General features: G+C 67.9%; 49 protein-coding genes, 1 tRNA gene and 1 other RNA gene (2 of these 51 only partly in view). 23 read left to right on the top strand and 28 right to left on the bottom strand.

Annotated features, from left to right (window positions below):
- Positions 1-1011, top strand: partial view of a transcriptional regulator gene (locus tag LTH93_RS11860; protein ID WP_241464788.1) — the 3' portion only. 180 nt of this gene lie to the left of the window's left edge; the window shows 1011 of its 1191 coding nt (coding positions 181-1191); its start codon lies beyond the left edge, outside the window; the stop codon is at positions 1009-1011.
- A 51-nt stretch (positions 1012-1062) separates the two neighbouring features.
- On the top strand, positions 1063-1800 hold the full coding sequence (locus LTH93_RS11855; RefSeq protein WP_241464789.1) for an IMPACT family protein: 738 nt from the start codon (positions 1063-1065) through the stop codon (positions 1798-1800).
- A 71-nt stretch (positions 1801-1871) separates the two neighbouring features.
- Here the strand turns inward: LTH93_RS11855 and LTH93_RS11850 are convergent, their stop codons facing one another.
- Positions 1872-2675: a GAF and ANTAR domain-containing protein gene (locus LTH93_RS11850; RefSeq protein ID WP_241464790.1), complete on the bottom strand. Its 804-nt coding sequence runs from the start codon at positions 2673-2675 to the stop codon at positions 1872-1874.
- Between the two features lie 299 nt (positions 2676-2974).
- On the opposite strand from LTH93_RS11850, the gene LTH93_RS11845 reads away from it, so the two are divergent.
- Complete coding sequence (locus LTH93_RS11845; RefSeq protein WP_241464791.1) at positions 2975-3394, top strand: hypothetical protein; 420 nt, start codon at positions 2975-2977, stop codon at positions 3392-3394.
- On the opposite strand, the gene LTH93_RS11840 is transcribed toward LTH93_RS11845, so the two are convergent.
- On the bottom strand, positions 3369-4352 hold the full coding sequence (locus LTH93_RS11840) for a heme o synthase (protein WP_241464792.1): 984 nt from the start codon (positions 4350-4352) through the stop codon (positions 3369-3371). The genes LTH93_RS11845 and LTH93_RS11840 overlap by 26 nt on opposite strands.
- Positions 4353-4525: 173 nt before the next feature.
- On the bottom strand, positions 4526-6607 hold the full coding sequence (locus tag LTH93_RS11835; protein WP_241471057.1) for a DNA gyrase/topoisomerase IV subunit B: 2082 nt from the start codon (positions 6605-6607) through the stop codon (positions 4526-4528).
- A 230-nt stretch (positions 6608-6837) separates the two neighbouring features.
- Here LTH93_RS11835 and LTH93_RS11830 point away from each other — a divergent pair, with 230 nt between their 5' ends.
- Complete coding sequence (locus LTH93_RS11830) at positions 6838-7053, top strand: DUF7455 domain-containing protein (RefSeq protein WP_241464794.1); 216 nt, start codon at positions 6838-6840, stop codon at positions 7051-7053.
- 75 nt (positions 7054-7128) lie between these two features.
- Here LTH93_RS11830 and LTH93_RS11825 read toward each other — a convergent pair whose 3' ends face one another.
- The 3 genes from LTH93_RS11825 to LTH93_RS11815 all read right to left on the bottom strand — a co-directional run bounded on the left by LTH93_RS11825 (position 7129) and on the right by LTH93_RS11815 (position 11436).
- Positions 7129-8610: an RNA polymerase sigma factor gene (locus tag LTH93_RS11825; protein WP_441338250.1), complete on the bottom strand. Its 1482-nt coding sequence runs from the start codon at positions 8608-8610 to the stop codon at positions 7129-7131.
- Positions 8611-8790: 180 nt separating this feature from the next.
- Entirely contained in the window at positions 8791-10089 is a 1299-nt protein-coding gene (locus LTH93_RS11820) for a DUF4192 family protein (RefSeq protein WP_241471055.1), read from the bottom strand.
- A 135-nt stretch (positions 10090-10224) separates the two neighbouring features.
- Complete coding sequence (locus tag LTH93_RS11815) at positions 10225-11436, bottom strand: PAC2 family protein (protein ID WP_241471054.1); 1212 nt, start codon at positions 11434-11436, stop codon at positions 10225-10227.
- Between the two features lie 199 nt (positions 11437-11635).
- Here LTH93_RS11815 and LTH93_RS11810 point away from each other — a divergent pair, with 199 nt between their 5' ends.
- The 3 genes from LTH93_RS11810 to sucB all read left to right on the top strand — a co-directional run bounded on the left by LTH93_RS11810 (position 11636) and on the right by sucB (position 16747).
- Positions 11636-13225, top strand: a complete 1590-nt coding sequence (locus tag LTH93_RS11810) for a leucyl aminopeptidase (protein WP_241464798.1) — start codon at positions 11636-11638, stop codon at positions 13223-13225.
- A gap of 149 nt (positions 13226-13374) precedes the next feature.
- On the top strand, positions 13375-14748 hold the full coding sequence (gene lpdA, locus LTH93_RS11805) for a dihydrolipoyl dehydrogenase (RefSeq protein ID WP_241464799.1): 1374 nt from the start codon (positions 13375-13377) through the stop codon (positions 14746-14748).
- A gap of 103 nt (positions 14749-14851) precedes the next feature.
- Positions 14852-16747 carry a 2-oxoglutarate dehydrogenase, E2 component, dihydrolipoamide succinyltransferase gene (gene sucB, locus LTH93_RS11800; RefSeq protein ID WP_241471053.1) on the top strand — a complete coding sequence of 632 codons (1896 nt, stop codon included), beginning with the start codon at positions 14852-14854 and terminating at the stop codon, positions 16745-16747.
- A 161-nt stretch (positions 16748-16908) separates the two neighbouring features.
- On the opposite strand, the gene LTH93_RS11795 is transcribed toward sucB, so the two are convergent.
- Positions 16909-18552 (bottom strand): protein kinase domain-containing protein, encoded by a 1644-nt coding sequence (locus tag LTH93_RS11795; RefSeq protein ID WP_241471052.1) that lies wholly within the window; start codon positions 18550-18552, stop codon positions 16909-16911.
- 102 nt (positions 18553-18654) lie between these two features.
- Between LTH93_RS11795 and lipB the strand changes: the two genes are divergently transcribed.
- The 7 genes from lipB (at position 18655) to LTH93_RS11760 (ending at position 26415) form a co-directional block, all read left to right on the top strand.
- Positions 18655-19398 carry a lipoyl(octanoyl) transferase LipB gene (lipB, locus tag LTH93_RS11790; protein ID WP_241471051.1) on the top strand — a complete coding sequence of 248 codons (744 nt, stop codon included), beginning with the start codon at positions 18655-18657 and terminating at the stop codon, positions 19396-19398.
- Complete coding sequence (lipA, locus tag LTH93_RS11785; RefSeq protein ID WP_241471050.1) at positions 19395-20402, top strand: lipoyl synthase; 1008 nt, start codon at positions 19395-19397, stop codon at positions 20400-20402. The genes lipB and lipA overlap by 4 nt, the downstream gene beginning before the upstream one ends.
- Before the next feature lie 23 nt (positions 20403-20425).
- Complete coding sequence (locus LTH93_RS11780; RefSeq protein ID WP_241464804.1) at positions 20426-21226, top strand: DUF4191 domain-containing protein; 801 nt, start codon at positions 20426-20428, stop codon at positions 21224-21226.
- 302 nt (positions 21227-21528) lie between these two features.
- Positions 21529-22161 carry a 30S ribosomal protein S4 gene (rpsD, locus tag LTH93_RS11775; protein ID WP_133726351.1) on the top strand — a complete coding sequence of 211 codons (633 nt, stop codon included), beginning with the start codon at positions 21529-21531 and terminating at the stop codon, positions 22159-22161.
- A 185-nt stretch (positions 22162-22346) separates the two neighbouring features.
- On the top strand, positions 22347-25046 hold the full coding sequence (gene alaS / locus LTH93_RS11770) for an alanine--tRNA ligase (RefSeq protein WP_241471049.1): 2700 nt from the start codon (positions 22347-22349) through the stop codon (positions 25044-25046).
- The gene (gene ruvX / locus LTH93_RS11765; RefSeq protein ID WP_241464806.1) at positions 25039-25566 is read left to right on the top strand and encodes a Holliday junction resolvase RuvX; all 528 of its coding nucleotides are present in this window, start codon (positions 25039-25041) and stop codon (positions 25564-25566) included. The genes alaS and ruvX overlap by 8 nt, the downstream gene beginning before the upstream one ends.
- Before the next feature lie 123 nt (positions 25567-25689).
- Positions 25690-26415 (top strand): hypothetical protein, encoded by a 726-nt coding sequence (locus LTH93_RS11760; RefSeq protein WP_241471048.1) that lies wholly within the window; start codon positions 25690-25692, stop codon positions 26413-26415.
- Positions 26416-26448: 33 nt separating this feature from the next.
- On the opposite strand, the gene LTH93_RS11755 is transcribed toward LTH93_RS11760, so the two are convergent.
- From LTH93_RS11755 to LTH93_RS11720, 8 genes are all read right to left on the bottom strand, one after another.
- Positions 26449-28740, bottom strand: coding sequence for a RelA/SpoT family protein (locus LTH93_RS11755; protein WP_241471086.1), 2292 nt, complete (start codon positions 28738-28740; stop codon positions 26449-26451).
- Positions 28741-28898: 158 nt separating this feature from the next.
- Positions 28899-30026, bottom strand: a complete 1128-nt coding sequence (gene secF / locus LTH93_RS11750) for a protein translocase subunit SecF (protein ID WP_241471047.1) — start codon at positions 30024-30026, stop codon at positions 28899-28901.
- Positions 30026-32020 carry a protein translocase subunit SecD gene (secD, locus tag LTH93_RS11745; RefSeq protein WP_241471046.1) on the bottom strand — a complete coding sequence of 665 codons (1995 nt, stop codon included), beginning with the start codon at positions 32018-32020 and terminating at the stop codon, positions 30026-30028. The genes secF and secD overlap by 1 nt, the downstream gene beginning before the upstream one ends.
- 10 nt (positions 32021-32030) lie before the next feature.
- Entirely contained in the window at positions 32031-32372 is a 342-nt protein-coding gene (yajC, locus tag LTH93_RS11740) for a preprotein translocase subunit YajC (protein ID WP_241464827.1), read from the bottom strand.
- 77 nt (positions 32373-32449) lie between these two features.
- Positions 32450-33442 (bottom strand): Holliday junction branch migration DNA helicase RuvB, encoded by a 993-nt coding sequence (ruvB, locus tag LTH93_RS11735; RefSeq protein ID WP_241471085.1) that lies wholly within the window; start codon positions 33440-33442, stop codon positions 32450-32452.
- A 38-nt stretch (positions 33443-33480) separates the two neighbouring features.
- Complete coding sequence (ruvA, locus tag LTH93_RS11730; protein ID WP_241471045.1) at positions 33481-34089, bottom strand: Holliday junction branch migration protein RuvA; 609 nt, start codon at positions 34087-34089, stop codon at positions 33481-33483.
- Positions 34090-34170: 81 nt separating this feature from the next.
- Positions 34171-34890 (bottom strand): crossover junction endodeoxyribonuclease RuvC, encoded by a 720-nt coding sequence (ruvC, locus tag LTH93_RS11725; protein WP_241471044.1) that lies wholly within the window; start codon positions 34888-34890, stop codon positions 34171-34173.
- A gap of 48 nt (positions 34891-34938) precedes the next feature.
- Positions 34939-35697, bottom strand: a complete 759-nt coding sequence (locus tag LTH93_RS11720) for a YebC/PmpR family DNA-binding transcriptional regulator (RefSeq protein ID WP_241464830.1) — start codon at positions 35695-35697, stop codon at positions 34939-34941.
- A gap of 103 nt (positions 35698-35800) precedes the next feature.
- Here LTH93_RS11720 and LTH93_RS11715 point away from each other — a divergent pair, with 103 nt between their 5' ends.
- Together LTH93_RS11715 and LTH93_RS11710 are read left to right on the top strand one after the other, a co-directional pair.
- A complete protein-coding gene (locus LTH93_RS11715) occupies positions 35801-37984 on the top strand; it encodes a M3 family metallopeptidase (RefSeq protein WP_241471043.1) in 2184 nt (727 codons plus the stop codon).
- A 308-nt stretch (positions 37985-38292) separates the two neighbouring features.
- Complete coding sequence (locus tag LTH93_RS11710) at positions 38293-38703, top strand: four-helix bundle copper-binding protein (protein ID WP_241464832.1); 411 nt, start codon at positions 38293-38295, stop codon at positions 38701-38703.
- Positions 38704-38845: 142 nt separating this feature from the next.
- On the opposite strand, the gene LTH93_RS11705 is transcribed toward LTH93_RS11710, so the two are convergent.
- From LTH93_RS11705 to LTH93_RS11680, 6 genes are read right to left on the bottom strand one after another with little or no spacing between them, the layout of a single operon-like run.
- Entirely contained in the window at positions 38846-39643 is a 798-nt protein-coding gene (locus LTH93_RS11705; protein WP_241471042.1) for a DUF429 domain-containing protein, read from the bottom strand.
- Positions 39644-39678: 35 nt separating this feature from the next.
- Positions 39679-40293, bottom strand: a complete 615-nt coding sequence (gene pgsA, locus LTH93_RS11700) for a phosphatidylinositol phosphate synthase (protein WP_241471041.1) — start codon at positions 40291-40293, stop codon at positions 39679-39681.
- Positions 40294-40836 carry an HIT family protein gene (locus LTH93_RS11695; RefSeq protein WP_241464835.1) on the bottom strand — a complete coding sequence of 181 codons (543 nt, stop codon included), beginning with the start codon at positions 40834-40836 and terminating at the stop codon, positions 40294-40296.
- 6 nt (positions 40837-40842) lie between these two features.
- A complete protein-coding gene (thrS, locus tag LTH93_RS11690; protein WP_370642756.1) occupies positions 40843-42930 on the bottom strand; it encodes a threonine--tRNA ligase in 2088 nt (695 codons plus the stop codon).
- Positions 42931-42986: 56 nt separating this feature from the next.
- Complete coding sequence (locus LTH93_RS11685) at positions 42987-43910, bottom strand: Fpg/Nei family DNA glycosylase (RefSeq protein WP_241464837.1); 924 nt, start codon at positions 43908-43910, stop codon at positions 42987-42989.
- Positions 43911-43913: 3 nt separating this feature from the next.
- On the bottom strand, positions 43914-44387 hold the full coding sequence (locus tag LTH93_RS11680; protein ID WP_241465096.1) for a ribose-5-phosphate isomerase: 474 nt from the start codon (positions 44385-44387) through the stop codon (positions 43914-43916).
- A gap of 282 nt (positions 44388-44669) precedes the next feature.
- Here LTH93_RS11680 and LTH93_RS13310 point away from each other — a divergent pair, with 282 nt between their 5' ends.
- The gene (locus LTH93_RS13310) at positions 44670-45131 is read left to right on the top strand and encodes a globin (protein WP_370642757.1); all 462 of its coding nucleotides are present in this window, start codon (positions 44670-44672) and stop codon (positions 45129-45131) included.
- 19 nt (positions 45132-45150) lie between these two features.
- Here the strand turns inward: LTH93_RS13310 and LTH93_RS11670 are convergent, their stop codons facing one another.
- On the bottom strand, positions 45151-45858 hold the full coding sequence (locus LTH93_RS11670) for a hypothetical protein (RefSeq protein WP_241464838.1): 708 nt from the start codon (positions 45856-45858) through the stop codon (positions 45151-45153).
- Between the two features lie 5 nt (positions 45859-45863).
- Positions 45864-46562, bottom strand: coding sequence for a FadR/GntR family transcriptional regulator (locus LTH93_RS11665; protein WP_241464839.1), 699 nt, complete (start codon positions 46560-46562; stop codon positions 45864-45866).
- Between the two features lie 124 nt (positions 46563-46686).
- Here LTH93_RS11665 and LTH93_RS11660 point away from each other — a divergent pair, with 124 nt between their 5' ends.
- The 3 genes from LTH93_RS11660 to LTH93_RS11650 all read left to right on the top strand — a co-directional run bounded on the left by LTH93_RS11660 (position 46687) and on the right by LTH93_RS11650 (position 49778).
- Complete coding sequence (locus LTH93_RS11660) at positions 46687-47265, top strand: gluconokinase (RefSeq protein ID WP_241464840.1); 579 nt, start codon at positions 46687-46689, stop codon at positions 47263-47265.
- Positions 47262-48662 carry a GntP family permease gene (locus LTH93_RS11655; RefSeq protein WP_241464841.1) on the top strand — a complete coding sequence of 467 codons (1401 nt, stop codon included), beginning with the start codon at positions 47262-47264 and terminating at the stop codon, positions 48660-48662. The genes LTH93_RS11660 and LTH93_RS11655 overlap by 4 nt, the downstream gene beginning before the upstream one ends.
- Before the next feature lie 78 nt (positions 48663-48740).
- Positions 48741-49778 (top strand): acyl-CoA thioesterase, encoded by a 1038-nt coding sequence (locus LTH93_RS11650; RefSeq protein WP_241464842.1) that lies wholly within the window; start codon positions 48741-48743, stop codon positions 49776-49778.
- Positions 49779-49798: 20 nt separating this feature from the next.
- Here LTH93_RS11650 and LTH93_RS11645 read toward each other — a convergent pair whose 3' ends face one another.
- From LTH93_RS11645 to LTH93_RS11635, 3 genes are all read right to left on the bottom strand, one after another.
- Positions 49799-51085, bottom strand: coding sequence for a glycosyltransferase (locus LTH93_RS11645; RefSeq protein WP_241464843.1), 1287 nt, complete (start codon positions 51083-51085; stop codon positions 49799-49801).
- A gap of 77 nt (positions 51086-51162) precedes the next feature.
- Complete coding sequence (locus LTH93_RS11640; RefSeq protein WP_241464844.1) at positions 51163-52584, bottom strand: DUF2079 domain-containing protein; 1422 nt, start codon at positions 52582-52584, stop codon at positions 51163-51165.
- A 37-nt stretch (positions 52585-52621) separates the two neighbouring features.
- Positions 52622-52694, bottom strand: a tRNA-Arg gene (locus tag LTH93_RS11635).
- Between the two features lie 252 nt (positions 52695-52946).
- Here LTH93_RS11635 and ssb point away from each other — a divergent pair.
- Positions 52947-53492 (top strand): single-stranded DNA-binding protein, encoded by a 546-nt coding sequence (ssb, locus tag LTH93_RS11630; RefSeq protein ID WP_241464845.1) that lies wholly within the window; start codon positions 52947-52949, stop codon positions 53490-53492.
- A 146-nt stretch (positions 53493-53638) separates the two neighbouring features.
- On the opposite strand, the gene ettA is transcribed toward ssb, so the two are convergent.
- The gene (gene ettA / locus LTH93_RS11625; RefSeq protein WP_241471040.1) at positions 53639-55321 is read right to left on the bottom strand and encodes an energy-dependent translational throttle protein EttA; all 1683 of its coding nucleotides are present in this window, start codon (positions 55319-55321) and stop codon (positions 53639-53641) included.
- A gap of 90 nt (positions 55322-55411) precedes the next feature.
- Complete coding sequence (locus tag LTH93_RS11620) at positions 55412-56221, bottom strand: YaaA family protein (RefSeq protein ID WP_241471039.1); 810 nt, start codon at positions 56219-56221, stop codon at positions 55412-55414.
- A gap of 103 nt (positions 56222-56324) precedes the next feature.
- Between LTH93_RS11620 and rnpB the strand changes: the two genes are divergently transcribed.
- Both rnpB and LTH93_RS11610 read left to right on the top strand, forming a co-directional pair.
- Positions 56325-56731: RNase P RNA component class A (gene rnpB / locus LTH93_RS11615), an RNA gene on the top strand.
- Between the two features lie 148 nt (positions 56732-56879).
- A protein-coding gene (locus tag LTH93_RS11610) for a glyceraldehyde-3-phosphate dehydrogenase (protein WP_241471038.1) crosses the window boundary here: on the top strand, positions 56880-57671 show its 5' portion. It continues 738 nt past the right edge of the window; the window shows 792 of its 1530 coding nt (coding positions 1-792); it begins with the start codon at positions 56880-56882; the stop codon falls past the right edge of the window.

Raw genomic sequence — 57671 nt, 5'->3', positions numbered from 1 at the left:
GTGCTGAAGCGCCTGCTGATCGAACCCGCGACCGAGGCCGGGCTCATCGTGGCGATCGGAGACGCGGCAGGACGACTCCTCTGGGTGGAAGGGGCACGCGAGACGCTGCGCCAGGCGGAGCGCTCCGCCTTCCAGCCAGGTGCGAACTGGTCCGAGACGGCCATCGGCACCTCGGCTCCGGGCCTCGCACTGGCCACCGGCCGCGGCGCCCAGGTGCATCGGGAGCAGCATTTCTCCTACACCGCACACCGGTTCTCCTGTTCAGCGGTGCCGGTGCGCGACCCGGCCACCGGACTAATGCTGGGCGTGGTGGACCTGACCGGGGACGCGCAGGCCGTCGCGGTACATTCGCTGCCGCTGCTGCTCGCCGCGGTCTCCGCGGCTGAGGCGGAGCTGAAGCTTCGACCAGCCGCCACCACCCAGGCCACACTGACCACACTCGGAGCAGGCCCGGCCGTGTTGGGCACCTCCGATGCGCAGCAGCAGCTGGGTCTGCGTCACGCGGAGATCCTCTTCCTGCTGGGATGGCAGGCGGATCGCGGTGCCGAGCGCGGACTCACCGCTGAGGAGCTCGCCGAGCTGCTCTACGGTGAGGCCCACCACGAGGTCGCGGTCCGCGCCGAACTGGTCCGACTTCGCCGGCTTCTCGCTCAGCACCGCTCCCCCAGCATCGACCTGCTCTCCCGCCCCTACCGGCTCAGCGCCCCCGTGCAGCTGGACGCCCGCGACGCCTGCGCGGCCCTGACCGCCGGTGACCGACAGAGGGCTCTGGACCTCTACCGGGGCGAGCTGCTGCCGGGAAGCGAAGCTCCGGGAGTCCTGCGGATCCGCCGGGAGCTCTCGGCGCTGCTGCGTGAGGCGGTGCTCTCCGACGGCTCCGCTGAGGATCTGTGGCGTTATCTGCAGCTCCCCGAGGCGGCCGAGGACTCGGACGCGATCCGGACCGCACTGCGCATGATGCCTCCAGAGTCCCCTCGCCGCGCCGCCCTGGTGGCACGGAGCACACTCTAGAAGCACGCCCTTGCCGCGGGCGTCGCACCCGGCGTCGTAGACTCCTCAGACATGTCCGCATTCGCCGTGGGTCCCGCCGGAGCAGACCTCCCCCAGCATCTCCGGCCCTATACCGTGCTGCGCCCGACCGCAGAGATCACTCATGAGATCGAGCGTCGACGCTCACTGTTCCGCACACACCTGCGCCGAGCCGACAGTGCAGAGGCGGCACAGTCCTGGGTCGAGCAGCTGCGCAAGGCCCACCCCGGCGCACGGCACCACTGCAGCGCCTGGGTCATCGGCGCCGACCGGCTGATTCAGCGCGCACTCGACGACGGCGAGCCCTCCGGCACCGCAGGGGCCCCGATCCTGGCGGCGCTGCTGAAGTCTGAGATGCCCGGTGGAGACGCCGACCTCAGTGATGTCGTGGCCGTGGTGCTGCGCTGGTTCGGCGGAACCCTGCTCGGACCCGGCGGACTGGTCAGCGCCTACTCCGACTCGGTGACCGGCGCCCTGACCAGCGCTCGCGAGCAGGGTCAGCTCCGGCGCAGGGAACACATGCGCCTCTTCGACGTGCAGGCGCCCATCACAGAGGCGGGCCGCTGGGAGAATGAGCTGCGCGCCGCCGGCACGCTGGTGACGGCGACTGACTACAGCGCAGACGGCGCCCAGGCACGGATCAGGCTCTCGGTGCCCGACACCGACGCGCAGATCGCCGATCTGCACCGGAGGGTCGCCTCGCTCAGTGCCGGAGCGGCGACCCCGGAGGCGGCCGGTCAGCGGTGGGTCGACCAGGCGGGTCCGCGCTGAGGTCCACGTCCGCGCAGGGATCCAACCGCGCGCGGCCTGTCACGTGGGAGCTGAGCATGCAGCCCAGCGGCTCAGGTGTCGAAGACCGTGGAGGCTGACTGGCGTCCGACCGTGGCCACCAGCTCCTCAGCGAGAACTCGGAGCTTCATATTGCGGTGGCTCGAGGCCTTGCGAAGGATCTCGAAGGCCTGATCCTGGTTGCAGCGGTTCTGCGCCATGACCACACCGATGGCGATGTCGATCGCGGTGCGCGACTCCATGGCGGCCTGGAGATGCTCGACGTTCTCCGAGTACGCCGCGAGGCGCAGAGCGATCACGCCGACCTTGGAGGCGAGCCCGGCGTAGCGCCGGGCGGCCTCGATCTCGGCCGGACCGAATGCCTCGGGCGTGCTGGTGTAGAGGTTCATCGCTGCGGCGGACTCTGACTGCAGGGTCAGCGGCAGGGCGAGCACGCTGCGCATGCCGAACTCCCGCACAGCTGCCATGTAGCCGGGCCAGCGTCGCTCGGAGTGCACATCGGCGACACTGATCACGGTATCGGTCCGTTGGGCCTCCAGGCAGGGTCCCTCGTCGAAGCCGGCCTGGACCTCATCCAGGCGTGCCGCCTCCGGGCTGCTGGCCGCGACCACGACGTTGCGTTTGGACCGGTCAAGAATGATGCTGCACAGCACCGGCTGCGTCCCGCTGAACCGCTCGGCGGACACCTGGGCAAGTCCCTGCAGAAAGCTTGAGATGTCGCTGTCCTGCTGGATCAACATCTGCAGATCGGCCGAGACGTCACGATCCGCGGCGTCGGTGTCGATCGCATCAAGGACGGCGTCGTCGGCAGTGTCGGTGTCCAGGAACTGTTCGCTCAGCTTGGACTCTGTGCTCATCGTGATCTCCGCTCCGAACGTGGGCGCCGCCCTCAGCGACGGCACAAGTTTACTTGAATGTTTGAGCGTCGTCTGCTCTGTCCAGAGCTGATTATCGGCGGGTTCCCGGGAGTGTGGTCTGTGGTTACACTGGAATTGAGTTCAGCAGGGGGCTCATCACATCACTCTTAGGAGCAGACATGATCCGCCCACTGCTAGGCGCGCCGCACGGCTTCGCGGTTTCCGCATTGAACGCCCGCCACACACCGGTTGCTTCGGGGTCAGAGACGGAACGCGACTACCCCCAGAGGAGCGTGGCGATGACCGACATCGGAGACATCATGGCACCCCTAGGTGCCACCATATTGGGCACACGGTCACTGGCCGATGCCGCTCAGGTTCTCGAGGAATCCGACCCGGCAGTGGTGTTGAACCTCTCGTACCGGGCCATCGGACTCATCACCTGCGCGGATCTCAATGCCGTGCGGCAGCAAGACCCGCAGGGCTGGTCGAAGCGGCGCTGTGCCGGTCTGGTCCGGACATCCGATCAGCCCGTCCAGCGCAGAACTCCGATCCGTGAGCTGCTGGTCAGTGCCGCCCTCGACACCACGAGACCGCTGCTGGTGATGGATCAGGACCAGCCGGCCGGGATCCTGATGCCCGAGAGCATCGACGCCTGGCGGCGAGACAGCCAGTCCATCAGGGCCGGGAGGATCAGCCCATCAACGGAGACCCGATGAAGGGGTCGATCCAGAGCCCGATGAACAGCAGGGTGAGGTAGAGGATCGAGAGGTGGAAGACCTTCATGGCCTTCTTGTCCGTGAGGGTGCCGTTCTCGGCCTGCCGGTGCAGCACATGCGCCTCGTAGATGAACCAGGCCCCCGAGGCCAGCGCGAAGGCGGTGTAGGTGATGCCGGCCCAGCCCATCGGGATCAGCAGCAGCGAACACATCACGGTCGCCCAGGCGTAGAGCACCACCTGCACTGAGACGGTCTTTGCGGTGGCGACGGCGCCGAGCATGGGCACATGCGCGGTCTGGTAGTCGGTCCGGTACTTCATCGACAACGGCCAGTAGTGCGGCGGGGTCCAGAGGAAGATGATCACGAACAGCACCACCGCGGGCCATTCGAGCGTCTCGCGAACGGCGGCCCAGGCGATGACCACAGGGAAGCACCCCGCGATGCCGCCCCAGATGATGTTCTGCTCGGTGCGGCGCTTGAGGATGATCGTGTAGACCACGACGTAGAAGAAGATCGCCGCTGCGCCGAGTCCTGCGGCCAGCGGATTGGTGCCGAACCAGAGGACCGCGATCGCGGCGGCACCCAGCACCGAGGCGAAGATGAGCGCCTCGCGGGGGCTGAGCTCGCCGGTGACCAGCGGACGCTTCTTGGTCCGGTTCATCAGCTTGTCCATATCGCGATCGATATAGCAGTTGAACGCTCCGGCGGATCCGGCAGCCATGGCGCCGCCGACCAGCGTGGCCAGCGCCAGCCAGAAATCGGGGACGCCCTGCTGCGCGAAGAACATGGTGGGCAGGGTGGTGACCAGCAGCAGCTCGATGACGCGCGGCTTGGTCAGGGACCAATAGGCGGCCACCTTGCGTCGCCATTGAGGCTGCGAAGCCTCCGCGCCTGGGGCAGCAGAAGCTGCTCGGGCTGCGGAATCGCCGGTTGGGGCGACAGAAGTCTGTTGGGTCACGTCTCAGCTCACATGGGGTCGAGGTGCACTCGTCGTCGTCGTTCAGTGTACCGGTCGCGAAAGAGGTCAGGAGGGTCGACCGGCCTGTTCGACGAATTATTTCTACATGCGGTAGAAGTAGCGGCGGCGTGGCGCGGCCCGGCGGTGCGAGTCCTCGCCGTGCGGCCTCGGACTCAGGCGTCGATGCGGCCTCGGTCCAGCGCCTGGGACCCTTCGATGATGAAGTCCTTGCGGGGCGCGACCACCGAACCCATGAGCAGATCGAACACCCGTTCGGCTGCTTCGGCGTCCTGGACCCGGATTCGACGCAGCGCACGGTGCTGTGGGTCCATGGTCGTCTCGGAGAGCTGGTCGGCGTCCATCTCGCCGAGACCCTTGTACCGCTGGATCGGCTCCTTGTAGTTCAGCCCGTCCTGTTCCAGCTGGGCAAGGAGCCGATTCAGCTCCGCCTCGGAGTAGGTGTACCTGACCTCGTTCGCCCTGCGGCCCTGGTGGATGATCTCCACCCGGTGCAGCGGGGGCACCGCGGCGAAGACCCGACCGTCCTCGATCAGGGGGCGCATGTAGCGGAAGAACAGGGTCAGCAGCAGGGTGCGGATATGGGCGCCGTCGACGTCGGCATCGGTCATCAGCACGACCTTGCCGTAGCGGGCGGCGTCGAGGTCGAAGGACCGCCCGGAGCCTGCTCCGATGACCTGCAGCAGGGCGGCGCACTCGGTGTTCGAGAGCATGTCCGCCACCGAGGCCTTCTGGACGTTGAGGATCTTGCCTCGGATCGGCAGCAGCGCCTGGAAGTCGGAGGAGCGGGCCAGTTTCGCGGTGCCCAGGGCGGAGTCGCCCTCGACGATGAACAGCTCGGTCTCCGCCACGCCCTTGGAGCGGCACTCCACGAGTTTGGCCGGCATCGAGGAGGTCTCCAGCGCGTTCTTCCGACGCTGGGTCTCTTTGTGCATCCTTGCGGAGATGCGGGACTTCATCTCTGCGACGACCTTCTCCAGGACCGCGGTCGCCTGCTGCTTGTCACCCCGCTTGGTGGAGCTGAGCCGGGCCTCGAGCTCCTTGCTGACCACTTTGGAGACGATCTGGCGGGCCGCGGGTGTGCCGAGGATCTCCTTGGTCTGCCCCTCGAACTGGGGCTCTGCGATGCGCACGGTCACCACCGCGGTGAGTCCGGCCAGCACGTCGTCCTTCTCGAGCTTGTCGCTGCCAGCCTTGAGCTTGCGCGCATTCGACTCCACCGTCTTGCGCAGGGACTTCAGCAGCGCCTGTTCGAAGCCGGTCAGGTGGGTGCCGCCCTTGGGAGTGGCGATGATGTTCACGAAGCTGCGCACGGTGGTGTCATACCCGATCCCCCAGCGCAGCGCGATGTCGACCTCGCAGTCGCGCTCCACGTCCTCCATGTGGCTGCGTCCGTCGGCGGCGAGCACCGGAATCCGTTCGGTGAACTTCCCATGCCCCTGGATGCGCCAGATGTCGGTGACCGAGGCATCGGCAGAGAGGTGATCGGCGAACTCGCTGATGCCGCCGTCGTACTGGAAGACCTCTTCCAGGGGCTCCGGGCCACGCTCGTCACGCACGGTGATGCGCAGTCCCGGCACCAGGAATGCCGTCTGCCGGGCGCGATTGGCGATCTCGATGTCGTTGAAGCCGGCGTCGGAGGTGAAGATCTGGCGATCGGACCAGTACCGGATGGTCGTTCCGGTGACCCCGCGCTTGGCCTTGCCGATGATGTCCAGCGGCGAGCCGTCCAGGGCGGGGGTGAACTCCGCGTCGGGGTCGGGGCGGGAACCGGAGAAGACTCCGGGCTCGCCGCGCCGGAAGGACAGCTGGTGGACCTTCCCGCCGCGGGTCACCTGGGCGTCCAGGCGAGCCGAGAGCGCGTTGACCACCGACGCCCCGACACCGTGGAGACCACCCACGGCGTTGTACGAGCCGCCGCCGAACTTGCCGCCGGCGTGGAGCTTGGTGAAGACCACTTCCAGGCCGGAGAGCCCGGTACGCGGTTCGATGTCCACCGGGATGCCGCGACCGTCGTCGCTGACCTCGACCGAATCGTCCGGGTACAGGGTGATGTTGATGGTGGAGGCGTGGCCGGCCAGAGCCTCGTCCACGGAGTTGTCGATGATCTCCCAGAGGCAGTGCATGAGTCCGCGCGAGTCGGTCGAGCCGATGTACATCCCGGGACGCTTGCGAACAGCTTCGAGACCTTCGAGCACCGACAGATGCCGGGCGTCATACTCCGAGCGCTTGGCCACGCAGTGTCCTCCTGTGGTGGGGGTGAATCAGTGTCATCGTAAGCGCGCGCGGCTCCGTGGCCGCGCAGAAGCGCCGCAGTCGGTACGCGCACAGCGAAAGCACGGCGGTTTCGGGGTGCTGCTGTGAATGAAACAGCCCGGTTCGTGGTTCTATTGAACACCAAGAGATCCCGGGTCGGGCCTTCCCGGCTGCGGGACCTCTGGAGAATAGACCTGAGGAGGCGAAGAGCATGACCGGCACAACTGGCACCGTGGAAAACCAGCCCACTACCTTGACTGCCCTTGACCGTTGCGACCGCTGCGGAGCACAGGCTTACGTGCGAGCGGCGCTCACATCCGGTGTTCTGCTCTTCTGCAATCACCACGGCCGGCAGGTCGAAGATTCGCTGCGACCAAAGACCGTCGAGTGGATCGATGAATCAGATCGGCTCGTGACTGCCAAGTAGCACGCAGCACCAGACGAAGAAGGGTGCGGCCCGGAGAAATCCGGGCCGCACCCTTCTTCTATGTCTGGCTCAGACTCAGTCGAGGTAGTCGCGCAGGACCTGCGAGCGGCTCGGGTGGCGAAGCTTCGACATGGTCTTGGACTCGATCTGACGGATGCGCTCGCGCGTCACGCCGTAGACCTTGCCGATCTCGTCGAGGGTCTTCGGCTGACCGTCGGTGAGACCGAATCGCATGGCCACCACGCCGGCTTCGCGCTCGGCGAGCGTGTCCAGCACCGAGTGCAGCTGCTCCTGGAGCAGGGTGAAGCTCACCGCGTCCGAGGGCACGACGGCTTCCGAGTCTTCGATGAGGTCACCGAACTCGGAGTCGCCGTCCTCGCCGAGCGGGGTGTGCAGCGAGATCGGCTCGCGGCCGTACTTCTGCACCTCGACGACCTTCTCCGGGGTCATGTCGAGTTCCTGCGCCAGCTCCTCCGGGGTGGGCTCACGGCCCAGGTCCTGGAGCATCTGGCGCTGCACGCGGGCAAGCTTGTTGATGACCTCCACCATGTGCACGGGGATGCGAATGGTGCGCGCCTGGTCCGCCATGGCGCGGGTGATCGCCTGGCGGATCCACCAGGTGGCGTAGGTCGAGAACTTGAAGCCCTTGGTGTAGTCGAACTTCTCCACTGCACGGATGAGTCCGAGGTTGCCCTCCTGGATCAGGTCCAGGAAGAGCATTCCGCGCCCGGTATACCGCTTGGCCAGGGAGACGACCAGACGAAGGTTGGCTTCCAGCAGGTGGTTCTTGGCGCGCTTGCCGTCGGCGACCACGAGCTCCAGGTCGCGGCGCAGCCGGCGGTCGGTGATCTTCTGCTTGGCCAGCTTGTGCTCGGCGAAGAGTCCGGCCTCGATGCGCAGCGCGAGGTCGACCTCCTGTTCGGCGTTCAGCAGTGCGACCTTGCCGATCTGCTTCAGGTAGTCCTTGACCGGGTCTGCGGTCGCGCCGGCGGAGACCACCTGGATCGCGGGGGCGTCGTCCTCATCGGCGTTGGAGATGACGAAGCCGCGACCCTTGGACTCCTCCTCCTCGCCCTCCTTGGCCTTCACGGAGGCCTCGGTGATGGCCTCAGGGTCTTCCCCATCGGCCACGGCCTTCGCGACGGCCTTCTCCAGGGCCGCGGTGGGGGCGGCCTTCTCCTCGGCATCCGCCTCGGCGAGGACCTCGTCGACCGGATCGGCGGCCTTCTTGCGGCCTCCGGTCTTCTTCGCGGGCGCTTTGGTGGTCGCGGCAGCGGCGCTCTTCTTCTCAGCCGCCGTCTTGGCCGCAGTGGACTTCGCGACGGTCGTCTTGGCTGCGGTCGTCTTAGCGGCCGGCGCCTTCTTCGCGGGAGCCTTGGCGGCTGAAGAGACAGGGCTCTTCTTCGCCGCGGTCGACTTGGCGGCGGTGCTGCGAGCTGCAGTGCTCTTCTTGGCGGGCGTCTTCTTCTCAGCCTCTGCAGCGGCCGTGTTCTCTTCGGTGGACTTGGACGCAGTAGTGGGCACGGTGACCTTCCGACTTAGACATATGGTGCAGATGCGATGAACTTGTCGGTCAACACACCTATGACCCTGTCAAGGCCATTGTAAAAATCATACTTGTCTGAGGAGCTGTCAACAGCCCCTCGGTGGGTATGATCCTACGATGGTTGCAGGGTCTCAATGCATCACAACATAGCTTGTTCCGCCCGCATTCCCAATCTGAGCGTCTTTTCCGGGTCAGTCGGCGCTCGGAACGGCGCTCCTTGCCCAGGACCAGCTGTGCTGCTTGACGCGGGCCCATAGACACACGCCCTTGAGCTGCATCAGTCGCTCGATGAGCCGGCTGAACTCGTTCTCGGGGAATTCCTGCAGGCACCGATCGATGAAGGATCCGGCTGCGCTGCCTCGGCCTCTGGCCCATTCGATCCACGCCATGAGGCACAGCAGGTTCTCCCGCTCGGCGGCTCGGGCATAGGGCACCAGGTCGCCGAGGACTGCTTCGAGCGCGTCGACGCGTTCCCAGTCGGGGCGAGAATGGGTCTCACCGAGGAAGGACGCGGCATAGCGCCGCAGCATGTGTTGTTCCGCGCTGTCCATGGGAGCCTCTTCGACGCCCTGCCGATGGCGCAGCCCGATGATGGCGTGATCGAGTCCCAGCGTGGCCAGCGGAATGAGCAGGTCCCGGTCGAACCCGGTGTGCAGCTGCCCGAGGAGCTCTCTGAGGCGCGCAGCGTCCGCTCTGAGCTCTTGGCGCGTGCGTGCCCGCGTGCCCTCCCGCGGCGCGGGGGCAGTGCGGGACGCGTGCTCACCTGCGTCCAGCTGCTGACACAGCGCGAGGTCCCAGGCTTCCAGCCGACGACGCAGCCTCCCTTCGTGACTCTGCGGCTCGTGCTGCCGCCGGGCTTCTCCGAGGAGGACTTCCAGCGCCGGGTCAGCGGCCGGCGCGCGCTCGAGAAACGAGACGGCCGCCTGGTCCAGGGGCTGGGACTCCCGGCGGGAGGTGTGGCCGGGGAGACCTCCCAGCGTGGGAACCCGGAGATCCTCGATGCGGCGGCCCGGAAGGGCGTCGCCGCGTGGGTCTGCACCGAGCGGGTCGCGGACGTGGCCCGCGCAGACGAACCAGGCCTGGACGATCCGGACGCAGTACTCGGAGTCGAGCATGATCCGCAGCGCTTTCAGGCAGGAGCGCCACGCCTCGTCCTGGGTCGCAGAAGCAGGGCCGTCGCCGATCAGCACGACCAGGGCCGCCTCGGGTGCCGGAGAGGATCCTTCCCCCGCCAGACAGTCGGCGATGAGCCGGGCGGAGCTGAAGGGTTCGCGCAGGGCCGGCGTCAGATCGATCCGCATGTGGCCACCGGTGTAGCCGTTGAGCAGCCCGATGACGACGAGGGACTCGCGCGGCAGCCTTCCGAAGGTGTGCCGCACCAGGGCCAGGCAGTCCCCCGGCTTCTGGATGTCGAGCGGACCCTGAGGAAGCGCTGGCCTGCCCTGAATCGAGCCGTCGAGCGGATGCTGTGCGTGGGTGTGTGCGTCCATGAAGCCAGCGTGATCGCATCACCCGGCAACCGAGCCGTGCAGCGGCTGGCTGTGGACGTCACCGCTGTCGGGGTCCAGCTGGCCGTCACTGGGGAAAACCCGGCACCCCGCCGGAGCCTCCGTCGGGCGCAGCCGCTATTCGCGGCGGTCGTGATCTTCCGGCTCGGTCTCGGGGCTCTCCGGGTGGTCCTCCGGGTGGTCCTCCGGGGCAGAGTCGACCGGATCGGAGTCCTGGGCGGCAGCCGGATCAGACTCCCCTGCGGGCTCAGACTCCCCTGCCGGACCCGTCGGGGACTCCCCGAGCAGACCCTCGATCGAGCCGGCGCGAGCGGCTTCGGCGTCGGCGGCTGGATCGTGATGGCGCAGATACGCCTCCACGGCGGCACCGAGCTCCTCAGCGTCGGGCACCGCGTCGTCGTCCTTGACCAGCAGCGACCGCTGCTGCGGGGTGGCGTACTCGTCGAAGTTGCGCTCGAGCCGGTCCACCATGCCTTGGATCTCAGAGTTCTGCTCCACCTGCCGGGAGATGTCATGCTCCACCATCCGCGAGGACTCGCGCAGCTCGTCGGTGGGCAGCATCAGTTCCAGCGCCGCACCTGCGTATTCCAGAGCGGCCACCGCAGCATGCGGGAACCGTCCTCCGGCGAGGTAGTGCGGGACGTGCAGCGTATAGCCCACCACGTCGCGATCCGCCTCGGCGACGCGCAGCTCCAGGAACTGGCTCAGTCCGGCCTCGATCTGCGCACTGGGACCCCAGGTGGAGATGCCCTCGATGAGGTCCGTTCGGTTGCCATGGGCCGTCACTCCGATCGGACGGGTGTGCGGGGTCGGCAGCCCGAGCGCGTCCACCAGCACCACGAGCTTCACATCGAGGCGGTCCACGAGCTGCAGCACCGCAGAGGACACCCGTTCCCACTGGTAGTCGGGCTCGTCACCGGTCAGGAAGAGGAACGGTCGGCCCAGGGCGTCGCGCACCTCGTAGAGCTCCAACGAGGGCGCCTCGAAATTGCTGAACCGGTTGTCCGTGAAGGTGATCTGCGGGCGCCGGGACCGGTAGTCGAAGAGCTCATCGACGTCGAAGCTGGCAAGCCGCCGATGCGGCAGCGTGCCGAGCAGGGATTCGGAGACCTGCTCGCTGAGGCTGCCCGCATCGGTGTGGCCGGACCAGGACACCAGCAGGCTCAGCCGCTCTGCGGGTGGCTGGTCCGTGCGGAGCACCAGAGCGCCGCCTTCGGCGCTCACGCTGGACTCATGCCCGTCCTGGGCGCCGAGGTTGATGGAGGAGTTCGACTCATCATCTCCATCGGCTGCGGGATGGACATGCAGCAGATCCAGGGGGTCCTTCACCTGAGGGGTCCTCTTTCCGATATGGGGTCCGAGCCTCGTCGGTCACGCTGGTCGCAGCCGGGTCAGCTCAGTGAGTCGTATATACAACAGGATGCCACCTGCGGGCATTCCCGCATGGAAGTTGGTTAGGATCGATGATCAAGAAGAACCAAGACGACCTATCCCGATTCCACCATCCCAGGAATCAGACAGGACCACTGTGATCCACGATTTCCAGCCCAGCCTCTCCGCCGTCTCCACCTCCGTCGAGAAGACTGACACCGACGCCCTCGTGCTCGGCGTCGCCAAGGGACCCCAGGGGCCGATCCTGCTCCCCAATCCGCTCGCCGACGATGCCGCCAAGGGCGTGGCGGACTCGCTCAAGGCGCTGGGCGCCACGGGCGCGGCGGATCAGCTGCTGCGCCTGCCGGGCATGGACGGCTTCGCGTCGGAGACGCTGGTGCTCATCGGGGTGGGGCCGCTGACCGGTGAGTCCACCGGCGGAATCACCCTTGAGGCGCTTCGCCGCGCCGCCGGCTCCGCAGTCCGCCAGCTCGGCAGCATCGGTTCCGTCGCCCTGGCGCTGCCCGCGGCCTCGGTGGAGCAGGTCGGAGCCATCGCCGAAGGTGCCGCGATAGGCGCGTACTCCTTCAACCACTTCCGCACCTCCGAGGAGTCCCGCTCGGCCACCCCGGTCAGCGACATCCAGGTGCTGACCGAGCTCAAGGACAAGCAGACCCGGCCCGCCATCGACCGGGCCGTCGTCGTCGGCTCCGCGGTGCGTGCCGCCCGCGACCTGGTCAACACTCCCCCGAGCCACCTCTACCCGGAGAGCTTCGCCGACGTCGTCTCTGAGCTCGGTGACCGGACCAAGGCCCCGGCTCAGCAGGGCGGCACCGCACGGGCCGCGAAGCTCAAGATCAAGGTCTGGGGTGAGAAGGAGCTCGCCCGCGACGGCTTCGGCGGCATCCTCGGCGTCGGCGCCGGGTCCTCCCGCAAGCCCCGCCTGGTCCGCATGGAACACTCCCCCGCCAAGCCGGTGGCGCACATCGCGCTGGTCGGCAAGGGCATCACCTTCGACTCGGGCGGGCTCTCGCTGAAGCCTGCCGCCGCGATGACCACGATGAAGCTGGACATGGGTGGTGCGGCCACGGTGGCCGCCGTCGTCCGGGCGGCCGCTGACCTCAACCTGCCGGTCAAGGTCACCGGCTGGCTGTGTCTGGCCGAGAACATGCCCTCCTCCACCGCCCAGCGCCCCGAGGACGTCATCACCATCCATGGCGGCAAGACCGTGGAGGTGCTCAACACCGACGCCGAGGGTCGCCTGGTCCTGGCCGATGGTCTCGTCGCGGCCTCCGCGGAGCAGCCCGACGCGATCATCGACGTGGCCACGCTCACCGGAGCGCAGATGATCGCCCTGGGCGTGCGCACCACCGGCGTGATGGGCAACGAGGAGCTCCGTGAAGCCCTTCTGATGGCCTCGAAGCAGGCCGGCGAGAGCCTCTGGCCGATGCCGATCCCCGAGGAGGCGCGCTCCGGATTCGACTCCGAGGTGGCCGATCTCACCAACCTCGGCGACCGCTTCGGCGGCATGATGAATGCGGCCGCCTTCCTGCGCGAGTTCGTCGGTGACCGCGCCGGCGCCGCCACCGACCCGCTGGACCCCGAGACCACGCGCATCCCGTGGGCCCACCTGGACATCGCAGGTCCGGCGTTCAATGAGAAGGGCGCCTACGGGTACACCCCGAAATCGGGCACCGGCGTGATGGTCCGCACACTGATCAGCTACCTCGAAGGCCTGAGCCGCTGATTCAGTGGCTGATGCCTGCGCACAAGCGATAGGCTGAACGCAGTGAACACCTGGGAGAGGCTCCTGGGCGGGCCTGATCGCCCGCCGAGGGCCTCTCTCAGACCGAACAATGATCTTCACGTCTCACTCAATGCAAGGGAGCAATGACCGTGGCCGACCAGCCTCAGGAATTCGACGTACTCGTCCTCGGAGGGGGCAGCGCAGGCTATGCCGCTGCGCTTCGCTCAGTCCAGCACGGACTCACCGTGGGCCTCATCGAGAAGGACAAGCTCGGCGGCACCTGCCTGCACTGGGGCTGCATCCCGACCAAGGCGTACCTGCACTCCGCCGAGCTCGCCGATGAGGCGCGGACCTCTGAGAAGTACGGCGTGAAGATGAACTTCGAAGGCGTGGACATGGCCAAGGTCCGCGAGTACAAGGACGGCATCGTCGCCGGCAAGTACAAGGGTCTGACCGGACTGCTGAAGATGCGCAAGGTCACCGTGATCTCCGGTGAGGGCAAGCTGGTCTCGGAGAACGAGATCGAGGTCGACGGCACCCGCTACACCGGCAAGAACATCGTGCTGGCCACCGGCTCGACCTCGAAGACCTTCGGTCTGCCGCTGAGCAAGAAGATCATCACCTCCACCGAGGCCCTCGAGCTGGACTACACCCCGAAGTCGGCGATCGTGCTCGGCGGCGGCGTGATCGGCTGCGAGTTCGCCTCCGCCTGGACCTCCTTCGGCACCGAGGTCACCATCATCGAGGGTCTGCCCTCGCTGGTGCCCAATGAGGACCCGGCGATCGTCAAGCAGCTCGAGCGGACCTTCAAGAAGCGCGGCATCACGTTCAACACCGGCACCTTCTTCAACGAGGTCAAAGAGACCGACGACGGCGTCAAGGTCACCCTGGAAGGCGGCAAGACCTTCGAGGCCGAGATCTGCCTGGTCGCCGTGGGTCGCGGACCCGTCACCGAGGGCTTCGGCTTCGAGGACGCCGGCATCACCCTGGACCGCGGCTTCGTCATCACCGACGAGCGGCTGCACACCGGAGTCGGCAACATCTACGCGATCGGCGACATCGTCCCGGGTCTTCAGCTGGCGCACCGCGGCTACCAGCAGGGCATCTTCGTCGCCGAGGAGATCGCCGGCAACAACCCCGTGATCGTCGAGGACATCAACATCCCCAAGGTGACCTACTGCGAGCCGGAGATCATGTCCGTGGGCTACACCCAGCCCGCCGCCGAGGAGAAGTACGGCAAGGACCAGATCGAGATCACCGAGTACAACCTCGCGGGCAACGGCAAGTCCTCCATCCTGGGCACCGGCGGCCTGATCAAGATGGTCGGCGTCAAGGGCGGCCCGATCGTGGGAGTCCACGGCATCGGCACCCGGATCGGCGAGCAGGTGGGCGAGGCCCAGCTGATCGTGAACTGGGAGGCCTACCCGGAGGACGTCGCTACCCTGCTCCACGCACACCCCACGCAGAACGAAGCCATGGGCGAGGCTGCGATGGCGCTGTTCGGCCACCCGCTGCACGGCTGACCCGCGTCTCCCGGACGCCCGGGAGCCCTTCCAGAACTGCCCGTAGAGATAAATGTTCCAGCCGTGAGGCTGTGTCGAATTTTGAGAGTAGGAGTCGGACACCATGTCTGAAACCGTTAACCTTCCAGCCCTGGGTGAGTCAGTCACCGAGGGCACCGTGACCCGCTGGCTCGTCGAGGTCGGTGACACCGTCGAGGTCGACCAGCCGCTGCTGGAGGTCTCCACCGACAAGGTCGACACCGAGGTCCCCTCCCCGGCCGCCGGCACCATCGAGGAGCTCCTCGTCGCCGAGGACGAGACCATCGAAGTGGGTGCCCCGCTGGTCAGGATCGGTGACGGGTCCGGCTCCGGCGACTCCGGCTCCTCGGACGACTCCGCCGAGGAGTCCGCCGAGCCTGAGCAGTCCGAGCCTGAGCCCTCGGGCGACGGAGGGTCCGGGTCCGAGGCCGAAGAGGCAGAGGATGCCGCGACAGAGGCCGCGCAGCCCGAGGCCACCGAGCAGGCCGCGCAGGAGAACACCTCCGAGGAGAGCTCTTCGGACTCCTCTTCAGAGTCCTCCGACGGCGGCGAGACCCAGGAGATCACTCTTCCGGCTCTCGGCGAGTCCGTCACCGAGGGCACCGTGACCCGCTGGCTCGTCGAGGTCGGCGACACCGTGGAGGTCGATCAGCCGCTGCTGGAGGTCTCCACCGACAAGGTCGACACCGAGGTCCCCTCCCCCGTGGCAGGCACCATCCAGGAGATCAAGGTCTCCGAGGACGAGACCATCGAGGTCGGCGCCGTGCTCGCCCTCATCGGCTCAGGCTCAGGCTCAGGCTCAGGCTCAGGCGGATCATCCGCCGACGCCGAGCAGGAGCAGGACGCTGAGGCGGAGGAGAAGGCAGCCGAGCCGGCCACCGAGGAATCGACGCCGAAGCAGGCTGAACCCGAGCAGTCCGAGCCGGAGCAGGAGCCCGCTCCCCAGGAGCGCGCCGCGAAGGACGCCCCGGCTGAGAGCGAGCCGAAGAGCGAGCCGAAGACCGAGTCGAAGTCTGAGCCGAAGGCAGAGTCCTCGGACTCCTCCGCCGAGGGTTACGTGACCCCGCTGGTGCGCCGCCTGGCCAAGAACGAGGGCGTGGACCTGGCCGATGTCAAGGGCACCGGGGTCGGTGGGCGCATCCGCAAGCAGGACGTGGTCGACGCCGCCGAGGCGAGCAAGTCCCAGGCTCAGTCTGAAGCCCCTGCCGAGGCTCCCGCGACCGCGAAGTCTGCACCCAAGGTCGAGGTGGACACCAGCAAGCGCGGCTCCTCCGAGAAGGCACCGCGGATCCGCCAGGTGATCGCCCAGCGGATGAACGAGTCGCTGGACATCTCCGCGCAGCTGACCCAGGTCCACGAGGTCGACATGACCCGCATCGTGAACCTGCGCGCCAAGGCGAAGGCCTCCTTCAAGGCGCAGAACGGTGTGAACCTCACCTACCTGCCCTTCATCGGCACCGCAGTCACCGAGGCGCTCAAGCAGCACCCGAAGCTCAACGCCGAATACGACGAGGCCAACCAGCAGATCACCTACCACGACAGCGAGCACCTGGCCCTGGCGGTCGACACCGATAAGGGCCTGCTGGTGCCGGTGATCAACGACGCCGGAGATCTCAGCATCGCCGGACTGTCCAAGAAGATCGCCGATGTGGCCGAGCGGACCCGTCAGTCCAAGATCGGCCCGGGTGAACTCTCCGGAGGCACCTTCACGATCACGAACTTCGGTTCCGTCGGGGCCCTGTTCGACACGCCGATCATCAACCAGCCGCAGGTCGCCATCCTGGGCACCGGAACGATCGTGAAGCGCCCGATGGTCGTCACCGACGCCGACGGCAACGAGTCCATCGGCATCCGGCACATGATGTACCTCTCGCTGACCTACGATCACCGCCTGGTCGACGGAGCAGACGCCGGTCGCTTCATGCAGACGCTGAAGGCTCGCCTGGAAGAAGGCAACTTCGAAGCTCAGCTGGGACTCTAGAGACCGGCAGACGCTCAGGCGAGGACTCTCAGGAGCCTGAGCCGGGCGGCTCGGCCGCCTCGAACCTCGCTACGCAGAACAGGGTTCGTCCATTCGGACGGGCCCTGTTCTGCGTCTGGCCCGGTTCCGCCACCGATGCCACATCGTCCTCGGTGGCAGCGTCATCCTCCGGCGGAGCTGAGCTCACGAACGGCGTGCAGCAGCCACTTCCCGTCCTGCCGGTGCAGCACCAGCACCACCTCCTGGGATTCCGGAGCGCCGGTCTCCAGCCCTGTGGCCGTCACCGAGGCGCGCAGCTCGGCGACCCGCTGTGTCTGCCGGTCGAGGCCCTGGACCTGCCGATCGGATCCGCTTGGGTCCCGCTCCTCGCTGACGCTGATCTCCAGCGGCGCGCCCTGGTAGGTCAGCCCGCGCTCGGTGAAACCCTCGATGAGTGCCAGCTCAGCCGTTCGGGCCGGGCTCTCTGCTGCGGTGTAGCGCTGCACCTGCTCCCGCGAGACCTCGCGCAGCGCCTGGGTCCGCAGGGCCGCGAGGCCCTCCGCAGCCTGCACCGGGTCCCGGTGGTGCAGCAGCTGCCAGGGGCGCGGGTCCTCCGGAAGGGAGTCCTCGGACCCGCTCTCGTCGCTCTGCTCCTGAGCGGGCTGCGCGGTCAGCGAGGCCGGGGCGGGCGTCGTCGTCGGGGTGGGGGTCAAGATGCCCGCCGAGAGCCAGAGCCCGGCGAACACCAGGGCCGCCAGAGCGACCGCTCCGAACCTGGGCGCCCAGCGCCGGCGGCCGGTGTCGGAGCCGTGCAGGGTGGGCAGCTCGGGCACCACCTCTTCGTGCACATGCGGTGACAGGTCCAGGGCGGCAGGTGCTGCGCAGCGAAAGAGCTCGACCGCGAAGTCCTCCGCACTCGGGCGCAGCCGCGGATCGCCGTGGAGTGCCGACTCCAGCAGCAGCGTGATGGACTCAGGCAGCTCCGGGCGCAGACTCCGCAGCGGTGCCCGCCCACGGCCCCGAGCGGGCACCGACCCGGTCAGCGCGAACCATGCGACGGCAGCAAGGGAATACACGTCGGCCTCCGGGGCCAGCCCAGCGCGGGCTTCTCGCCGCGTAGCCGAATCCGCGCCCTGAGGCAGTCGACCCTCCAACTCTCGTTCTGGGGCGGCGAACCCCGGAGTCCCGGTGTCGGAGCGCGGCGTCCCGAGGATCACGGCGTCTGCGAGATCACCCAGCGCAGGCTTGCCGTCGGCGGCCAGCAGAATGTTCCCCGGTGAGACGTCCCCATGGGCGACTCCGCCCTGATGCAGCGCCCCCAGGGCGGTCGCGATGGGAGTCAGCACGGTGACGACCTCTCCGAGGCTGACACTGCCGACGCTGCCCAGCAGCCCGGCGAGTGATCCGGCGCTGTAGGGCTCGAGCATCAGCCCGAGCCCCTGGGAGGTCTCCAGGGCTCCATAGGCGCGGACCAGATGACCATGACGCAGCATGTCCAGCGCCTGAAGCTCGGCCGCGACAGTGTGCAGGGGCGGACGCCCGGCTGCATGCGCGCGGGGGACCTTCAGGGCGAAGGCCGCCGGCGGGAAGCCGTCGACGAGCTGCCAGTCGGGTTCCGCGGGAGAATCCCACCACACCAGCCAGACCAGGGCGCTGCTGCCCACCCCGAGCAGCCGTTCCACCGTGATGCCTCGGGCCGCCGGAGGGTCCCAGCCTCCGGTCCCCGAAGCGTCGAAGCCGCGCGCGAACCGCTCCAGCGGCTCGGCCCGATCAGGGGCGGGCCCCGTGATGCCCCGGGTGGTGCCCCGGGTGATGTCACCGTCCATGACACCCATTCTGACCGCCCGCAGACCCCGCCCATGGGTTATCCACAGGTCATCTGCGGCCGCAGTTCCCGCAGCGCGGCCCGATCGGTTTAGGCTGGTGTCATGGAGCTCTCATTCACGAAGCTGGGGTTCGACCCGCAGCTCCTCGACTACTCCGAGACGCTCAGTCTCCAGCGGCGGCTGCACACCGCGGTGCAGCAGGGCTCGGCGCCCTCCACCGTGTTGCTGCTCGAGCACGCCGACGTCTACACGGCCGGCCGTCGCACCGAACCTGCGGACCTCCCTGGAGACGGCACCCCGGTGGTGGATGTGGATCGCGGCGGCAAGATCACCTGGCACGGCCGCGGCCAGCTCGTCGGCTACCCGATCCTGCACCTGCGCGATCGATCCCTGGTCAAGGACTATGTCTGCGTGCTGGAGAAGACGCTGATCAGGATCCTCGCAACGGACTTCGGCATCACCGGCACCCAGGTGCCCGGACGCTCCGGGGTCTGGATCACCTCAGACGGCCCCGACCGGAAGATCGCCGCCATCGGTCTGCGCGTGCACCGCTCGGTCACCATGCACGGGTTCGCCCTGAACTGCTCAAACGACCTCGCGCCCTTCGAGAACATCATCGCCTGCGGGATCACCGACGCGAAGACCACCAGCATCAGCGCCGAGCTGGGCTACGAGGTCACCCCCGAACAGGTGGCCGACCGGGTCACCGAGGAGCTGCGCCGCGCGCTGCCTCCGCTGCTGCACCGCCACGACGACGACGCGCCCGCCCTTGCCGGAACCACCGGCCACGGCGCAGACCAGGGCACCTGTGAGATGTCCCGAACTACAGAAGGAGCACCACAGTGACTGTGGCACCTGAAGGCCGACGCATGCTGCGCGTCGAAGCACGCAACGCCTCGATCCCCGTGGAGCGCAAGCCCGAGTGGATGCGCACCAAGGTCAAGATCGGCACCGAGTTCACCGAGATGAAGAAGCGGGTCGGAGAGAAGGGCCTGAACACCGTCTGCGAGGAAGCAGGGTGTCCCAACATCTTCGAATGCTGGGAGGACCGCGAGGCCACCTTCCTCATCGGCGGCTCCGCCTGCACCCGACGCTGCGACTTCTGCGAGATCGACACCGGCCGCCCCGGCGCCGTGGACGAGTCCGAGCCGCTGCAGGTGGCCCAGTCGGTGAATGAGATGCAGCTGCGCTACGCGACCGTCACCGGCGTCGCCCGCGATGACCTCCCCGATGAGGGCGTGTGGCTCTACGCCGAGACCATCCGGAAGATCCACGAGCTCAACCCCGGCACCGGAGTGGAGATCCTGATTCCCGACTTCTCCGGACGCGAGGAGAACATCGCCGCCATCTGCGAGTCCTCCCCGGAGGTGTTCGCGCACAACGTCGAGACGGTTCCGCGGATCTTCCGCCGGATCCGCCCGGCGTTCCGCTACGAACGTTCCCTGGACGTGCTCACCCAGGGACGCGGCCACGGCATGATCACCAAGTCCAACCTGATCCTGGGCATGGGCGAGACCCGTGAGGAGGTCTCCGAAGCTCTGCGCGACCTCCACGACGCCGGCTGTGACCTGCTCACCATCACCCAGTACCTGCGGCCCACCCCTCGGCACCTCCCGGTGGATCGCTGGGTCAAGCCCCAGGAGTTCCTGGACATCTCCCAGGAGGCCGAAGAGATCGGATTCCTGGGTGTGATGTCGGGGCCGCTGGTGCGCTCCTCCTACCGCGCCGGGTCCCTCTGGGCCAAGGCGATGCAGAAGAAGGGCTTGGAGATTCCCGCCGCACTGGCACACATCGAACCTTCCGGGGCGACCAAGCAGGAGGCCGCCACGCTGGTCGCCGCAGGCTACTGAGCCTGCGGTAGACTGAGATCACTATGGCACCAGCAGACTCCACACCTCCCAAGGCTTCCTCCAAGGCAGAGGCAAAGGCCGCGCTCAAGAACCTCAAGGCCGAGCAGAAGGCTGAACAGCGGGACCGCAAGGCCCGCAAGAAGGCCAATAAGCAGGAAGGCTTCTTCGCGCGGATCAAGCAGGTCTTCACCATGACCCGCTCCTATGACCCGAACATCGGGTGGTGGATGGCATTGGCCTTCTTCGCCACCCTCGGCGTGTTCTTCCTCCTCTTCACCCTGCTGATGAACTGGGTCACCGGTCTGCTGATCGGTCTGCCCTTCGGCCTGCTGGCCGCGATGATCGTGATGAACCGACGAGCCGAGAAGGCAGCCTTCTCCCGCATCGAGGGCCGTCCGGGTGCCGCCGCCGCCGCGCTGAGCACGCTCAAGCGCGGCTGGATCGTCACCGAGGAGCCGGTCGCGATGGACCCGAAGACGCAGGACGCGATCTTCCGGGTGCTCGGCAAGCCAGGCCTGGTGCTCGTCACCGAGGGACCCGCCGGCCGGGTGAACAAGCTGGTCGAGAAGACCCGCAAGCGATTCAGCCCGATCCTTCGGGACACCGGCGTGCCGATCCACATCATCCAGTCCGGACGCGGGGACCAGCAGGTCCCGCTGCAGAAGCTGGCCAAGACGATCAAGAAGCTCGACAAGAAGCTCACCAAGCACGAGGTCAACGCGGTGGACCGCCGGCTCACCGCACTGCCGATCTCCCGGCCGCCGATCCCCAAGGGCGTCGACCCCTACCGCACCCGCCCCGACCGCAAGGCGCTGCGCGGCTAGCTCCGGCGAAGGCTGATACACCCTCCCAGAACCCCGATCATCCCCGTGATGATTGGGGTTCTGTCATCCCCGGTGCTAGGCTGTTGTGCTGTCTGGCAGGCTTCGCACCTCTGAAGAAGATCCCTGCACACAGGCTCCCCGCAGAACTCTGATGGGGTCCGCGTGTGCCGGTGCGATGTCGCAGTGCAGTGAGCCTTCGGCGGCTCACACTCTCCGAACCACGGATCGCGGAGGCCAGGTACCTGATCGTTTGTCGCGGTCAGGAATAAACATCATTCGCCGACAAGACAGGAAGGCAGTCAATGCCCACATCACCATTGCGCAGTCGTCGTACTGTGAAAGCATCGCGTGCCCTTGGCATCGCGCTGACCCCCAAGGCCCAGAAGTACCTGGATCGCCGCCCCTACGGCCCCGGCCAGCACGGCCGGACCCGGCGTCGCACCGATTCCGACTACGCGGTGCGTCTGAAGGAGAAGCAGCGTCTCCGCGCGCAGTACGGCATCCGCGAAGCTCAGATGCTGCGCTACTACGAAGAGGCCAAGCGCATGCACGAGGGCCTGACCGGTGAGAACCTGGTCGAGCTGCTCGAGTCCCGGCTTGACGCCCTGGTTCTGCGTTCGGGCTTCGCCCGCACCATCGCCCAGGCTCGCCAGTTCGTGGTGCACCGCCACATCATGGTCAACGGCAAGCGCGTGGACCGCCCGTCCTTCCGCGTGAAGCCCGGCCAGATGATCCACGTGCACGAGCGCTCCGAGGTCTTCGAGCCCTTCCAGGTGGCCGCCGCAGGCACCCACCAGGATGCGCTGCCCACAGTTCCCGGCTACCTCACCGTCGAGATCGAGAAGCTTCAGGCGACTCTGTCCCGCAAGCCCAAGCGCGAAGAGGTTCCGGTCACCTGCGAAGAGCAGCTCGTGGTCGAGTTCTACGCACGCTGATCTGAAGACGATCACTCAGAACACCGTTCTGAAACCCACAGAGCCCGTTGCCCTCCCCCACCGGAGGCCGCAGCGGGCTCTGTGTTTCCACTAAGCTGGTCCCGGCGCAGATCCGGCGAAGTCACAGACATGAGACTTCGACGGCCGACTCGCAGCGACCATCAGCAGGAGGACCCGAGAAACTCATGAAGACCGAGGACATCGCCCGGACGTGGTACGACTACTTCGCCGCCAAGGGGCATGAGCGCGTCCCCTCAGCATCACTGATCTCCCCGGATCCCTCGGTGCTGTTCACCATCGCCGGGATGGTGCCTTTCATCCCGTACTTCATGGGCACCGAGAAGCCCCCTTACGCACGTGCCGTCTCCGTGCAGAAGTGCATCCGCACCGCCGACATCGAAGAGGTCGGCAAGACCGCCCGCCATGGCACCTTCTTCCAGATGTGCGGCAACTTCTCCTTCGGCGACTACTTCAAAGAGACCGCCATCCCGATGGCCTGGGAGCTGCTGACCCACCCCCGGGAGGCCGACCCGGTGACGGGCGTGCGCGGCTACGGGCTCGATCCCGAGCGGCTCTGGGTCACCGTCTACCAGGACGACGACGAGGCCTACGCCATCTGGCGCGACCAGGTCGGAGTCCCCGAGGCCCGGATCCAGCGCTTCGGCCCCGAGGACAACTACTGGAACACCGGCCAGCCCGGCCCCGGCGGCCCCTGTTCTGAGATCTACTACGACCGCGGCCCCGCCTACGGCGTCGAGGGCGGCCCAGCGGCCGATGAGACCCGCTACGTGGAGATCTGGAACCTGGTCTTCATGCAGTACCGGCTCTCCGCCGTGCACTCGAAGACCGAGTTCGAGGTGGCCGGCCCGCTGCAGAACAAGAGCATCGATACCGGCCTGGGCCTCGAGCGCCTCGCGATGGTGCTCCAGGGCGTGGAGAACATGTACGAGACCGACCAGGTCCGCCCGGTGCTCGACCGCGCCGCGGAGCTCGCCGACATCGAGTACACCTCCACCGAGGATCCCGCCGACCCGCACCACGCCAACGATGTGCGGCTGCGAATGATCGCCGACCATGTGCGCAGCTCGCTCATGCTCATCTCCGACGGGGTCCGCCCCTCCAATGAAGGCGGCGGCTTCGTGCTGCGCCGCCTGATCCGCCGGGTGATCCTCGCGATGCGGCTCATGGGAGTGGAGCAGCCGGTCTTCGGTGAACTGGTCGGCGTCTCCAAGGACGCGATGAAGGGCGTCTACCCCGAGGTCGAGACCGGCTTCGAGAAGATCCACCAGACCGCGGTCAAGGAGGAGCAGGCCTTCCTGCGCACCATCTCCGCCGGCACCGCCAAGCTGCACTCCGCCGTGAGCACCGCGCAGACCGCCGGCGCAGCCGTCACCGGCGCCGACGCCTTCGCGCTGCACGACACCTACGGCTTCCCCATCGACCTGACCCTGGAGATGGCCGCCGAGGCCGGGGTCGGGGTCGACGAGACCCGCTTCCGCGAACTCATGACCGAGCAGCGCGAGCGCGCCCGGGCCGACGCCAAGGGCAAGAAGTCCGGGCACGCCGACACCCAGGTCTACCAGGAGCTGCGCGCCGACTCCCCCACCCACTTCACCGGATACACAGAACACACCACGGAGTCCCGGATCCGCGGACTGCTGGTGGGCGGTGAGGCGCGGAAGAGCGCCTCCGCGGGAGAGGACATCGAGCTGGTCCTCGACGCCACCCCCTTCTACGCCGAGGCCGGCGGTCAGGCCCCCGACACGGGGCGGATCACCGGTGACGGCTTCGAGCTCGAGGTCATCGACGTGCAGTCCCCGATCAGAGGCCTCTCGGTGCACCGCGCCAGGGTCCTCTCCGGGGAGGTGCCCGCCGGCGCCGAGGCGCTGGGCGCCATCGATGTGCGCCGCCGGCTGGACGCGGAGAAGGCACACACCGGCACCCACCTGATCCACGCCGCGCTGCACGACGTGCTGGGGCCCGAGGCAGTGCAGGCCGGCTCCTTCAACAAGGAAGGCTACCTGCGCTTCGACTTCACCTCCGAGGCCGCGATGAGCGGCGCCGCCCGACAGGAGCTCGAGGCCGCCGCCAACCTCGCCATCCGGGACAACTACGAGGTCCTGACCCGCGTCACCTCGCTGGAGGAGGCGCAGGCCCTGGGCGCGATGATGCTCTTCGGCGAGAAGTACGGCAATGAGGTCCGCATGGTCGAGATCAATGGGGCGTGGTCCCGTGAGCTCTGCGGCGGCACCCACGTCGACGCCACCGCCGAGATCGGCACCCTCGCATTGATGTCCGAGGCCTCCGTGGGCGCGGGCAACCGACGCGTCGAGGCGCTGGTCGGGCTCGACGCGTTCCACCACTTCGCCGCCGAGCGGACCCTGGTCAACCAGCTCACCGAGATGCTCAAGGTCCCGGCGGACCAGGTTCCCGACCGCATCGCCGCGACCCTGGCCAAGCTCAAGGACGTGGAGCGCGAGCTGGAGAAGCTGCGCAGCGCGCAGCTGCGGGCCAAGGCCGGCGAGCTGCTGTCCCAGGCCGTGGACGCCGGTGGTGTCGATGTGCTCGCGCACAACGCCGGCGCCGTGGCCGGCGCCGATGATCTGCGTGCCCTCGCGCTGGACCTGCGCGGACGCTTCGGCTCCCGCGCGGCCGCCGTTGCGGTGGCCGGTGAGGCCAAGGGCCGACCGGTGATCGTGGTGGCGACCACCGAGGCCGCCCGCGAACAGGGAGTCTCTGCCGGTGACCTGGTCAAGCGCGCCTGCGCGGTGCTCGGCGGCGGAGGCGGCGGCAAGGCCGACCTCGCCCAGGGCGGCGGCCAGGATGCCTCCAAGATCCCCACAGCACTGCAGGAAGTCACCTCGGCGGTGGGCCAGCGTGACTGAGCAGCCAGAACGAGATTCTTCGGCCAGCGCCCCCCGCCCGACAGCAAGGGCCGGGGTGCGGCTGGGCATCGACGTCGGCGACGCCCGCGTCGGGCTGGCCTCCTCAGATCCCGACGCGCTGATCGCCACCCCGGTGATGACGCTGCGCCGTGACCCCAACCGGGCCTCGGATCTGACCATGCTGATCACCATCATCAAGGACCGACAGGCCCGTGCCGTCTACGTCGGGCTGCCGCTCTCGCTCTCCGGCGGCGAGACCCTCTCCACGCAGAAGGCACGCGACTACGCCGGTCAGCTCGCCGGGATGATCCAGGCCGCCGAGCTGCCGACCGAGGTCTATCTCATCGATGAGCGGCTCTCCACGGTCTCCGCCGCGACCAAGATGCGCGCCTCCGGTGTGGCCTCGAAGGATCAGCGGACTCGTATCGACCAGGCCGCGGCCGTGGAGATCCTCACCCACGCCCTGGACCTGCGTCAGTCCTGGGGACGGGAACCCGGAACACCGGTCTCCGCACCCTGACAGCGCCCTGCCAGCCGGCGACGCTCTCCACAGCCTGTGCCTACCCCGGACCGAATCGCGGGGCTCCTCCACAACTGGGTATAGACCGGTGCGCCCGGCCGTGCCTTCGGGGAGGCTGTGAGCATGCGCACCGACACAGTCCAGAGTCTTCCCCAGGGCCTCTACCGCCCCGGATCAGGGTTCTCCGCCGCCGAACTCCACGCCATGGTCCTTGAAGGCGCCGTGCGTCCGCTGCTGGGCGACCTCTACGCCTGCACCGCACTGCCGGACGCTCCGAGGCTGAGAGCCCTGGCCTGCCGGGCGCTGCTCAGCGGTTCACTGCGCGCCCACGCGGTGCTCTGCGGGGAATCCGCCGCATGGGTGCATCTGGGCGCCGGGACGGCACCCTCACGGATCACCGTGATCACCGCCGGGGTGTATCGGCGCCGCACGGCTGGTCCGATCCCCTGGCAGGTCCACCAGGTGCCGCTCTCGCCCGATGACCAGCTCGAGCTGCAGGGGGTGCCGGTCACCACGCCGCTGCGCACCGCCGCCGACATCTTTCTGGGCGTCGGCACCGTGCAGAGCCGCCGAGCCCTGGATGCGCCGCGCGCAGCGTCCAGACCTGCCGCGGCTTCCAACCCAGGCCCAGCTCCCACCACCGGCGCAGGCAGCAATGACGGGTGCGCGCAGCGGTGGGCGGCGATCCGGCGGCTCTGCGTCGCGAACCCGAAGCAGATTCAGCCGGCCGCTCTTCTCCAGCAGATCCAGGCTCAGCTCGGTGGGCACCACGACGGAAGAGATGATGGCTCACGCAGACGCCGGGACCGGATCGAAGGGCTGCTCGCCGCCCGGGTGTTCAGCGGGTGAACGACTCTCGACGAATGCCCGCCAGCCCCAGGGTCAGTGTTCCCGGCGCTTGCCCACGGTGCGGTAGACGTCATAGACGCCGTCGATGCGGCGCACGGAGTTCAACACGTGGTTCAGGTAGCGGGGGTCCCCCATCTCGAAGGAGAAACGGGAGATCGCCACCCTGTCCCGCGAGGTCTGCACGCTGGCGGAGAGGATGTTGACCTGGGACTCGGCCAGGATCCGGGTCACGTCCGAGAGCAGCGACTTGCGGTCCAGCGCCTCGACCTGGATCTCGACGAGGAACACCGAGGACTTCGTCGGCGCCCACTCGACCTCCACCAGACGTCCGGGCTGCTCGCGCAGCTGCTGGACGTTGCGGCAGTCTCCGCGGTGCACCGAGACCCCCTGGCCTCGAGTGACGAATCCTTCGATCTCATCCGGCGGCACCGGGGTGCAGCAGCGGGCCAGCTTGACCAGCACGTTCCCGGCGCCCTTGACGATGACTCCCGCGTCGGAGTACTGGTTGGTCGGAGTGCCGGGGGAGGTGATCGGGGTGGTGTCGTGCTCCTCGGACTCCTCCTCCTCGGGTTCGAAGAGCGCCGTGAGGTGTTCGATGACGTTCTGGGTGGAGACGTGCTCCTCCCCCACCCCGGCGTAGAGCCCGGCGACCTCGGTGTAGTGCAGCTGCCTGGCGACGGTGTCGAGGACCTCGGGGTTCATCACCTTCTGCAGCGGCAGCTGGGACTTCCGGATGGCCTTGGTCAGGCTCTCCTTGCCCCGCTCGATCGACTCCTCGCGGCGCTCCTTGGAGAACCAGTGTCGGATCTTGTTCCGCGCCCGTGGGCTCTTGACGAACATCAGCCAGTCATTGCTGGGACCCGCAGTCTCGGACTTGGAGGTGAAGATCTCCACCCAGTCTCCGTGCTGCAGCTCGGAGTTCAGCGGCACCAGCTTGCCGTTGACCCTCGCCCCGATGGTCTTGTGTCCGACGTCGGTATGGATCGCGTAGGCGAAGTCCACCGGGGTGGAGCCCGCCGGCAGGGCCATGACTTCACCCTTGGGGGTGTAGACGAAGACTTCCTTGGCGTTGATCTCGAAGCGCAGCGAATCGAGGAACTCGTCGGGATCCTTCGTCTCGGACTGCCAGTCCACCAGCGATCTCAGCCAGCCGATGTCCTCGGTGGCTTGGGACTGCTGGGTCGCGGTCCCGGCGAGGGATCCACCAGCGGGCTGGTTGACCGCCGAATGCGGCGCCGTGGCGGAGAAGTCCTGCTTGTACTTCCAGTGTGCGGCCACGCCGTACTCGGCGCGGCGATGCATCTCGTGGGTGCGGATCTGGATCTCCACCGGCTTGCCCGACGGGCCGAGCACAGTGGTATGCAGCGACTGGTACATGTTGTACTTCGGCATCGCGATGTAGTCCTTGAACCGCCCCGGAAGCGGGTTCCAGCGGGCGTGCAGCGCGCCGAGGACCGCGTAGCAGTCCCGGATGGTGTCCACGAGCACCCGCACACCCATCAGGTCATGGATGTCGTCGAACTCTTTGCCGCGCACGATCATCTTCTGATAGATCGAGTAGTAGTGCTTGGGACGGCCCGTGATGGTCGCGGAGATGGACGCCTCGTTGAGGTCGTCGGCGATCGTCTCGCGGACCTCGGAGAGGAACTTCTCACGCTGCGGGGTGCGATCCCCGACCAGCCGGACGATCTCCTCATAGACCTTGGGGTACAGGGCGGCGAAGGAGAGGTCTTCGAGCTCCCATTTGATGGTGTTCATCCCGAGCCGGTGGGCCAGCGGGGAGAAGATCTCCAGGGTCTCCTTCGCCTTGCGGGCGCTGGACTCCGCGGCCACGTAGCGCCAGGTCCGCGCGTTGTGCAGCCGGTCGGCGAGCTTGATCATCAGCACCCGGATGTCCTTGGCCATGGCCAGGACCATCTTGCGCACCGTCTCGGCCTGCGCGGCGTCGCCGAACTTGAGCTTGTCCAGCTTGGTGACGCCGTCGACGAGCAGCGCGATCTCTTCGCCGAACTCCTTGGTCAGCTGATCCAGCGAGTATTCGGTGTCTTCGACCGTGTCATGCAGCAGCGCCGCGGCCAGGGTGGAGCCGGTGAGGCCGAGCTCGGCGAGGATGGTGGCCACGGCCACCGGGTGGGTGATGTAGGGGTCACCGCTCTTGCGCTTCTGATCCCGGTGGTGGTGATTGGCCACCTCGAAGGCGCGCTGCACCAGCGGGAAGTCCTGCTGCGAATCGTTGGCCCGCATGGCGCGCAGGAGCGGCTCGAGCAGCGGCGAGGAAGAGGCCTCGTCACTGACCACTCCGACGGCGCGCGCTCGTCGGACCACGGGCGGTGAGGCCGCGCTCGCTGCGGCGAGCCGCGTGGTGCCCTCTGCTGCCGGGCGTTCCTCGTTCACCAGTGCGGACCTGCTTTCCCTAGGGCTGAGCCGGGATGCTGAAGACGGCGTGTCGGCAATTGTAGCCCCATTCTGGGCACTGTTGAGACTCAGTGCTCGTGCGGGGCCTGTATGAGGACCTGGTAGCCGTCTTCCTCCTCCAGCTCATCCTCCGGCTCGGGCTCTGGGAGAGGCGGGAACTTCACCGGACGGCCGTCCTCGTCCAGCGCGGTGCCGGAGTAGGTGACCGCGTGCACGCCGCGGAGCGCGCGGAGCCTCAGCACCTCTTCGGTGTGGGCCTTGATGTCGCCGTCGTTGCGGCGCATCCGGGCGTAGAGCGGGGCCTGGATGAAGATCGTGGCCAGGGTGCCCACGATGATGCCGACGAAGAGTGAAAGCGAGATGTCGCGCAGCGTGCCGGCCCCGAGCAGCATCGAGCCGATGAACAGGATCGAGCCGACCGGCAGGATGCCCACCACGGAGGTGTTCAGCGAACGGACCAGAGTCTGGTTCACCGCCAGGTTGACCCGTTCGGTGAACGTCTGGTCCTTCTGGTCCTTCAGCGGCTCCAGGTTCTCGCGGATCTTGTCGAAGACCACCATGGTGTCGTAGAGCGCATAGGAGAGGATCGTGAGGAATCCGATGATCGCACTGGGCGTCACCTCGAATCCGGTGAGCGAGTAGATGCCCACCGTGGTGATCACCACGAAGCCCAGCCCGAGCATCGCGGCCAGGGACATGGTCCAGGTCCGGAAGTAGAACGCCATGTAGAGCGCGACGAGCACCACGAAGATCACCAGGCCCAGCAGCATCTGTTGGGAGATCTGCTCGCCCCAGACCGGGCCGATGAAGGTGGAGCTGACCTGTTCGGCGGAGACGCCGTAGCCCTGCTGGAGCGCCTCGGCGACCTCCAGGGTCCCGGTGTCGCTGAGCTCGGCGGTCTGCACCCGCACGGTGTTCGGCGCGACGTTGGTGACCACGGCCTCCTGGCCGGAGATGTCTGCCACCGCGTCCTCACCGACGGCGATCTCGGTGTTGTCGGTCTGCGAGACCGTGAACTCCGAACCGCCGGTGAACTCGATCCCGAGGTTGAACCCGCCGCGGAAGAACGGCACGGCGATCGAGGCGAGCACCAGGATCCCGGCGACCAGGAACCAGAGGTTTGATCGCTGGATGAACGGGTAGGACCGTTCACCGGTGTAGAGCTGGTTGCCGGTCTTGGCGAATCCTGCAGCCATCAGCGGTCCTCCTCGGTCTCACTAGATGTCACAGTCTCACGCGGGGTCAGGCGCTCATCCGGCGTGTCTGAGTCGTTCGGTGTCGTCTCGGAGCTGCGCTGTCGGGCTGCGGCGGCGCGTGCGCGGCGCCGCTCGGCGATGGTCATCTGACCCCATTCGTGATCTGAGATCTCTGGCAGCTCCCGGATCCGGGCCTCCCGCACGTCGTCGGGGCTCTCTGCCGATCTGGGCAGCGGACTGCTCCGGAGCCCTCCACCGCCGGGGTCTGCGGTGGAGTCGCGCGGGGTCATCGGTCCCGCCGGTCCTGCCGGTCCTGCCGATACCACGCTGCTGCGGGCGAAGCGGCCTCGGCCGCGGTAGAGCACGTCCACCCCGAGCTCCTTCTCCGAGAGCCCGGAGAACCGCTTGCCCGCGGCGAAGAACTTCCGTCGGGCGAGCAGCTGCATCAGCGGGTGGGTGAAGAGGAACACCAGGATGATGTCGATGATCGCGGTCAGCCCGAGGGTGAAGGCGAAGCCGCGCACGTTGCCCACGGCCACCAGGTAGAGCACCACGGAGGCGATGATGTTCACGGCCTTGGACGCGAGGATGGTGCGTCGGGCACGGGCCCAGCCGGCTTCGACGGCGCCGGGCAGAGATCTCCCCTCGCGCAGCTCGTCCTTGACGCGTTCGAAGTACACGATGAAGGAGTCCGCGGTCAGACCGATCGAGACGATCAGGCCTGCGATGCCGGCGAGGGAGAGCCGGTATCCGTCGGTCCAGCCCAGCAGGGCGATGGCCCACCAGGTCATCACGCCGGCGACCACCAGCGAGGCGATGGTGACCAGGCCCAGTGCGCGGTACTGGAACAACGCGTAGCCGGCGACCAGGACCAGGCCGATGATGCCGGCCATCAGGCCGAGCCGCAGCTGCTCCTCGCCGAGCGTGGCGGAGATCTGCTGTTCAGACTCGATCTCGAAGCTGATCGGCAGCGAGCCGTAGCGCAGCTGTTCGGAGAGCCCGCGCGCCTCTTCCTCGGTGAAGTCACCGGTGATCTGCGGGCGGCCGTCGACGATCGCTGCCTGCGTGGTGGGGGCAGAGATGACCTGCCCGTCGAGCATGATGGCGAACTGGTTGCGCGGAGCCTCGAGATTGACCAGGCGGGTGGTGGTGTCGCGGAAGGACTCCGTGCCCTCGGAGTCGAAGTTGATGGTCACGGCCCAGCGCCCGGTGGACCCGCCACCGGGTGACTGCTCCATCCCGAAGCTGGAATCGGCGATGTTGGTCCCGGGGACCTCCACCGGCCCCAGCAGGTATTTCACGCCAGAATTGGGATCGCAGGCGCTGAGCGGCTCGTCGTCGGCTGCGGCGGCGCGCTCTTCGAGGCTGATCTCGGTGCTGCAGGTGAAGTTCGCGAAATCGGCCGCGACCTCGGGGGTGATCCAGTTCGGGTCCGAGCCGTTCTCCGGCTCCGCCGTGGGCTCCTCGAAGTCCTCGGGCTGAGCGGCCGGTGCGTCGTCACCCTCTTCCTCGGTGGCCGCGAGCTCCTCCTCGAGCGCCTCGGCCTCCTCCTCGGTGAGGTCCTCGTCGTCGAGCAGCGTCTGCTGCAGGAAGTCGAGATCCTGCTCCACCTGGATCACGGGACGGAACTCCATGTTCGCCGAGGCCTGGATCAGTTCTCGGGTCTCCTCGTCGGGCACGCCGGGCATGCCCACGACGACGTTCTCCGCGCCCTGCGTGGCGATCTCGGATTCGGTGACGCCGGAGCCGTCGACACGCTGACGGATGATCTCCACCGCTTGGTCCAGCTGCTCGCCGTCGATCTGCGCATCCCCCTCGACCTGTGGTGAGAGGACCATCTGGGTGCCACCTTCGAGGTCCAGAGCGAGCAGCGGCGCCCACTGGGCGCGGTCGTCCTGTACGGCGAAGGCAAGAAGCCCGCCCATGCCGAGCAGGAGCACGAGCAGAGCGATCAGGGCGCCGCGAGCTTTCGCGACGGGGGTGCGTGGAGCCATAGGAGGAGGATCAGTCCTCTGTGGTGGCGGCGGGTTCAACCACCTGCTGGATGGCGCCGATCAGGAAGTCCACGCGGTCACCGGAGCTGAACTCCAGGGTGAGTCGCTGGGCCTCCTCATCGCGGGACACCACGGTGCCGACCATTCCGCCGGCGGTGACCACCTGGGCACCGACCACGGCGCCGCCGCGGGCCTTGGTCTGCTCGTCGCGCATCTTCTTCCCACGACGGAAGGTGAGGAACATGAAGATCGCCAGGATGGCGATCATGATCAGCAGGAACGGGTCCAGCGCGGGACCGCCGCCGCCGCCTTCAGCGGCTGACAGCTGGGCGTAGTAGAGCGAAGCATTCACGGATCGGGCCAATCTCTCGTCGCGGGATGTTCTCGGCCAGCTGGCGGATCTTCAACCCGTGGGAGCTGGCCGGGCATTCAACCCGACAGACTATCAGGGTGACGCTCCGGCGGAGTCAGTCCCAGATGCCGCCAGGCCTGGTCAGTGGCGACGCGCCCGCGCGGCGTGCGGGCGAGCAGGCCCTCGCGCACCAGGTATGGCTCTGCCACCGTCTCCACGGTCTCGGTCTCCTCCCCCACGAGGACAGCGAGCGTGGAGAGTCCCACCGGCCCGCCGTTGAACTTCAGGCACAGCGCCTCGAGCACCGACCGGTCCAGCCGGTCCAGGCCGCGCTCGTCGACCTCGTACATCTCCAGCGCCTCGGCGGCGGTCGCCCGATCCACCTGGGGCACGCGGTGGACCAGCGCCCAGTCCCGCACCCGGCGGAGCAGCCGGTTGGCGATGCGCGGGGTCCCGCGGGAGCGCGCGGCGATCTCGGCGAATCCCTGACCGGCGACGTTCATGTCCAGCATCGCGGAGGAGCGGCGCAGCACCAGTTCGAGCTCGTCGGTGCTGTAGAACTCGAGCTGCCCGGTGAAGCCGAACCGGTCGCGCAGCGGCCCGGGAAGCAGGCCCGCGCGGGTGGTGGCCCCCACCAGGGTGAAGGGCGGCAGCTCCAGCGGGATCGACGTCGCGCCGGCGCCCTTGCCGACGATCACATCGACCCGGAAGTCTTCCATGGCCATGTAGAGCAGCTCCTCTGCCGGCCGGGACATGCGGTGGATCTCGTCGAGGAAGAGCACCTCACCCTCGGTCAGCGAGGACAGGATCGCGGCGAGGTCCCCGGCGTGCTGGATGGCCGGTCCGGAGCTGATCCGCAGCGGGGCGTTCATCTCCGCGGCGATGATCATCGCCAGGGTGGTCTTGCCCAGACCGGGAGGCCCGGAGAGCAGCACATGGTCTGAGGCGGTGCCGCGGATCCGGGAGGACTCCAGCACCAGGGAGAGCTGACGGCGCACCGTCTGCTGCCCGACGAAGTCGCTCAGCGCCTTCGGGCGCAGCGCCGCCTCCATGGCGCGCTCCTCGGTCATCGAGTTGCCGCCCACCAGTTCGCGGGGAGCCTCTGCGCTCACCGGGCACCTCCGAGGCTGCGCAGCGCCTGCCGGAGCACGGTGGAGACATCGGCCTCGACGAGCTCCGGCTGAGCGGCCAGCAGCTTCTCCACGCCGGTGCGGGCGTCCTTCTCGGTCCAGCCCAGCGAGACCAGCGCCTCGCGGACCTGTACGGCCACCTCAGGCTCAGCGGGTGCGGCGGCCGCCGGTGAGGCGGGCTCGTCGATCACCAGCTTGCCGGCGAGCTCGAGCAGGATCCGCTGCGCGGTCTTCTTCCCGATGCCGGGGACCCTGGTGAATGCGGCGGTGTCGGACTCGGCGATCGCCTGGTGGACCTCGTGCGGAGTGTGCACGGCCAGCACTGCAAGCGCCATCCTGGGTCCGATCCCGGAGATCGAGACCAGAGTGGTGAAGATGATCCGCTCGGAGAGCTCGGAGAAGCCGAAGAGCAGCGGCGCATCGTCCTGACGCGGCACGAAGCTGGTGTGCAGACGGGCCTCGGTTCCGCGGTGCAGCTCTCCCAGGGTCCTTGGGGTGGCCGAGACGTGCAGGCCGAAGCCGGAGACCTCGACCACTGCGTGGTCGGTGCCGACGTGGAGCACGTCGCCACGGATGGAAGAGATCATTTTTCACCTCACCGTCGCCGCTGGCGACTGGTCACGGACCAGGGGTGCCCCCGGCGCCATTAGAACATGTATTCGAACACTCTAGCGCGCCCGCTTGGCGGCTTCCATCCAGGCGCGCTGGGCGGGAGTCAGCGCGGCGCCGGACCTGGCTCCGCTCTTCGGCCCAGGAGACTTCGAACCGGCAGGCTTCGAACTTGCTGCCTGCTGGGCACGCTGCAGCGCGGTGGTGGCGCCCTGGTGGGTCTGCGTGGAGCCCGACATGTTGAACCGCGCTCCGATCCCGGAGCGCCAGCCGTGGCAGATGGCCACCGCGTAGGCGTCGGTGGCGTCCACCGGGGTGGGCAGGCCGGGGAGCTTCAGGATCCGCTGCACCATCCGGGCCACTGCCTGCTTATCGGCGTTGCCGTCGTCGGTGACGGCGGCCTTGACCTCCGAGGGGGTGTGCCAGGCCACGGGTATCCCCCGCGCGGCGGCGGCGGCGATGATCACGCCGGAGGCCTGGGCGGTGGCCACCACGGTGGGCGCATTGTTCTGCGCGAAGACCCGCTCGATGGCCAGGACGTCCGGGGCGTACCGGTCCAGCAGCGCCTCTGCGGAGCGCTGGATCGCCAGGATCCGCTCGGCGAGGTCCTGCGCGGCCTTGGTGCCGGTGACCTCCACGTGGAGGGACTCGCCGGTGCGGTTGAGGTTCATCTCCACCACGGCGAAGCCGCAGCGGGTCAGTCCAGGGTCCACCCCGAGGATCCGCTGCGCGGTCCGTGAGGTTCCGGCGGTGCCCGAGACGACGCCCGCCGGGCTCATCGCGGCCCCCGCATCATCGTCTGTTCAGGCATGGGGACTGCGCCTGCCTCAGTCCTCGGCCTCGAGGGCGGCCAGCGTCTCGGCGCTGAGGTCTGCGTTGGTATGCACGTTCTGCACGTCGTCGAGGTCCTCCAGCGCGTCGTGGAGCTTGAAGAACTTCTTGGCGGCGTCGACGTCGAGGTCCACGGTGACATCGGAGACGAACTCGACCTCGTCGTTGTCCCAGCTCATACCGGCCTCCTCGAGGCCCTTGAGCACCGCGTGCAGGTCCTGCGGCTCAGCCCGGATCTCGAAGCTGGCGTCGTGTTCGATGAGGTCCTCGACGCCGGCCTCGAGCACGGCGGCCAGGACATCGTCCTCGCTCAGCTCGGCCTTGGGCAGCTGCACCACGGCCTTGCGCTGGAACATGTAGGCCACGGAGCCGGGGTCCGCGACGGTGCCCCCGGAGCGGGTCACCGCGATGCGCACCTCCGAAGCCGCGCGGTTGCGATTGTCGGTGAGGCACTCCACGAGCAGGGCGGAGCCCTGCGGGCCGCGCACCTCGTAGGTGATCTCCTCGTACTCCACACTGTCCCCGGAGAGTCCCGCGCCACGCTTGATGGCCCGGTCGATGTTGTCGTTGGGCACGGAGTTCTTCTTCGCCTTGGAGACGGCGAGCTCAAGCCCGGGGTTGCCGGCGAGGTCGGGGCCGCCGTTGCGCGCCGCCACCTCGATCTGCTTGATATAGCGCCCGTTGAGCTTGGCGCGCTTGGCATCCACAGCAGCCTTGCGGTGCTTGGTGTTGGCCCATTTGGAATGGCCGGCCATGGTTCTCCTCGTGAATGACGTCCGAATGATCAGAGTTAACAGTTGCCCGAAGCAACCGTCGTATAGTCTTTCCACCAGCCTATCGGAGAGGACGTTGAGTCTCATGGAGCACACCGAGCGCCCGGCAGCTGTGGACGGCACGACGACGATCGAGCCGGCTGCGGAGAATCCGCTGCTCGCGGACGGCGCCTTGGACTATGGGCTGGTTGACCTCTCCCTGGTCCGGGACGAGCACTGGCTGCCTGCGCTGGAAGCCGGGATCACCGCCCAGCGCGACGCGGTGGAGGCCATCGCCGCCGACGTCTCCCCCGCTGAGGTGTCCACCGTGCTGCACCCGCTGGGCCGCTCCCATCGGCTGCTCTCCCGTGTGGAGCGGGCGTCCTCCTGCATGTTCTCGGTGCACGCCACGCATGAGCGACAGCAGGTCCAGCGGGAGATGGCCCGGCAGCTGGCCGGTCACCGGGATTGGCTCACGCTGCACCCCGGGCTCTTCCGCCGCCTCGCCGCCCTGGAGTCTGCTCTCGCGGAGGGGCGCACCAGGGCCACCGCGGAGCAGCGGAGGATGTTGCAGAAGACCCTTGACCAGGCCCGGGCCGCCGGTGCTGGGCTTGAGGAGGTCACTCAGGACCAGCTGCGCGCGCTCAACCTCGAGCTCACCGCCGCTGAGACCGCCTATGAACAGCTGCAACGGCATGAGGCTGCCGCCCACGCGGCCTTCTTCTCCGATCCAGCGGAGCTGGAAGGACTCGGCGACCAGGAGCTGGCCGCCGCGGAGGCAGCGGCGCGGGAGGCAGGCCACAGAAGCGGAGCGCTGCTGCCCCTGAACCTTCCTGTCCAGCAGGGACCTCTGGAACGGATGTCCCGGCGCTCCTCGCGCCGTCGGCTGCACCAGGCCTCCGTCGCCCGCGGCACCCTGACCGACGCCCAGGGCCGGACGACCAGTCAGATCGGTGGGCAGATCGCTGTGCTGCGGGCGCGCCGCGCGCGGATGCTCGGCTTCGAGCATCACCTGGACAGCGTCTTGCCTTCGCGGACGGCCGAGGACCGCGCCAGCATCGAGGCGATGCTGCGCACCATCGCCGACGGCGCCCTGGCTCGCTTCGACACCGAGATCCTGACGCTGCGTGAGACTGGGGTGCTTGAGGGCGGGCAGGCCCACTCGGGGGACCCTGACGGCGCCCAGTCAGACGGCACCGAAGAGCTCCAGCCCTGGGACATCAGCTTCGGCCTCGCTGCCGCGGCGAAGCAGCGGAACTCGAATGAGATGCACAGCACGAGCCGGCACGCAGCAGCGACTCAGGGGCAGGATGTGCCCCTGGAGGAGGCTCTGCGCCGGGTCTTCGAGGCGGCGTCCCGGCTCTACGGCATCACGGTGGTCGAACGCGATGACCTGCCCGCTTTCGCCCCCGGAGCGCGCTCCTTCGAGGTGTTCGAGCACTCCGCAGTGCAGCGCCGCGGTGCCGGCATCGGCCTGTTCCTGCTGGACCTCTATGCTCGGCCGAGCAAATCCGGCGGGGCATGGATGAACTCCTTCTCGGTGGCCTCGACCTTGACCGGTTCCGCGCCGGTGGTGATCAACGCGCTGAACATCACCGCCCCGGCCCCCGGGGAGAGGGCCGCACTGACACGAACGGCCATGCGCACGCTCTTCCATGAGTTCGGCCACGCCTTGCACGGCCTGCTCGCCGAGGCGGAGTTCGAGGAGCTCTCCGGCACTGCGGTGCCGCGCGACAACGTCGAGTTCCCGTCCCAGGTCAATGAGATCTTCCAGGAGCTCTTCAGCGGGGGCCTCACCGAGGCCGGGCAGGCGCCGGCAGCGGAGGATCTCTGGGGCAAGGGGTTCAGCACGTTCGAACACGTGGCCGCCGTCGTCCTGGACCTGGCCTGGCACACGCTTTCGGTGGAAGGGGCCGAGGCCGCCGCCGACGATCCTGAAGCCTTCTCCGCCGCCGCGCTGGCGGCCTGGGGGCTGGATCACCCGCTAGTGCCCCCGCGGTACGGGACCGGCTTCTTCAAACATATCTTCGCCGGATCCGGCTACGCCGCCGGGTACTACTCCTACCTGTGGGCCCAGGTGCTCGCCGCCGACGCCTCCCAGTGGTACCGCGAGCAGCTGGGCCCACACGACAGCTCCGAGCAGAGTCACCAGGCGCTGGCTGCGGCCGGATCCCATGTGCGCCGCGAGCTGCTGGCACGCGGGAACACTCGGGACCCGCTGGAGTCCTACCGGATCACCTTCGGCAGGAAGCCTGGGATGGAAGCCCTGATGCGCCAGCTGGGACTCTGAGGCTGGGACCCTGAAGCTGGGTCGGCGGTGTGGAGTACCGGGGTCGGACCTTCATGCGCAAGGAGGAGCGCACCGAGCCGAAATGGACGGCGGAGTGCCTCCTGGTGGCAAGCCGCGGGAGCATGTCCCGTGACGCTCGCGCTCACTGCCGGCCGGACCAGCCGCTGCGCCGGACGACGCAGCCCCGTCCAGCGCCGTTCCCGAATCCTCGGGCCCACGCTACTGTGTCTCCGACGGCATGCTTCGAAGCCGCCGAGCACCAGATCTTTATACCGCCTGAGCCGCGGTGTGAGAGAAGGAGCAGCACCATGACTCACCACGTGACATCAATGCTGGACACCCACCCCAGAACCATTGAGTGGGTGGACGAGCAGAAGCTTGCTGAGTGCATCGAAGCGTGTTTCGAGTGCGCTCAAACCTGTACTGCCTGCGCCGACGCGTGCCTCGCCGAAGACATGGTCGCAGAGCTGACCACCTGCATCAGGAGAAACGCCGACTGCGCCGATATCTGCACGGCGACCGGCAACGTCCTCTTGCGGCAGACCGGCAACAACATCGATGCCGTCCGCGCCATCCTGGAAGCGTGCGGCATTGCGTGCAGATCCTGCGCAGACGAGTGCTCCCAGCACGCAGACCACCACGATCACTGCCGCATCTGCGCCGAGGCGTGCCGACGCTGCGAGCAGGCCTGCGCCGACCTGCTGGCCTCCCTGGGGTAGGTGACATACCGGGCATCTCCCACGGGCGGACTGGCGCGGCCTTCCCGGGGCCCAAGTCGCAGAACCCGAAGAACACATACCTGCGATTCGGTCCCAGTGCCCTAGGCCGGAACGGTGGTGTCTTTCGCGTCCTCGACCGCCGTCAGGTCACGGTGTAGGACAACGGTCGTTCTGAGGCGTGTGGAGGTGAGAGCAAGGCGCCGAGCGCACAGGACGGGAGCACGATCCAGCCCTCCCGCTCGGCTCGCTCCTGATGCTTCGACGGCGGAGGCTCATACCGTCCGACTGCGGCAGCGCGTGCGGCGAGGGCGGCTACGACAGCGTCGAAGGCGTCGGTGGACTCCACCATGAGCTCCGCGTGCTCACCGAGATCGAACCAGGGCGCATCCCGCTGCATCCGCCGGACCAGTGAGCGGCGCACCTGCGGATCTGTCCGGTATCCCCGAATCTCCCACTGCCACAGCCGCAGCGTCGCGCCGGGGTACACCTCCACGACGACGCCGTCCCGTCCCGACCTGTCGACGACCAGTCCGCTGGCCGCGAGTCGACCGAGGAGACCGGCGCAGCGCATCGCGGTCAGACCTATCCGGTCGGTCGAGACGCTGAGCGGCCACCGACCGATCTTCTCGCGGACATGCCGGTCGGTCTCACGAAACGCGAGCGTTCGCCTCCATGCCATCCGCCCGTCCGGCACTTGAGGCTGCGCGAGGTTCGCGTGGTCGGCGATGAATGCGACGAACTCATCGGGCCAGCCGAATGCACAATCAATCCCGATCTTCGCGACCCCCGCTGCGGCGTCCGTGATCTCCGCGTCGTCGACATTGAGAGTCAGCTGCTCCAAGCGGGCACGTTCGGGGGTCCACGCGATGAGGGCGAGGGCCGTCCCCTTGTTCTCGGCGGCCAGATCGACTCCGGCTGTACGCATAGGGAGATCGCTCATGACCACGACGCTACCCAATCACCCCGCCTGAGGGGTCAGTCGGTCGCGGCGGCGGTCTGCGCGATGACGGCGCGGAAGCGCTGGGCGATGGTGACCACCGAGGCGATTCCGAGCAGGGTCAGCACCACCAGCAGCACCGAGGAGTGCAGGCCCAGACCGGTGAAGCCGGTGAACACCAGGGTCAGGACCATGCGCTCGGAGCGTTCGGCGATGCCGACGTCGGCGGTGTAGCCCAACGCCTCAGCCTTTGCCCGCACATAGGAGACCAGATTGCCCGCCAGCAGGCAGAATGCCGAGGCGATGCCGAGCCAGATGTGGTCTCCGCCGGTGAAGAACCAGATCAGCAGTCCTAAGAACACCGCGCCGTCCTGGACCCGATCCAGGCAGGAGTCCAGGAAGCCGCCCAGCACAGAGCCCTTGCCGCTGATCCTGGCCATCAGACCATCGATGAGATCGGAGAAGACGAAGACGGTGATGAACACCGTGCCCCAGAACAGCTCCCCGATCGGATAGAAGACCAGTGCGCCCAGGCAGACCCCGATAGTGCCGATCACCGTGACCATGTTCGGGGTCATGCCAAGTCTCAGCAGAGCCTTGGCGATCGGGGTGAACAGCCCGCCGAAGAAGGCGCGCGCGTATCGGTTCAGCATCTAGCGGTTCGCCTCCCAGGCCTCGGCCACCATGGCGCGGGTCTCCCCCAGCGTCTGCGAGATGTTCTTCGTATGCGCGACGATCGGCATGAAGTTGGTGTCCCCGTTCCAGCGCGGGATCACATGCTGATGCAGGTGAACCGCGATGCCCGCCCCGCCGACCTTGCCCTGATTCACCCCGAGGTTGAACCCCCCAGGGTTCGCCGTCGCGCGCAGCACGCGCATGCACTGCTGGGTCAGGGCGATGAACTCCCCGGCTTCCTCGGCGTCGAGGTCGGTGAGATCCGGGACGTGCCGATAGGGACAGACCATCAGATGACCGGGGTTGTACGGATAGAGGTTCAGCAGCACGAAGCACCGCTCGCCGCGGTGGACGATCAGTGACTCCTCGTCGCTGCGCTGAGGACCCTGGCAGAAGGGACAGTCCTCGGAACCACTGACCTGGTCCTGGCCGCGCTTCTGATAGGCGGCACGGTGCGGGGTCCAGAGGCGCTGGAAGGCGTCGGGCACGCCTGCCAGTTCAAACTCGTCTTCGGACCCCACGCCGGTTCAGCCTTCCTTGGATTCGATGGCCGCGAGGATCCGGGCCACGGCCTCATCCACCGGCACCTGGTTGTCCTGGCTGCCGTCACGGAAGCGGAACGAGACCGCGCCGGCGTCGACGTCATCGCCTCCGGCGATCAGCACGAACGGAATCTTGTCCTTCGAGGCGGTGCGGATCTTCTTCGGGAAGCGGTCGCTGCTGTCCTCGAGCTCGGCGCGCACGCCGGCGGCCTGCAGCTTGGAGACGACCTCGGTGAGGTAGTCGTTGAACGGCTCCGCGACCGGGATCGCGCGGACCTGGACCGGTGAGAGCCAGACCGGGAACGCTCCGGCGTAGTGCTCGGTGAGCACGCCGAGGAACCGTTCGATCGAGCCGAACTTCGCGGCGTGGATCATCACCGGCTCCTGGCGGGTGCCGTCGGCGGCCTGGTACTCCAGGCCGAAGCGCTCGGGCTGGTTGAAGTCGTACTGCACGGTGGACATCTGCCAGGTCCGGCCGATCGCATCGCGGGCCTGCACGGAGATCTTCGGGCCGTAGTAGGCCGCACCGCCGGGATCGGCCACCAGTTCCAGACCGGTCTCATTGGCGACGTCCTCGAGCACCTTGGTGGCCTCGGCCCACTGCTCGGCGCTGCCGATGAACTTCTCCGAATCCTCGTCCCGGGTGGAGAGCTCCAGGTAGAAGTCATCGAGGCCGAAGTCGCGCAGCAGCGAGAGCACGAAGCTCAGCAGGTGGCGGACCTCATCGGGGGCCTGTTCCTTGGTGACATAGGAGTGGGAGTCATCCTGGGCGAAGCCGCGAACGCGGGTCAGGCCGTGGATCACGCCGGACTTCTCGTACCGGTAGACCGAGCCGAACTCGAAGAGCCGCATGGGCAGCTCCCGGTAAGAGCGTCCGCGGGAACGGTAGATGAGGTTGTGCATCGGGCAGTTCATCGCCTTGAGCCGGTAGTCCTGGCCCTGTTTGGTGATGTTGCCCTCGGCGTCGCGCTCCTCATCCACATGCAGCGGCGGGAACATGGTGTCGGCGTAGTAGGGCAGGTGTCCCGAGGTGTGGAACAGGCCGTCCTTGGAGATGTGCGGGGTGCCCACGTACTGGAAGCCGGCCTCGATGTGCCGGGTTCTGACGTAGTCCTCCATCTCGCGCTTGATGATGCCGCCCTTGGGGTGGAACAGCGGCAGCCCCGAGCCCAGCTCGTCGGGGAAGCTGAAGAGGTCCAGCTCCGAGCCCAGCCGGCGGTGGTCGCGACGCTCGGCCTCGGCCAGCCGCTCCTTGTACGCCTTCAGGTCATCCTTGGTGGGCCAGGCGGTGCCGTAGAGGCGCTGGAGCTGCGGGTTGGACTCCTTGCCGCGCCAGTAGGCGGCGGCGGAGCGCATCACGGCGTAAGCGTTGGCGATGAGCTTGGTGTTGGGCAGGTGCGGTCCGCGGCACAGGTCGGACCAGACCCGCTCGCCGTGGCGATCGACGTTGTGGTAGATCGTGATCTCCCCGCCGCCGACCTCGATGCTGGCACCTTCGGCGGCCTCAGCGGCACCGTTTGGGCTGTTGGAATCGCTGGCGACGCCGAGCAGCTCGAGCTTGTACGGCTCACTCGCCATCGCGGTCCTGGCCTGCTCCTCGCTGACCACCTCGCGCTCGAAGTGCTGGGTCTGGTTGATCAGCTTCTGCATGGCCTTCTCGATCTTCTTCAGATCGTCCGGCGTGAAGGGCTCGGCGACGTCGAAGTCGAAGTAGAACCCGTCGGTGATGTAGGGGCCGATGCCGAGCTTGGCCTCAGGGTAGAGCTGCTGGACCGTCTGGGCCATCACGTGGGCGGTGGAGTGGCGCAGCACGTTGAGCCCGTCGGGGCTGGAGATGTCCACGGCCTCGACGGCGGAGCCGGCAGGGATCTCGCGGGAGAGGTCCCAGAGCTCACCGTCGACCCGCATGACCACGGTGCTCTTGTCCGCGGCGAAGAGCGTGGTGCCGGTGGTGCCGCGCTCGATGCTCGCCGTCTCGCCGTCGCGGGTGATGCTGATGGATTCAGCCGGCGCTGACGCCTGGGACGGGGCTTCCGATGCTGCGTTTTCGGACACTTGGGATGTACTCCTCATGGATGTTCTGCGGACCCAGGTGATTCTACGGGAACCCCGGCGGAACTGGCGCGGGCTCAGCCGCGCTGGCACCCCGGACACCAGTAGAGCCGGCGGCCCTGCAGCTCAGCCGCCTCGATGACCGCCCCGCAGCGCGGACAGGCGGTGCCCTGATGCTTATAGACCCAGTGGCGCCGCGAGCCGCCGGTGCGCACGGTGCGGATCCGACCCTCAGCCACGCCGTCGCGCAGCTGCTCGGTGAGCCGGTCCCAGAGCGCGGTGGCGCGTTCGGGGTCAATCTGGTTGCTGGGCGTGTGCGGGTCGAGCTGCTCGAGGAACAGCGATTCGGCCCGGTAGATGTTGCCCACCCCGGCGATGACCGCCTGGTCCATTAGGGCCGCGGCGATGCTGATCCGGCGCCGGCTGAGGTTGCGCAGGAAGGTCTCGCGCGGGTGCTGATCCTTCTGGGCGCGGTCGGTCTGTGCCGATCCCGCATGACCCTGGTCAGTGCTCATCCGGTCAGGAGGGCCCTGGCGCAGCGGATCAGGACCCAGCCGGGCGATGATCTTGTGGTAGTCCGCGACCTCGAGCACCGCGCAGGTGGCGGGACCGCGCAGATCCGCCCAGCCGTGCCGGGCGCTGACCCTGGCTCGCACGGCCCCCTGCGCAGGCTCGGGGATGAGCCAGCCGTCGTCGTCGTACTGCGGCTCGAAGGTGACTGCCGCGGCTCGAGGAGCGCCTATGGTGGCCTCGGCCGTGAATTCCTGATCCCCGCGGAAGCTGAACGCGCCGTAGAGCCCCAGATGGACCTGCCAGACCTCGGGCCCGAGGTGCACGAACAGGTGCTTGCCCCAGGCCTCGGCGTGCTGCGGAACCTGCCCGTCCAGCCGCTCCGCGCCGGCGGCGAACCGCCCCTGCGGAGAGCTGACCCGCCACGGGCTCCCCACGAAGACCGTGTTGATCTGCGCGGCGAGCCGGTGGAGGGTATGACCTTCAGGCATTTCTCAGTCGAGGATCTCGCCGGTCAGCTCATAGTGGGAGATCTTCCCGATCCGGCGGGCGTGGCGCTCATCCTTGGTGAAATCGGCGCGCAAGAAGGCCTCCACGATCCCGGTGGCCTCTTCGAGGCTGTGCTGGCGTCCGCCGAGGGCGACCACATTGGCGTCGTTGTGCTCCCTGGCGAGGACCGCGGTGTCGTGGCTCCAGGCCAGGGCTGCGCGGACGCCGGTGACCTTGTTCGCGGCGATCTGCTCGCCGTTGCCGGATCCGCCCAGCACGATGCCCAGCGCGTTCTTGCCGGCGCTGCGGGCGGCCACCACGGCCGCGGCCGCTCGGATGCAGAAGGCTGGGTAGTCGTCCAGCGCGTCATACTCCTGCGGCCCGTGATCGATGAGGGTGTAGCCGAGACCGCGCAGGTGATCTGCCAGGTGGGCGGAGAGCTCCATCCCTGCGTGATCGGTGGCGATGTGGACTTCCATGCTGTCTACCATGATCTCTTCTCAGACCTTTCGGGGCGAGGACGCGGGTGGCCGGGGGCCGGGTCAATCCTACGGGGCTCAGGCAGGTGCCGGCAGTGGCTGCGTGGCCGACGGGGAACATGGGGTGAGCGAGTATCGTTGCACCCTGCACCGCGCAAGAGGAGGAACATGTCTGACGAAGAGTCCAAGCCCGCCCGTGAGCTTCCGAAGTTCTCGAACCGCCTGGGGGCGCCGATCGCCACCGTGCGGCCCGTCGGACGGCCTCCGTCCCAGGTCTCCGGCCTGCCCGGCCGCCCCGCCGCGGCGACGCCTGCACCAGCAGCTGCCGCGCCGTCCAGCCCCCCGCCCGGCAGCTCTGAGCCGTCAGGCGCTGAGCAGCAGAGCTTCTATGATGCGGTCGGTGGACGCAGGACCTTCGAGACCATCGTCGAGGTCTTCTACGACCATGTCGCGCAGGACGAGGACTTTCGGGCGATGTACCCGGAGGCGGACCTGGAACCGGCGAAGGAGCGTCTGCTGATGTTCCTGGAGCAGTACTGGGGCGGGCCGCGCACCTATCAGGAGCAGCGCGGGCACCCTCGGCTGCGGATGCGGCACATGCCCTTCGCCGTGGATGCTGAGGCTCGGGACAAGTGGCTGACGTTCATGCGCGCCGGAGTCGACGCCGCAGAGCTCTCCCCGTTGCACGAACAGATCCTGTGGGACTACCTCGAGCGCGCCGCGCACTCGATGGTCAACAGCTGACCCTCAGCGGGTCAGACCTTCACAGAATCGCGGGCTCCCGGGTGCTGCGGCACAGGATGTAGCCGCCCTGCGAGCTGAGCCGGACCCAGCGGCCCCTCCGGTGCACGGCGGTGGATCCGCTGGCTCCCTCGGCGGCGAGGAAGTTCAGCGCGTGGGCGCCGAAGGCCGCGCCGGCGGGGATGGCGGCCTCGTGGAGCTGCTGAGCGTCCTCGGCCGATGAGGCGTTCTCGGTCTCCAGGTCCCGCCCCCAGACCTGTTCCCGGACCTGCTCGACGACGGCGGCGCCCGCCGTGGTCGGCACCGCCTCGGTGATCTGGGCGATGCCGGACTGGGCCTGGGCGCGCAGGTGGTCATCGGGCACACTGCCCAGCGGCTCCCAGCCGGAGCGCGGGGGCGTGACCGCCGCCCAGGGCACGCTGAGCCGGCTCGGCGGCAGCGAGAGCTCGGTCTCGGCAGGGTTCATCCGGGCGATGCGCTCGCTGATGGAGCTCAGCTCCGTGGTGACGTCGGCGCGCGACGCCTCGGCGAGGGCGACGGTGCGCAGTCCCAGCACCGCCGGCAGCTGGCTCGTCAGCGAACCCGGGGTCATCACCGGCACCCAGGCGGCGAGCACCTGGCCCACGGCCTGGAGCCGGATGCCCTGCTCCTGGATGCGGCGGGCTCGTTTGATGTAGGTGGAGAGGTCCTGGAGCGAGACGGCTTCAGCGAATCGCAGCGAGTCAGTCATGGGGCTCATTCTTCCAGAGCAGAGCGCACCTCATCGACCAGGACCTCCATGCAGCGCCGGGCCTCGCGCGGGTCCTTGCCCGCGATCGCTCGGGCCACGCCGTCGTGGGCGTCGAGAGCCTCGGGCATAGGACGGGTCGGCATCAGGCCGTGCTTGGTGCGTCCGGTGAGGACCTCCGCGACGACGTCGGCCAGTGCCGCGAACATCGAGTTTCCGCCGGCCTCGAGCATCAGCCGGTGGAAGGCGATGTCTGCCGCGATGAACTCCTCGAGCTGCTCGGACTCGCCGAGCCGCCGCATGGTGGCGGCCAGATCCAGCATCTGGTGGGCCTGAACCTCGGTCCGCCGGGCGGCAGCCAGAGCTGCCGCTTCGGTCTCCACCGCGATGCGCAGCTGCGTGAGTTCGATGAACGCCCCGCGCGCGTCGGCCGAGGCCAGCCGCCAGCCGATCACGGCGGGAGACATCACGTCCCAGTGCTCCGCGGCGGTCACCACCAGGCCGATGCGTCGCTTCGAATAGAGCAGACCATGGGACTCCAGCACCTTGACGCTGTCGCGGGCCACGGTGCGCGAGATGCCGAAGCGCTGCTGCAGCGACTCCAGGGTCAGCACAGCTCCGGGTCGATGCGCCCCGTCGACGATCTCGCGCCCGAGGGTCTCGGAGATCGCGTCCCGGCCCACGCGGGCCACGGAAGAGTTCGCCACACAGCCTCCTTCATCAACACAGAAACAAACATCACACCTTTCATGCTGAAAGGTGCTATCTTAGCTGGCACGTGGTCCCCGTCACAGGGAATCCGAGAACCAGCCCTCAGCACAAAGGAATTCGATGACGAATCCCCCACCTCAGCCTAGCCCGGGTGAACCGGCTCCCCCTTGTCACCTGGTGGTGATGGGAGTCTCCGGCTCAGGGAAGTCCACGCTGGCCGCAGCCCTGGCAGCCGAGCTGAACCTGCCGATGGCCGAAGCCGATGAGTTCCATCCGGTCGAGAACATCGCCAAGATGGCGTCGCAGACGCCGCTGACCGATGAGGATCGCTGGCCCTGGCTCGACGCCCTGCGGGACTGGATGTCCGCCCAGGTGGAGACCGGCAGCGTGATCACCTGCTCCGCGCTGCGCCGCAGCTACCGAGATGTGCTGCGCACCGCTGCCGGACGCGTGGTGTTCCTCCATGTGGATGTGGAGATCCCGCGGCTGAACACCAGACTGGCCCACCGCAGCGGCCATTTCATGCCCCCGGCGCTGCTGGAGTCCCAGCTCAACACGCTGGAGTCCCTCGATCCGGAGGAGGACGGCGTCGTGCTCACCAATGACGCCACGATCGAGGACCTCCTCGAGGCCGCCCGGACCTGGCTCCGCACCAACACCGACACTTCTGACCAGAGCGAAGAACGGAATCACTCATGACCCTCGAAGGCTGGGAACAGACCCTCGGCACCGGCCCGCTGCTCGGCATCGCCGCCGGCTCCATCGCGGTGCTCCTCGTGCTCATCATCCGCTTCAAGGTCCACGCCTTCGTGGCCCTGATCCTGGTCTCGCTGCTCACCGCAGCCGCGGCCGGGATTCCGACCGCAGACATCGTCCCGGTGCTCACCTCCGGCTTCGGCTCCACCCTGGCCTCGGTGGCCCTGCTCGTCGGCCTCGGCGCGATGCTCGGCCGGATCGTCGAGGTCTCAGGCGGCGCCAAGGTCCTGGCCGACAAGCTGGTCAACAGGTTCGGGGAGAAGCGCGCTCCCTTCGCGCTCGGCGTCGCCTCGCTGCTCTTCGGCTTCCCGATCTTCTTCGACGCCGGACTCGTGGTCATGCTTCCGGTGGTCTTCGCCGTGGGTCGACGCCTCGGCGGATCGGTGCTGCTCTACGGGCTTCCCGTGGCCGGCGCATTCTCCGTCATGCACGTGTTCGTGCCTCCGCACCCGGGCCCCGTGGCAGCCAGTGAGTTCTTCGAGGCCAACGTCGGCATCCTGCTGCTGGTGGCGCTGCCGATCGCGGTGCTCACCTGGTATGTGACCAGCTACCTCTTCGGCAAGTGGGCCGGACGCCGCTGGGAGCTGCCGATCCCGCTGCTGCTGGGCCAGGCCGATGAGGCCGCCGAGAAGAACCCACCGAGGTTCGGCACCGTGGTGATGATCCTGTTGCTGCCGATGCTGCTGATCTTCCTCAACACCGGACTGAGCACCCTGGCCACCGCTGGCGTGGTCTCCGCGGAGCAGACCGAATCCGCCTGGTACAGCATCCTGGTCACCCTGGGCCAGACCCCGGTCGCGCTGCTCATCACGCTCTTCGTCGCCCTGGCAACCATGGGGACCCGGGGTGGTCGCGGCATGAAGGGCGCCCAGGACATCATGGACCAGGCGCTGGGTCCGGTCTGCGCGGTCATCCTGATCACCGGCGCCGGTGGCATGTTCGGCGGAGTGCTGCGCGAATCAGGCATCGGTGAGGCTCTCTCCGAGTCGCTCTCCGGCGTCGGGATCCCGCTGATCCTCGCCGGGTTCGTCATCGCCGGCGTGCTGCGCATCGCCCAGGGCTCCGCGACCGTCGCGCTGACCACCGCGGCCGGGCTGCTGGCCACCGGTGTCGCCGCCGCGGACTTCAACGAGCTCCAGCTCGCCGCCATGGTCATCTCCGTCGCCGCCGGCTCGGTGATCGCCTCCCACGTCAACGATTCAGGATTCTGGCTGGTCTCGAAGTTCTTCGGCATGGACGTGAAGACCACGCTGAAGACCTGGACCGTGCTGGAGACCCTGATCGGCATCATGGCCTTCCTGCTGGCCTGGGCCGTGTTCGGGGTGGGCACGCTGATCTGACCCGGCTCCCCCTATATGGGGCTGAAGGGCCGTTAGAGTGGAGGCACCTGACCCAGTCCACGCCCGAAAGGACGTCGCATGCCTGATCGCCGTTATGAGGTGCCTGCCGCCGCCGAGTCGGTGCAGCAGCTCGTGGACATGCTGCAGCTGAAGCACCTGAAGCCCGATGACGATGAAGCAGCGGCGGGACGCAGCGGCGAGGACCACTTCCTCGGTCCGGTCTTCAAGCAGGCCTACTGGCGGGTCTTCGGCGGGCAGGTGCTGGCCCAGGCCGCCACGGCCGCCATGGCCACGGTGGAACCTGACCGACTGATCCATTCGGTGCACGGCTACTTCCTGCGCCCCGGTGACGCGAGCAAACCGATCCAGGTCTCGGTGGAGCGGCTGCGCGACGGCGGCTCCTTCTCCGCGCGGCGCAGCCAGGCCTATCAGGACGGGACCCCGATCCTGTCCATGATCGCGTCCTTCCAGCGGCCCTCAGCCGGAGTGTCACATCAGCGCAGGATGCCTGAGGGGGTCCCGGATCCGGAGGATCTGGCACCCCCTCAGGAGCTGGTGGGACACGTGAAGCACCCGATCGTGCATGAATGGGCGCACGGCCGCCCCTTCGACATCCGTCATGTGGACCGCCCGATCTACCTCGAGGCGGATCAGGATCCGCATGCCACCAGCGCGGTGTGGCTCAAGACCAAGGCCGCGCTGCCCGATGACCCCAACATCCACCGGGCCGCGATCCTCTACGCCTCTGACTACACGCTGCTGGAACCGGTGCTGCGCCGCCACGGCCTGTACTGGGCCAAGCCGGAGATGAAGGTCGCCTCGCTGGATCACGCCATGTGGTGGCATCGCGATGCCCGCGCCGACGAGTGGCTGCTCTACGTCCAGCAGAGCCCGAGCGCGCAGAACGCGCGCGGCCTCGCCCAGGGGTCCATCTACAGCCGCGACGGCGCCCTGGTCGCCTCGGTGGCCCAGGAGGGCATGGTGCGACCTCCCGAGGGACTGCGACCGAAGCTCTCCGAGAAGATGCAGCAGACCCTGGTGCACAGCTCTCGTGCCACCCGGGCGCTCAACAAGAAGTACTCCCAGACCTGGTCGTCGCGCTACCTGGAGACCTGAGCCGGGCAGGCGACACCGGCTCAGCGGCTGGTGATCAGAGTCAGGCTGCGGTACGCCTGCCGTGTCGCGGCCGCGGTGGCGTCCCAGGAATAATTTCTCGCCAGCGTCGCCGCCGTCGTGCTGTAGCGGCCCCAGGCCCGCCGGTGCAGCACCAGCCAGCGCAGCTGCTCGGCCCACAGGACCGGGTCCAGGCTCGGGATCAGCCGCCCGCTGCGGCGGTGGGTGATCAAGGACGAGAGGCCCCCGACATCGTGGGCGATCACCGGGGTGCCGCAGGCCATGGCTTCCAGGGCGACCAGGCCGAAGGACTCGCTGAAGGAGGGCACCAGCACCGCGTCGCTGCGGCGGAAGAGGTCGGCGAGCTCACTGTGTGGCAGCGGGGGCAGCGCCTGCACAGCATCGGCGACGCCGGCCCGCTCTGCCAGCGCCTGGAGGTCCAGCACGTCGTCACCGCTCTGGCTTCCCGCGACGACCAGCTGCACCGGCACCTCGGGCATCCTCCTGCGCAGCTCGCCGAGGGCTTCGACGGCGACCTGCGGTCCTTTGTGCGGCTGCAGCCTGCCGGCGAAGGCCAGCCGCAGGGCGCGCCCGGCCAGCGGCCCGCAGCGGGGGTCCTGTCCCATGGGCGGGTGGAAGACCTCGAGGTCGACGCCTGGCCGGACGAGCGCGATCGAGGCGTCGTCGAGGCCGAAGAGGCGTTTGAGGTCGGCGATCTCGCGTTCGGTGTTGGCGGTGACCAGATCGGCAGCACGGGCGATCATCGCCTCGGCGAGGCTGCGCCGGGGGCTCTCCGGTGTGGTGGGGTCGAGCTCCTGCTTCACCGCGGCGATCGTGTGCATGGTGTGCACCAGCGGCGCCGACAGCGCCCGAGCCAGCTGAATCCCGGCCAGCCCGGAGATCCAGTAGTGCGAGTGGACCGTGGTGACCCGGCTGATGTCGATCGATTCCAGGCTGCGCAGCGCCCGGGCGGCCAGCTCATCGACCCGTTCGGGCAGCAGCGACTTCTCCGACCGCGCCTGCTCGCCGACGGCGAGGGTGTGGATCCGCCGACCATCGTCGAGCACGGTGACGCTGTCTGCGCCTGCGGGAGCCTCGGCGTCGACGTCGGTGGTGACGATGTCCACCGTGATGCCGCCCTGGGCGAGCGCTGCGCTGAGCGCGTTGACGTAGACGTTGAGGCCGCCGGCGTCCCGGTTGCCGGCCTGGGCCAGCGGGGAGGTGTGCAGACTGACCATGACCACGCGCGCCGAGTCGGGGTCGGTCTGCGGGGCTCCGCAGACGCCCGCAGGGACGCAGTCGGTGGACATGTGGCTCTCCATGACGCCGCGCGGCATCGCGACGCAGCTGAGGGGTGGGGTGGTTCGATCCTTATGCTACAGCGCGGTCATCGCCGCAGGTATTCCGCACACTCGCTCGCGGCGGCGCTGTCGACCGCAGATGCACGGTGCATCAGCCAGAGACCCTCGGCGTCCTCGATGACCGGTTCAAAGCCCAGCCGCTCGGCGCGGACGAAGGCCTCCTCGGGGCTCAGCGGGTTCGACCCGCCGAGCTCCTCCACGGTGTCATCGATGATGATCCAGGTCAGCGCGTCCTCATCGGTGGTGCCGTTGAGACCGACCGAGGTGCGGTCCACCAGGTGCGGCACTGCGGTATCGGCGGCCTCCACACAGACGCCATCGGGGACGGCGTCGGTGACCTGCTGGTGTGCCAGCGCCCGCTCCCCCATGGTCCAGTTGTCAGCGGTCATCGTGCGCTGGAGCGGGAAGACCCCGGGGAACGCCAGGGTGCCGACCAGGCCGACGGCGATGACCGTGCCGGGCAGCCCGACGGCGAGGGGTCTGAGCCGCGGCCACCGTGCGATGATCCGGCGGGCGACGTCGAAGCCGGCGAGCAGGAAGATCGGGGCGAGGATCGCATCGTACTGATAGATCACAGACCAGACGTTCGCCCGGTCGTTGAACAGCCGGGAGAGCAGGATCGGAGCCCCGAGGATCGCATACGGCGAGGCTAAGGGAAGCAGCAGCAGCGGCAGGAAGTGCAGCGCCCACAGGCCCACCTTGGTGGGGTGATCGAAGAGGATCACGACCGCGTTCCAGGGCTGGGTCAGCAGGAAGACGATGGCCGCACCTGCGCTGGGTCCCAGGGCGGTGAACTCCCAGTAGCCGAACTCCCCGGCGGCGGAGAAGTGTGGGATCACCAGCTCCACGGCGAACCAATAGCCGAAGACCCCCAGCGCGGCGGTCACCAGCGCGGGCAGCCAGGCGCGTTTGAGCGCGAAGACCAGGCTGAGGGCGATGAGGGTGACGCCCATGTCCTCGCGGACCAGCAGCAGCACCGCGCCGAGCCCCACGGCCAGCCACATCCGCCGCCGTTCGATGGCCCAGATCACCCAGGCGACGAGCGGGACACCGAAGGCGATCTCATGGAAGTCCCAGTTCACCAGCGCCTGGAAGGGCCAGAAGAGCAGCAGTGCGACGGCGGCCAGCAGGGCGGGCAGGTGGCTGAACCACCCGCGGACCACCAGGTAGACCGGCAGCGCCGTGGAGACCAGCAGCGCGATCATGCCGATGTTGAGCACCCGCGGGTCGTCCCAGATCCAATAGAGCGGGGCGAAGGCCGCAATGATCGGGTGGAAGTGATCCCCCAGCAGGTGGAAGTCCTCGCCCTTGATCGGCACGATGGGGGCCTTCAACAGCGAGTATTGACGCACCGCCTGATCGAAGATGCCCAGATCGTAACCCTTGGCCTCGAAGTTGCGGAAGCGCAGCAGGGAGTGGGCAAGATACAGCAGAGCGGCCGCCGTCATGACGGCGGCCAGCTGGAGTCTATGCGATATGGACAAGTGCCCCGGGAGGGATTCGAACCCCCGACCGGCGGATTAGAAGGCCGCTGCTCTATCCCCTGAGCTACCGAGGCGTGGACGCGCAGAGTCTCAGCATCCTGAGCAGGTCCAGGCAGAGAGTCTACCTGCTCAGCCGCGCCGGTTTTCCCCCGCACCGCTCGACTCGCCGCTGGCGCCTTGCTCATCCACAACCGTACGAGATCACCCCGCCGCGGAGGCGCCACGACGAACACTGGCAGGACCCCGTCATCGCCTGCCACGGCCTGCGGCGGGGCAGGGCACGCCGTGCCGATCAAGAGTGGCCGTGACAGAGATGGAGGAGAGCAATGAGCGAAACGATCACCGTCCGCGGGTTCCTGGGCGGCGAGGTGGAGGAGTTCACCACGCTCCAGGGTCTGCCGATCTCGAACTTCCGGCTCGGCTGCACTCCGCGGCGCTATGACCGCAAGTCGGAGCAATGGGTCAACGGGGACACCAACTGGTACACCGTCTCGGCCTTCCGTCAGCTGGCCCAGAACGTCAAGAGCAGCCTGAACAAGGGAGACCCGGTGCTGGTGACCGGACGGCTGCGAGTGAGGCAGTGGGAGAACGACAAGGGTCAGCGCGGCACCTCGGTGGAGATCGACGCGGAGGCGATCGGCTATGACCTGACCTTCGGTTCGGGGTCCTTCACCCGGCTCGGCGGCTCCGGGTCCGGGGAGGAGAACGCGCGCGGAGCGGCGGAGTCGAACACGGATTCCCCCAGCGACTCCCCCAGCTCCGCCGCGGACTCTGTCTGGGGCGGATCGACGGGTCCCTCAAGCTCATCAGGCACACAGAACGGCGCCGCGCGCGCCGAGACCGTCGATTCCGCGGAGAAAGCCCCGTTCTGAGTCCGCACAGGCAATCGCAGGCGGCGGGAGGGGATACGACTCGGCCCGCCCGCGGTCACCGAGGTGGTGTCGCGGGCGGGCCGGGTCGATGCCGCTGGTCGAGCTCAGGACCGGCTCACGGCTCAGTCCGTGGCTGAGCGGTGAGATCAGTCGCGGGTGAGCCTGCGGTGGGTCACACGGTGCGGACGAGCCGCATCTGCACCGAGGCGCTCGACCTTGTTCTGCTCGTAGGACTCGAAGTTGCCTTCGAACCAGTACCAGTCGGCCGGCTTCTCGTCGGTGCCCTCCCAGGCCAGGATGTGGGTGGCCACCCGGTCGAGGAACCAGCGATCGTGCGAGATGACCACGGCGCAGCCGGGGAAGTCCAGCAGCGCGTTCTCCAGGGAGCCCAGGGTCTCGACGTCCAGGTCGTTGGTGGGCTCATCGAGCAGCAGCAGGTTGCCGCCCTGCTTCAGCGTCAGCGCGAGGTTCAGCCGGTTGCGCTCACCGCCGGAGAGCACGCCGGCCTTCTTCTGCTGGTCCGGTCCCTTGAACCCGAAGGCTGAGACGTAGGCACGGGATGACATCTCCACGGCACCGACGTGGATGAAGTCCAACCCGTCGGAGACGACCTCCCAGAGGCTCTTCTCCGAATCGATGCCGGCACGCGACTGATCCACGTAGGAGAGCTTCACGGAGTCACCCACGGCGAGCTTGCCGCCGTCGAGCTCTTCCATGCCCACGATGGTCTTGAACAGCGTGGACTTGCCGACGCCGTTGGGACCGATGACCCCGACGATTCCGTTGCGCGGCAGCGAGAAGGAGAGCCCGTCGATGAGCTGGCGGTCGTCGAAGCCCTTCTGCAGGTTCTCGGCCTCGATGACCTGGGTGCCCAGGCGCGGGCCCGGCGGGATCTGGATCTCGTCCATGTCGAGCTTCTTGGTGCGCTCGGCCTCGGCGGCCATCTCCTCGTAGCGGTTCAGACGGGCCTTGGACTTGGTCTGGCGTCCCTTGGCGTTGGAGCGCACCCAGTCCAGCTCCTCGGAGAGTCGCTTGGCCATCTTGACGTCTTTCTTGCCCTGGACCTTCAGGCGGGCCTGCTTCTTCTCCAGGTAGGTGGAGTAGTTGCCCTCGTAGGGGTAGAGCCGACCACGGTCGACCTCACAGATCCACTGGGCGACGTGGTCGAGGAAGTACCGATCGTGCGTCACGGCCAGCACGGCGCCCTCGTAGGCGGCCAGGTGCTGCTCGAGCCAGAGCACCGACTCGGCGTCGAGGTGGTTCGTGGGCTCATCGAGCAGCAGCAGGTCCGGCTTGGAGAGCAGCAGCTTGCACAGCGCCACACGGCGGCGTTCACCACCGGAGAGGATGCTGACGTCGGCCTCCGCAGGCGGGCAGCGCAGTGCGTCCATGGCCTGCTCGAGCTGGGAGTCGAGATCCCAGGCGTTGGCGGCGTCGATGGCCTCCTGCAGCGTGCCCATCTCGGCCATCAGCGCGTCGAAGTCAGCGTCGGGGTTGGCCATCTCTTCGGAGATCTGGTTGAAGCGCTGAAGCTTCTCGTAGATCTCGCCGACGCCCTCCTGGACGTTGCCGAGCACGGTCTTGTCCTCGTTCAGGGCAGGCTCCTGCATCAGGATTCCGACGGAGTAGCCCGGGGAGAGACGTGCCTCGCCGTTGGAGGGCTCATCGAGCCCCGCCATGATCTTGAGGATGGTGGACTTGCCCGAACCGTTGGGTCCGACCACGCCGATCTTGGCGCCGGGGTAGAAGGACATGGTGACGTCATCGAGGATGACCTTGTCGCCCACTTTTTTGCGGGCGCTGATCATGGTGTAAATAAACTCTGCCATGGTCCCCAGGCTAGTCGGCAGGGCCGAGAATCTGCTAATGGACCGGCTGCGCTGACCGGCTCGGGGCGACGCGCCGCGGCCTGCCGGGGGTCAGTCGATCAGGTCCAGCTGGTGCGGGGTCCGCCCGGTGGCCGGACGCAGCTCCACGCGCCACCGCCGGGAGGCGAGCTCGGCGACGTCGTCCACGGTTTCAGGCGCCGGGCCCTGGGCGCGCAGCAGCATCCCGGTGAGCAGTCCGCGGGCGTGCTTGGCGAAGTGGGTGACGACCTTCCGCTGCCCGTCGCGCTCGGTGAAGCTGTTGACCATCAGAGTCTGTTCCGGTGCGGGCCGATGCGCCTGCCCGTAGGAGCTGGAGCGGCAGTCCACGACCAGCTGATCCCCGATGAGCCGACTCAGCGGCTCGTCCAGGGCGGCCTTCCAGAAGCTGCCCAGACGTCCGGGAGCCTGCTGCGCCGGGGCGGCACCTGGGCCCTGACCGGTGCCCTGCGCGCTGAGGCTGACCCCCATGGAGAGCCGGTAGGCCGGGATCCTGTCGGTCAACGAGGTCACGCCGAAGAGCCCGGAGAAGACCAGCGCCTGCCGGGAGGCCCGGTCCAGCTGCTCGGGGCTCAACGATGCCGGGTCGAGGGCTTCGAAGAGCACCCCGGTGTAGATCTCGTGCGCCGGCGCCGTGGGGGCGCTGACTAGCCGAGCGTTGGCGCGCACCTGGGGCATCACGGTCTTGCCCACGTTGAGCATCTGCTGAGCCTGCTCGTGGCCGCTGACCTGGATCAGGGCATCCATCACGGTGGTGCGTGCGAGGTCGAGCTCGGGCAGGGTGAGGCTGCGCAGGTCAACCGGGGGCGCACCGGGATCGGTCGGGGGTGTCTTGCCCTCTGAGGGCGGCAGGAAGATCAGCACCGGGCAAGGCTAGCAAGCGGCCGGGGCGGCGATCACCTCGATCAGCCGCTCCGCCGATGCGCCCGGAGCCGGTGTCACGATCCCGTAGCATGGTGAGCCGGGACGGGTCGGCCAGACCATCGCGGCTCGAGACTGAGGCCCGCCGGAGACGGTGGATAACTGCCTCGTGCCGAGGAAAGTCCGGGCTCCACAGGGCAGGATGGTGGGTAATGCCCACTCGGGGAGACCCGCAGGCCAGTGCCACAGAAAACAGACCGCCGGCGGCGCTCGTCGTCGCCGGTAAGGGTGAAACGGTGGTGTAAGAGACCACCAGCGCCCCAGGTGACTGGGGCGGCTAGGCAAACCCCATCCGGTGCAAGGTCGAACAGGATGTGCTCGAGGGCTGCCCGCCCGAGCATCCGGGTTGATCGCTTGAGGTCCGTGGCAACACGAGGCCCAGATGGATGATGGTCAGGCTCGGTGAGCAATCACCGCGGCCTACAGAACCCGGCTTATCGACCGGCCCGTCCCCCCACCCGCTCCCCCGTGCCCCTAGGCGCCGGGTGAGCGGGTTTCGGCTAGACTCAGCCACGGACACATCGCGGTGTTCGCCACGAACCGAGCTCACGATGGGTCCACGTAGACAATGACGTCTAGACGAGTGAGGACACGTCCAACAATGACCACTGAAGCAGACGAACACCTGCACAGCTGGATCGACCGAGAGTCCCAGGCTGAGGCCATGATCCCGCTGCTGGGACAGCTCTACCGAGAGAACAACGTGGTCACCGGGATCTACGGTCGCCGACTGGTCAACCGGTCCGCCATCGAGATCCTCAAGGCGCACCGCTTCGCCCGCCAGGTCGACGAGACCGAGCTGCCAGTCTCACAGACGCTTCCCCTGGTGAAGGCGCTTACCACACTGGATCTCGGCGCCGCCAGCATCGACATCGCCCGGCTGAACTCCCGCTATCGGGCCTCCGCGCATGCCGCCGCCGGGGACATGGACTCCTTCCTGCGTGAGGAGCTCGCTGAAGTTCTCGGCCGCGGCGGTGAGGGACTCTCTGAGCCGCGCGACGTCGTGCTCTACGGCTTCGGCCGGATCGGTCGGCTGCTGGCCCGGATCATCGTCGGCAACGCCTCGTCGGCCTCCGGGCTGCGGCTGCGCGCGATCGTGGTGCGTCAGGGCGCCGAGGACGATCTCGCCAAGCGCGCCTCGCTGCTGCGCCGAGACTCGGTCCACGGGCCCTTCGAGGGCTCCATCCGGGTCGACGTGGAGAACCAGGCGATCATCGCCAACGGCACCTTCATCAAGGTCATCTACGCCTCGGACCCCGCCGCAGTGGACTACACCGCCCATGGCATCTCTGACGCGGTGGTCGTGGACAACACCGGCCGCTGGCGCGATGAGGAAGGCCTCAGCCAGCACCTGCAGGCCAAGGGCGTCTCCCGGGTGCTGCTGACTGCTCCG

The organism is Nesterenkonia sp. DZ6, from assembly GCF_022565835.1.
Classification (GTDB): Bacteria; Actinomycetota; Actinomycetes; order Actinomycetales; family Micrococcaceae; genus Nesterenkonia.
This window is presented reverse-complemented; position numbering and strand designations above follow the sequence as displayed.

What these genes read in the sequence shown, in the direction of transcription:
- LTH93_RS11855 (WP_241464789.1), top strand. Translation starts at nt 1,063, where the DNA reads ATGTCCGCATTCGCCGTGGGTCCCGCCGGAGCAGACCTCCCCCAGCAT.
- LTH93_RS11850 (WP_241464790.1), bottom strand. Translation starts at nt 2,675, where the DNA reads ATGAGCACAGAGTCCAAGCTGAGCGAACAGTTCCTGGACACCGACACT.
- LTH93_RS11845 (WP_241464791.1), top strand. Translation starts at nt 2,975, where the DNA reads ATGACCGACATCGGAGACATCATGGCACCCCTAGGTGCCACCATATTG.
- LTH93_RS11830 (WP_241464794.1), top strand. Translation starts at nt 6,838, where the DNA reads ATGACCGGCACAACTGGCACCGTGGAAAACCAGCCCACTACCTTGACT.
- LTH93_RS11820 (WP_241471055.1), bottom strand. Translation starts at nt 10,089, where the DNA reads ATGGACGCACACACCCACGCACAGCATCCGCTCGACGGCTCGATTCAG.
- sucB (WP_241471053.1), top strand. Translation starts at nt 14,852, where the DNA reads ATGTCTGAAACCGTTAACCTTCCAGCCCTGGGTGAGTCAGTCACCGAG.
- LTH93_RS11795 (WP_241471052.1), bottom strand. Translation starts at nt 18,552, where the DNA reads ATGGACGGTGACATCACCCGGGGCACCACCCGGGGCATCACGGGGCCC.
- lipB (WP_241471051.1), top strand. Translation starts at nt 18,655, where the DNA reads ATGGAGCTCTCATTCACGAAGCTGGGGTTCGACCCGCAGCTCCTCGAC.
- LTH93_RS11780 (WP_241464804.1), top strand. Translation starts at nt 20,426, where the DNA reads ATGGCACCAGCAGACTCCACACCTCCCAAGGCTTCCTCCAAGGCAGAG.
- rpsD (WP_133726351.1), top strand. Translation starts at nt 21,529, where the DNA reads ATGCCCACATCACCATTGCGCAGTCGTCGTACTGTGAAAGCATCGCGT.
- alaS (WP_241471049.1), top strand. Translation starts at nt 22,347, where the DNA reads ATGAAGACCGAGGACATCGCCCGGACGTGGTACGACTACTTCGCCGCC.
- LTH93_RS11760 (WP_241471048.1), top strand. Translation starts at nt 25,690, where the DNA reads ATGCGCACCGACACAGTCCAGAGTCTTCCCCAGGGCCTCTACCGCCCC.
- secF (WP_241471047.1), bottom strand. Translation starts at nt 30,026, where the DNA reads ATGGCTGCAGGATTCGCCAAGACCGGCAACCAGCTCTACACCGGTGAA.
- secD (WP_241471046.1), bottom strand. Translation starts at nt 32,020, where the DNA reads ATGGCTCCACGCACCCCCGTCGCGAAAGCTCGCGGCGCCCTGATCGCT.
- ruvB (WP_241471085.1), bottom strand. Translation starts at nt 33,442, where the DNA reads ATGACCGAGGAGCGCGCCATGGAGGCGGCGCTGCGCCCGAAGGCGCTG.
- ruvA (WP_241471045.1), bottom strand. Translation starts at nt 34,089, where the DNA reads ATGATCTCTTCCATCCGTGGCGACGTGCTCCACGTCGGCACCGACCAC.
- ruvC (WP_241471044.1), bottom strand. Translation starts at nt 34,890, where the DNA reads ATGAGCCCGGCGGGCGTCGTCTCGGGCACCGCCGGAACCTCACGGACC.
- LTH93_RS11720 (WP_241464830.1), bottom strand. Translation starts at nt 35,697, where the DNA reads ATGGCCGGCCATTCCAAATGGGCCAACACCAAGCACCGCAAGGCTGCT.
- LTH93_RS11715 (WP_241471043.1), top strand. Translation starts at nt 35,801, where the DNA reads ATGGAGCACACCGAGCGCCCGGCAGCTGTGGACGGCACGACGACGATC.
- LTH93_RS11710 (WP_241464832.1), top strand. Translation starts at nt 38,293, where the DNA reads ATGACTCACCACGTGACATCAATGCTGGACACCCACCCCAGAACCATT.
- LTH93_RS11705 (WP_241471042.1), bottom strand. Translation starts at nt 39,643, where the DNA reads ATGAGCGATCTCCCTATGCGTACAGCCGGAGTCGATCTGGCCGCCGAG.
- pgsA (WP_241471041.1), bottom strand. Translation starts at nt 40,293, where the DNA reads ATGCTGAACCGATACGCGCGCGCCTTCTTCGGCGGGCTGTTCACCCCG.
- thrS (WP_370642756.1), bottom strand. Translation starts at nt 42,930, where the DNA reads ATGAGGAGTACATCCCAAGTGTCCGAAAACGCAGCATCGGAAGCCCCG.
- LTH93_RS11685 (WP_241464837.1), bottom strand. Translation starts at nt 43,910, where the DNA reads ATGCCTGAAGGTCATACCCTCCACCGGCTCGCCGCGCAGATCAACACG.
- LTH93_RS11680 (WP_241465096.1), bottom strand. Translation starts at nt 44,387, where the DNA reads ATGGAAGTCCACATCGCCACCGATCACGCAGGGATGGAGCTCTCCGCC.
- LTH93_RS11670 (WP_241464838.1), bottom strand. Translation starts at nt 45,858, where the DNA reads ATGACTGACTCGCTGCGATTCGCTGAAGCCGTCTCGCTCCAGGACCTC.
- LTH93_RS11660 (WP_241464840.1), top strand. Translation starts at nt 46,687, where the DNA reads ATGACGAATCCCCCACCTCAGCCTAGCCCGGGTGAACCGGCTCCCCCT.
- LTH93_RS11655 (WP_241464841.1), top strand. Translation starts at nt 47,262, where the DNA reads ATGACCCTCGAAGGCTGGGAACAGACCCTCGGCACCGGCCCGCTGCTC.
- LTH93_RS11650 (WP_241464842.1), top strand. Translation starts at nt 48,741, where the DNA reads ATGCCTGATCGCCGTTATGAGGTGCCTGCCGCCGCCGAGTCGGTGCAG.
- LTH93_RS11645 (WP_241464843.1), bottom strand. Translation starts at nt 51,085, where the DNA reads ATGTCCACCGACTGCGTCCCTGCGGGCGTCTGCGGAGCCCCGCAGACC.
- LTH93_RS11640 (WP_241464844.1), bottom strand. Translation starts at nt 52,584, where the DNA reads ATGACGGCGGCCGCTCTGCTGTATCTTGCCCACTCCCTGCTGCGCTTC.
- ssb (WP_241464845.1), top strand. Translation starts at nt 52,947, where the DNA reads ATGAGCGAAACGATCACCGTCCGCGGGTTCCTGGGCGGCGAGGTGGAG.
- ettA (WP_241471040.1), bottom strand. Translation starts at nt 55,321, where the DNA reads ATGGCAGAGTTTATTTACACCATGATCAGCGCCCGCAAAAAAGTGGGC.